This is a genomic window from Cupriavidus sp. GW822-FHT03E04, assembly GCF_058801495.1.
On record NZ_JBXANI010000016.1, the window covers coordinates 167,818 to 208,855 of the forward strand.

General features: G+C 67.0%; 29 protein-coding genes (1 of these 29 cut by a window edge). 15 read left to right on the forward strand and 14 right to left on the reverse strand.

Annotation, left to right across the window (positions count from 1 at the left end):
• A protein-coding gene (locus AC1RQC_RS23940) for a monovalent cation:proton antiporter family protein (RefSeq protein WP_492375325.1) crosses the window boundary here: on the forward strand, nt 1–1,672 show its 3' portion. The gene continues 308 nt to the left of window position 1, outside the view; 1,672 of the gene's 1,980 nt are visible here — the last part of the coding sequence; its start codon lies off the left edge, out of view; the stop codon is at nt 1,670–1,672.
• A 36-nt stretch (nt 1,673–1,708) separates the two neighbouring features.
• On the opposite strand, the gene AC1RQC_RS23945 is transcribed toward AC1RQC_RS23940, so the two are convergent.
• Both AC1RQC_RS23945 and AC1RQC_RS23950 read right to left on the reverse strand, forming a co-directional pair.
• Complete coding sequence (locus AC1RQC_RS23945; protein ID WP_492375326.1) at nt 1,709–2,092, reverse strand: ribbon-helix-helix domain-containing protein; 384 nt, start codon at nt 2,090–2,092, stop codon at nt 1,709–1,711.
• A gap of 68 nt (nt 2,093–2,160) precedes the next feature.
• On the reverse strand, nt 2,161–2,739 hold the full coding sequence (locus AC1RQC_RS23950; protein WP_006159426.1) for a DJ-1/PfpI family protein: 579 nt from the start codon (nt 2,737–2,739) through the stop codon (nt 2,161–2,163).
• Between the two features lie 161 nt (nt 2,740–2,900).
• Here AC1RQC_RS23950 and AC1RQC_RS23955 point away from each other — a divergent pair, with 161 nt between their 5' ends.
• Both AC1RQC_RS23955 and AC1RQC_RS23960 read left to right on the forward strand, forming a co-directional pair.
• Entirely contained in the window at nt 2,901–3,473 is a 573-nt protein-coding gene (locus AC1RQC_RS23955; RefSeq protein ID WP_267605425.1) for an adenine phosphoribosyltransferase, read from the forward strand.
• Between the two features lie 188 nt (nt 3,474–3,661).
• Entirely contained in the window at nt 3,662–5,347 is a 1,686-nt protein-coding gene (locus tag AC1RQC_RS23960; protein WP_492810503.1) for a Na/Pi cotransporter family protein, read from the forward strand.
• Nucleotides 5,348–5,365: 18 nt separating this feature from the next.
• Here the strand turns inward: AC1RQC_RS23960 and AC1RQC_RS23965 are convergent, their stop codons facing one another.
• From AC1RQC_RS23965 to uvrA (AC1RQC_RS23975), 3 genes are all read right to left on the reverse strand, one after another.
• The gene (locus AC1RQC_RS23965; protein WP_492375328.1) at nt 5,366–5,851 is read right to left on the reverse strand and encodes an adenosine-specific kinase; all 486 of its coding nucleotides are present in this window, start codon (nt 5,849–5,851) and stop codon (nt 5,366–5,368) included.
• A gap of 111 nt (nt 5,852–5,962) precedes the next feature.
• Nucleotides 5,963–6,310: a hypothetical protein gene (locus AC1RQC_RS23970; protein WP_492375329.1), complete on the reverse strand. Its 348-nt coding sequence runs from the start codon at nt 6,308–6,310 to the stop codon at nt 5,963–5,965.
• Between the two features lie 5 nt (nt 6,311–6,315).
• Nucleotides 6,316–9,180, reverse strand: a complete 2,865-nt coding sequence (uvrA, locus tag AC1RQC_RS23975) for an excinuclease ABC subunit UvrA (protein ID WP_150991795.1) — start codon at nt 9,178–9,180, stop codon at nt 6,316–6,318.
• Nucleotides 9,181–9,563: 383 nt separating this feature from the next.
• Here uvrA (AC1RQC_RS23975) and AC1RQC_RS23980 point away from each other — a divergent pair, with 383 nt between their 5' ends.
• Both AC1RQC_RS23980 and ssb read left to right on the forward strand, forming a co-directional pair.
• Entirely contained in the window at nt 9,564–10,820 is a 1,257-nt protein-coding gene (locus AC1RQC_RS23980; protein WP_492884809.1) for an MFS transporter, read from the forward strand.
• Between the two features lie 197 nt (nt 10,821–11,017).
• Nucleotides 11,018–11,578: a single-stranded DNA-binding protein gene (gene ssb, locus AC1RQC_RS23985; RefSeq protein ID WP_492884811.1), complete on the forward strand. Its 561-nt coding sequence runs from the start codon at nt 11,018–11,020 to the stop codon at nt 11,576–11,578.
• Between the two features lie 131 nt (nt 11,579–11,709).
• On the opposite strand, the gene acpA is transcribed toward ssb, so the two are convergent.
• On the reverse strand, nt 11,710–13,854 hold the full coding sequence (gene acpA / locus AC1RQC_RS23990) for an acid phosphatase (protein ID WP_492884813.1): 2,145 nt from the start codon (nt 13,852–13,854) through the stop codon (nt 11,710–11,712).
• A 228-nt stretch (nt 13,855–14,082) separates the two neighbouring features.
• On the opposite strand from acpA, the gene AC1RQC_RS23995 reads away from it, so the two are divergent.
• The 4 genes from AC1RQC_RS23995 (at nt 14,083) to AC1RQC_RS24010 (ending at nt 23,490) form a co-directional block, all read left to right on the forward strand.
• Nucleotides 14,083–15,429, forward strand: coding sequence for a cytochrome-c peroxidase (locus tag AC1RQC_RS23995; RefSeq protein WP_492884814.1), 1,347 nt, complete (start codon nt 14,083–14,085; stop codon nt 15,427–15,429).
• 354 nt (nt 15,430–15,783) lie between these two features.
• Entirely contained in the window at nt 15,784–21,675 is a 5,892-nt protein-coding gene (uvrA, locus tag AC1RQC_RS24000; RefSeq protein WP_492884816.1) for an excinuclease ABC subunit UvrA, read from the forward strand.
• 174 nt (nt 21,676–21,849) lie between these two features.
• Nucleotides 21,850–22,185 (forward strand): hypothetical protein, encoded by a 336-nt coding sequence (locus AC1RQC_RS24005; RefSeq protein ID WP_492884818.1) that lies wholly within the window; start codon nt 21,850–21,852, stop codon nt 22,183–22,185.
• 111 nt (nt 22,186–22,296) lie between these two features.
• Complete coding sequence (locus AC1RQC_RS24010; RefSeq protein WP_492810517.1) at nt 22,297–23,490, forward strand: pyridoxal phosphate-dependent aminotransferase; 1,194 nt, start codon at nt 22,297–22,299, stop codon at nt 23,488–23,490.
• A gap of 88 nt (nt 23,491–23,578) precedes the next feature.
• Here AC1RQC_RS24010 and AC1RQC_RS24015 read toward each other — a convergent pair whose 3' ends face one another.
• From AC1RQC_RS24015 to AC1RQC_RS24035, 5 genes are read right to left on the reverse strand one after another with little or no spacing between them, the layout of a single operon-like run.
• Nucleotides 23,579–25,072 carry an efflux transporter outer membrane subunit gene (locus AC1RQC_RS24015; protein WP_492884820.1) on the reverse strand — a complete coding sequence of 498 codons (1,494 nt, stop codon included), beginning with the start codon at nt 25,070–25,072 and terminating at the stop codon, nt 23,579–23,581.
• 10 nt (nt 25,073–25,082) lie between these two features.
• On the reverse strand, nt 25,083–26,261 hold the full coding sequence (locus AC1RQC_RS24020) for an ABC transporter permease (RefSeq protein WP_416047549.1): 1,179 nt from the start codon (nt 26,259–26,261) through the stop codon (nt 25,083–25,085).
• A complete protein-coding gene (locus AC1RQC_RS24025; protein WP_492375782.1) occupies nt 26,258–27,271 on the reverse strand; it encodes an ABC transporter ATP-binding protein in 1,014 nt (337 codons plus the stop codon). The genes AC1RQC_RS24020 and AC1RQC_RS24025 overlap by 4 nt, the downstream gene beginning before the upstream one ends.
• Nucleotides 27,268–28,266, reverse strand: coding sequence for an HlyD family secretion protein (locus AC1RQC_RS24030; RefSeq protein WP_492810525.1), 999 nt, complete (start codon nt 28,264–28,266; stop codon nt 27,268–27,270). Before AC1RQC_RS24030 ends, AC1RQC_RS24025 begins: the two co-directional genes overlap by 4 nt.
• Nucleotides 28,267–28,293: 27 nt before the next feature.
• The gene (locus AC1RQC_RS24035) at nt 28,294–29,007 is read right to left on the reverse strand and encodes a TetR/AcrR family transcriptional regulator (RefSeq protein ID WP_492884823.1); all 714 of its coding nucleotides are present in this window, start codon (nt 29,005–29,007) and stop codon (nt 28,294–28,296) included.
• Between the two features lie 208 nt (nt 29,008–29,215).
• Here AC1RQC_RS24035 and AC1RQC_RS24040 point away from each other — a divergent pair, with 208 nt between their 5' ends.
• Entirely contained in the window at nt 29,216–30,625 is a 1,410-nt protein-coding gene (locus AC1RQC_RS24040) for a carbohydrate porin (RefSeq protein ID WP_492884825.1), read from the forward strand.
• 28 nt (nt 30,626–30,653) lie between these two features.
• On the opposite strand, the gene AC1RQC_RS24045 is transcribed toward AC1RQC_RS24040, so the two are convergent.
• On the reverse strand, nt 30,654–31,067 hold the full coding sequence (locus AC1RQC_RS24045; RefSeq protein ID WP_309407351.1) for a MarR family winged helix-turn-helix transcriptional regulator: 414 nt from the start codon (nt 31,065–31,067) through the stop codon (nt 30,654–30,656).
• A gap of 159 nt (nt 31,068–31,226) precedes the next feature.
• On the opposite strand from AC1RQC_RS24045, the gene AC1RQC_RS24050 reads away from it, so the two are divergent.
• Both AC1RQC_RS24050 and AC1RQC_RS24055 read left to right on the forward strand, forming a co-directional pair.
• The gene (locus AC1RQC_RS24050) at nt 31,227–32,357 is read left to right on the forward strand and encodes a substrate-binding domain-containing protein (protein WP_492884827.1); all 1,131 of its coding nucleotides are present in this window, start codon (nt 31,227–31,229) and stop codon (nt 32,355–32,357) included.
• Nucleotides 32,358–32,499: 142 nt separating this feature from the next.
• Nucleotides 32,500–34,014: an amidase gene (locus AC1RQC_RS24055; protein ID WP_492884829.1), complete on the forward strand. Its 1,515-nt coding sequence runs from the start codon at nt 32,500–32,502 to the stop codon at nt 34,012–34,014.
• 67 nt (nt 34,015–34,081) lie between these two features.
• Here the strand turns inward: AC1RQC_RS24055 and queF are convergent, their stop codons facing one another.
• The gene (gene queF / locus AC1RQC_RS24060) at nt 34,082–34,915 is read right to left on the reverse strand and encodes an NADPH-dependent 7-cyano-7-deazaguanine reductase QueF (RefSeq protein ID WP_043343529.1); all 834 of its coding nucleotides are present in this window, start codon (nt 34,913–34,915) and stop codon (nt 34,082–34,084) included.
• Between the two features lie 15 nt (nt 34,916–34,930).
• A complete protein-coding gene (gene ilvA, locus AC1RQC_RS24065; RefSeq protein WP_174425600.1) occupies nt 34,931–36,457 on the reverse strand; it encodes a threonine ammonia-lyase, biosynthetic in 1,527 nt (508 codons plus the stop codon).
• Between the two features lie 243 nt (nt 36,458–36,700).
• Here ilvA and otsB point away from each other — a divergent pair, with 243 nt between their 5' ends.
• Genes otsB through AC1RQC_RS24080 form a run of 3 tightly spaced genes read left to right on the forward strand, consistent with a single transcriptional unit; the run spans nt 36,701 to nt 40,766 of the window.
• Nucleotides 36,701–37,489 (forward strand): trehalose-phosphatase, encoded by a 789-nt coding sequence (otsB, locus tag AC1RQC_RS24070; RefSeq protein ID WP_492375788.1) that lies wholly within the window; start codon nt 36,701–36,703, stop codon nt 37,487–37,489.
• 12 nt (nt 37,490–37,501) lie between these two features.
• A complete protein-coding gene (locus AC1RQC_RS24075) occupies nt 37,502–39,340 on the forward strand; it encodes a glycoside hydrolase family 15 protein (protein ID WP_492375789.1) in 1,839 nt (612 codons plus the stop codon).
• Between the two features lie 34 nt (nt 39,341–39,374).
• Nucleotides 39,375–40,766 (forward strand): alpha,alpha-trehalose-phosphate synthase (UDP-forming), encoded by a 1,392-nt coding sequence (locus AC1RQC_RS24080; RefSeq protein WP_174425597.1) that lies wholly within the window; start codon nt 39,375–39,377, stop codon nt 40,764–40,766.
• Nucleotides 40,767–41,038 lie beyond the last annotated feature (272 nt).

Genomic DNA, 41,038 nt, shown 5'->3' on the forward strand with positions numbered 1-41,038 from the left:
GAGCTGGGCGTTCAACTGGCTGTTTCCGCTGTCCTGGCAGGCCTCGGTGGCGCTGGGCGGCGCGCTGGCCATGTCATCCACCGCCATCGTGTCCAAGATGCTGTCGGAGCGGCTGGAGCTGGAGAGCGAGCACGGGCGCAACATCATCAGCATCCTGCTGTTCCAGGACCTGGCCGTGGTGCCGCTGCTGATCGTGATCCCGGCGCTCTCGCGCGATCCGGGCGACCTGATGATGGCGCTGGGCCTGGCCACGGTGAAGATCGTGGTGGCCCTGAGCCTGATCTTCTTCGTCGGCCAGCGCTTCATGAGCCGCTGGTTCCACATCGTGGCGGCGCGCCGCTCGCAAGAGCTGTTCATGCTCAACCTGCTGCTGGTCACGCTGGGCATGGCCGCGCTGACCGAGCGGCTAGGCCTTTCGATGGCGCTGGGCGCCTTCATGGCCGGCATGCTGATCTCCGAGACGCCGTATCGCCATCAGGTGGAGGAGGACATCAAGCCCTTCCGCGATGTGCTGCTGGGGCTGTTCTTCGTCACCATCGGCATGCTGCTCAATATCCATGTGGTGCTCGATCACTTGTGGCTGGTGCTGGCGCTGCTGGTGGTGCCCATTGTCTTCAAACTGGTGCTGATCTCCGGCCTGGCCCGCTTGTTCGGTTCGCGCCAGGGGGTGGCGATCCGTACCGGCCTGGGCCTAGCGCAGGCCGGCGAGTTCGGCTTTGTGCTGCTTAACCAGATCGACGGCCTGAACCTGGTCGACCCGGTGCTGATCCAGGTCATCCTGGCCTCGATGCTGTTGTCGATGCTGGCGGCACCGTTCCTGATCCAGTACAGCGACGCCATCGTGCTGCGCTTTACCGCCAACGAATGGCTGATGCAGTCGCTCAACATGACGCGCATCGCGGTGCAGAGCCTGCAGACCGAGAAGCACGCCATCATCTGCGGGTTTGGCCGCAGCGGCCAGAACCTGGCGCACATGCTGGAGCGCGAGGGCATTACCTACGTGGCGCTGGACCTCGACCCGGACCGGGTGCGCGAAGCCGCCGGCGCGGGCGATACCGTGGTGTACGGCGATGCGGGCCGGCGCGAGGCGCTGATCGCGGCGGGCCTGCATCGCGCGGCCGCCTTGATCATCACTTACAACAACACGCCCTCGGCCCTCAAGGTGCTGCACCATGTGCAGGAACTGGAGCCGGCGCTGCCCGTGATCGTGCGCACCATGGACGACTCGGAGCTCGATATCCTGCAAAAGGCGGGCGCCACCGAGGTGGTGCCGGAAAGCATCGAGGGCAGCCTGATGCTGGCCTCGCACGCGCTGGTGCTGCTGGGCGTGCCGATGCGGCGCGTGGTGCGCGGGGTGCAGGAGGCGCGCGATGCGCGCTATAGCCTGCTGCGCGGCTACTTCCACGGCCGTGACGACGAGGAAGACATGGTGGAGCGAGAGTCCGTGCGGCTGCACTCCATTTCGCTTGGCCCGGAGGCCACGTCGGTGGGGCGGCGCCTGGGCGCGCTCGGGCTGGACCGTATCGGGGTGGAAGTGACGGCGGTGCGCCGGCGTGGCATCCGCGCGTTCGATCCGGAGCCCGATACCGTACTGGAGCCGGGCGATATCGTGGTCTTGCGCGGCCAGCCAGAGGCGCTGGAAGCGGCCGAGGCGCGCATGCTGGCCGGCTGAGCCTGCGCTATGCGCTCAGTGGCCGCAAGTTCGGGTTCATGCCGCCACGCGGCTGCCGGTGTGCGCCTCTTCCGCCCACGATGCCGGCAGGCCCTCTAGCACGGAGCGCGCGTCGAGCGAGCCGATCGGGACGCGCGGGTCGGCGGGAATGCGGCCTTCGCCTTGCAGCATCAGGTAGCGCAGGCAGCATACGCGCAGGAAGGACGTGAAGTTTGCCGCCTCGCCCCGGTAGGCCACCAGTTCGTCGTGCAGCCGGGTGATGAGCTGGCCCACGCTCATGCCATCGCGGCGTGCCAGCGTTTCGAGCACTTCCCAGAACAGGCTTTCCAGCCGGATGCTGGTGGCCACGCCATGCAGCCGGAGCGAGCGTGACTGGCCCTGGTACGACTGCGGGGTAGCCCGGATGAAGATTTCACACATAGAAGAACTCCCGTGCTTAACGGCCCGCGATAGCCCTAGGTGGGCTCGCGGGCCGCGTTCGGTAGCCTCTAATGTACGATCCTGGTGCCCAGGACGGCAAGGAACTGCGCCAGCCACGCCGGGTGCGCGGGCCAGGCCGGTGCGCTTACCAGGTTGCCATCCGTGTAGGCCTGGTCGACTGGAATGTCGGCATATTTTCCGCCCGCCAGGCGCACTTCGGGCGCGCAGGCCGGATAGGCCGAGCAGGTCCGGCCTTCCAGCACGCCGGCCGCGGCTAGCAGCTGGGCGCCGTGGCACACCGCGGCGATTGGTTTGTTGGTGCTGGCAAAGTGCCGCACGATTTCCAGCACCCGCTCGTTCAGGCGCAGGTATTCCGGGGCGCGCCCGCCCGGGATGACCAGCCCGTCGTAGGCCGCCGGATCCACATCGGCAAAACTCGCGTTCAGCGCGAAGTTGTGGCCGCGCTTTTCGCTATAGGTCTGATCGCCCTCGAAATCATGGATGGCGGTGGGGCAGCTGGCGCCGGCCGCCTTGTCCGGACACACCGCATGGACCGTGTGGCCCACCATCTGGAGTGCCTGGAAAGGCACCATGGTTTCATAGTCTTCGGCGTAGTCGCCGACCAGCATCAAGATCTTTTTCGCCATCGCTGTCTCCTGTATGGTTACGGTTGTCCTGGGGGAGCCACGCCGCAAAGCGTGCCATCCGCCCAGGCGTTGCCCATTGTGTTGCCGTTTGCGGCAGCCCGGGTGGTAACCCATTACCGCATCCAGCCTGCCGATTTGGCGGGCTGCCCGAACGAGTCCCCATGCCCAACACCACTATCCAGTCGTCCGCCCTTGGCGACGTTACCCACTACCTGCGCGAACGCATCCGTACCGTGCCGGACTGGCCCCAGCCCGGCGTGATGTTCCGCGACATCACGCCGTTGCTGCAGGATCCCAAGTCCCTGCGCGTGCTGATCGATGTCTTTGTGCACCGCTACATGGACGCCAAGCTCGACGTGGTGGCCGGCATCGACGCACGCGGCTTTATCCTGGGCGCCATCGTGGCGTACGAGCTGAACCTGGGCTTCGTGCCGATCCGCAAGAAGGGCAAGCTGCCGTTCGAGACCGTGGCCGAGGAGTATGAGCTGGAGTACGGCAGCGCCACGGTGGAGATCCACGCCGATGCCTGCAAGCCGGGTGACCGCGTGCTGCTGGTGGACGACCTGATCGCCACCGGCGGCACCATGATGGCTGGCCGCAAGCTGCTTGAGCGGCTGGGCGCCACCGTGGTGGAAGGCGCCGCCATCGTCGACCTGCCCGAGCTCGGCGGCTCGCGCCACCTGCTGGATAGCGGCCTGCCGCTGTTCACGGTTTGCCGCTTTGACGGGCATTGACCCGCATTGACGGCCGCTCTCCGAGCGGCTTGCGCATTGGGCTTGCGGCCATTTCCACCGCGTGGACATGGCGTTGCCCACACATGCCGGCAGGCGCATAATGCCCCATTGACAACGATACGATGGCCGGGCGAAATCTTGCGATCCGCAATGGAGGCACCGGTCACATAAGGGCATAAGGGCGCAGCATGGGCGTACTACTACATTTGCTTTCCGGCGTGGCGCTGCTGGTGTGGGGCACCAACATCGTCAAGGTCGGCATCCTGCGCGTGTATGGCGCCAACCTGCGCCACGTGCTCTCGTCCAGCATTTCCAACCGGTTCACGGCCTTTGCCGCCGGCCTCGGCGTGACCGGCCTGGTCCAGAGCAGCAACGCGACCGCCGTCATCGTCAGTTCCTTCGTCGGCCAGGGCCTGATTGCCGTGGCGCCGGCGCTGGCCATCATGCTGGGCGCCAACGTCGGCACCGCCATCATGGTGCAAGTGTTCTCGCTGGACCTGTCCTGGCTGTCGCCGCTGCTGATCTTCGTTGGCGTGATCCTGCATCTGTCCTGGAAGGGCAACAAGCCTGGCCACGTGGGCCGCGTGCTGATCGGCCTGGGGCTGATCACGCTGGCGCTGGAGCTGATCTCCATTGCCACCCGCCCCGTGGTGGAAGCGGCTGGCGTCAAGGTGTTGTTCGGCACGCTCACCGGAGACCCCACGCTGGACATGCTGATTGGCGCCTTACTGACCATCCTTTGCTATTCCAGCCTGGCGGTGGTGCTGTTCTGCGGGGCGCTGGCCTCGGCCGGGGTGGTGTCCCTGCATGTGGCGATGGCGCTGGTGCTAGGCGCCAACCTGGGCTCGGGCATTTCCGCGTTGCTGACCACCTCCGGCAACAACCAGCCCGGCAAGCGCGTCACGCTGGGCAACCTGCTGTCGCGCCTGCTCGGCTGCGTGATCGCGCTGCCTTTGCTGGGGCAGGCCGAACACCTGCTGGCGCTGGTCGACGCCGATCCGCAGCGGCTGGTCGTGAATTTCCACCTGCTCTTCAATGTGGCGCTGGCAGTGCTGCTGCTGGGCGCCACCGGTCCGCTGGCGCGCCTGTGCGAGGCGGTGCTGCCCGGGCGCAACACCGGCGACAGCCAGGTCACCCCGCGCCACCTCGATCCCGCCGCGCTGCCCACGCCGGCGCTGGCGCTGTCCAATGCCGCGCGCGAGGTGCTGCGCATCGGCGACCGCATCGAGCAGATGCTGGACAACATGCTGCGCGTGCTGCGCACCAACGATGCCAAGCTCGCCACCGCCACCTGCCGCATCGACGACGAGGTGGACGATCTCTACACCGCGATCAAGCTCTACCTGACCCGGATCAGCCTGGAGGCGCTGGATGAGCGCGACGGCCGGCGCTGGACGGAAATCATCTCGCTCACCATCAACCTCGAGCATGCCGGCGACATCATCGAGCGCATCCTGCAAGACGCGCGCGAAAAGAAGATCGCTCATAACCTGGCCTTCTCGGAAGCGGGCATGCAGGAGATCTCGCAGATGCACGCGCGCGTGGTGGCCAACCTGCGGCTCGGGCTGTCGGTTTTCCTCTCCGGCGACCTGAAAAGCGCGCAGCTACTAATGGCGGAGAAGGCGACTTTCCGCGAGCTGGAGCGCCAGTACGCGCGCACCCACCTGCAACGCATCGCCGTGCAGACCGCCGAGAGCATCGAGACCAGCTCGCTGCACCTCGACGTGATCAGCGATCTCAAGCGCCTGAACTCGTTGTTCTGCGCCACCGCCTACCCGGTGCTGGAAGAAGCTGGCGTGCTTAACCGCAGCCGCATGAAGGAAGATGATGGCGAACCCCCGGCCAGGGCTGTGCCGTCCGCGCAGGCGCACTAAGGAGCCACTAAGGAGTGGCTACAGCTTGTAGCCGATCTCCCGCAGCAGGTTCCGCCGCGAGGCAATGTCAGCCTCGGTTTCCAGCCCGAGCGGCGAAGCGCCATCTACCACGCCAAGCACCGCGCGCCCCTGCGCGGTCTGCGCTACCACCACCTCGGTCGGGTTTGCCGTGGCGCAATAGATCCGGCATACCTCCGGCACCGCGCGCACGGTCGCGAGCACATTGACCGGATAGAAGCCGTCGCCAAGGAACACCAGGAAGCAGTGGCCGGCACCGATTGCCAGCGCGTTCTGGCACGCCAGGTCGATCATCGCCTCGTCGGTGCCGGACCAGCGCACAAGGCGCTTGCCCGAGGCCTCGCAGAACGCTAGTCCAAAGCGGATGCCCGGCACCGCGCCGGCCAGCGCCTCGTGGATGTCGTCCACGGTCTTGATGAAGTGGGATTGCCCGAAAATGAAGTTGGTCGCCTCGGGCTTGGCGATCGGCACTACGGTGAGTTCCATGGCCGTGCTCCTGCATTGGCCTGTGCCAGCCCCGGAAAGGGCTTCAGGAGGCGCGGCCTTGCGCAGTCTATGGTAGGCCGGGCAAGGTCGAATGCAAGGCGCAGCGCGGGCCTACTTCGAGGAGGGCGGGCGGCGTCTGCGGCGCGCGCGCTGCAGCATCGCGGCGATGGCCACAAGCACGGCCGCGCCGCCCAGCGTCAGCGCCAGATTGCCGGATACAGCGCCGCTCGCCTTGGCAGGTACCTGGGCAGCGCTGGCGGCACTGGCCTCCCGGGCGCCTTGCGCGGGCGGAGCGGATGCCGCCGGCGCGGCGGGTTCATCGAGTGCTCGCGCCGCCGGCGCGGCCAGGTCGATCGGCGTGACGGTGGCTTGCGCCACAGCCGGGCCGGCAACGGCGGCGCTGCCGAGCAGCAGCGCGCATTGCCAGGCGCAAAGGATGAGGCGGAAACGCGTGCGCACCGTGGTCAGCGGCGCTCGAGCAGCGGCGCCAGGTACTTGCCGGTGAAGCTCGCGCGGCTAGCCGCCACCGTTTCCGGCGTGCCCTTGGCGATCACCTGGCCACCGCCCGCACCGCCCTCCGGGCCCATGTCGAGCAGCCAGTCCGCGGTCTTGATCACGTCCAGGTTGTGCTCGATGATGACCACCGTGTTGCCCTGGTCGCGCAGCTTGTGGATGACCTTGAGCAGCAGCTCGATATCGTGGAAGTGCAGGCCCGTGGTGGGCTCGTCCAGGATGTAGAGCGTGCGGCCGGTGTCGCGCTTGGACAGCTCCAGCGACAGCTTGACGCGCTGCGCCTCGCCGCCCGAGAGCGTGGTGGCGGACTGGCCCAGCCGGATGTAGCCAAGGCCCACGTCCAGCAGCGTCTTGAGCTTGCGCCGCACGACAGGCACCGCCAGGAAGAACTCGTGCGCGTGCTCTACCGTCATGTCGAGCACTTCGTGGATGTTCTTGCCCTTGTAGAGCACCTCCAGCGTTTCGCGGTTGTAGCGCTTGCCGTGGCAGACGTCGCAAGGCACGTACACGTCCGGCAGGAAATGCATCTCGACCTTGATCACGCCATCGCCCTGGCAGGCCTCGCAGCGCCCGCCCTTGACGTTGAACGAGAAGCGGCCCGGATCGTAGCCACGCTCCTTGGCCGAGGGCACGCCCGCGAACAGCTCGCGGATCGGCGTGAACAGGCCGGTGTACGTAGCGGGGTTGGAGCGCGGGGTGCGGCCGATCGGGCTCTGGTCGACGTTGATGACCTTGTCGAAATGCTCCAGCCCGTCGATGCGGTCGTGCGCGGCCGGCTCCGCCGTGGAGCCATACAGGTGGCGCGCCACCGCGTGGTAGAGCGTGTCGTTGATCAGCGTCGACTTGCCCGAGCCGGACACGCCGGTCACGCAGGTGAGCAGGCCCACCGGGATCTCGGCGCTGACGTTGCGCAGGTTGTTGCCGGTTGCGTTGATGATGCGCAGCAGCTTTTCCTCGTCGGGCGCGGCACGCTCTTTCGGCACCTCGATGCGGCGCGCGCCGGACATGTACTGCCCGGTGAGCGAATTGGCCGACTGCTCGATCTGCTGCGGCGTGCCTTCGGCCACGATCATGCCGCCGTGCACGCCGGCGCCCGGGCCGATGTCGACCACGTAGTCGCAGGCGCGGATCATGTCTTCGTCGTGCTCCACCACCAGCACGGAGTTGCCGATGTCGCGCAGGTGCTTGAGCGTGCCGATCAGGCGGTCGTTGTCGCGCTGGTGCAGGCCGATGGAAGGTTCGTCCAGCACGTACATCACGCCGGTCAGGCCGGAGCCGATCTGCGACGCCAGCCGGATGCGTTGCGCCTCGCCGCCCGACAGCGTGTCGGCGCTGCGCTCGAGCGACAGGTAATCCAGCCCCACGTTGTTGAGGAAGTTCAGGCGCGCGCTGATTTCCTTGACGATCTTGTCGGCGATCTCGCGCTTGGCGCCGTGCATGTCCAGCGTGAGGAAATAGGTGAGCGCGTCGCGCAGCGGCCAGCCGTTGATCTCGTAGATGGCGCGCGCCTGGTCGTTCTCGCCCAGCTTGACGTGGCGCGCCTCGGTGCGCAGGCGGGTACCGTGGCAGGCGGGGCAGGCCTGGTTGTTCTGGTACTTGGCGAGCTCCTCGCGCACCGCGATGGAGTCGGTCTCGCGGTAGCGGCGCTCCAGGTTGGGAATGATGCCCTCGAAGGCATGCTCGCGCACCGTGGTGCGGCCACGTTCGTTCATGTAGGTGAACGGGATCTCCACGTCGCCCGAGCCGTGCAGCACGACTTCCTGCACCTCGGCCGGCAGGTCCTCGAAGGCCGTATCGAGCTCGAAGTCGTAGTAGGCCGCCAGGCTTTGCAGCATCTGGAAGTAAAACTGGTTGCGGCGGTCCCAGCCCTTGATGGCGCCCGAGGCCAGCGACAGGTTAGGGAAGGCCACCACCCGCTTGGGATCGAAGAAGGTGATCTGGCCCAGGCCGTCGCAGCTCGGGCAGGCGCCCATCGGGTTGTTGAACGAGAACAGCCGCGGCTCCAGCTCCTGCAGCGAGTACGAGCAGATCGGGCAGGCAAACTTGGAGCTGAACCCGTGCTCCTGGTTGGTGTCGATCTCCAGCGCGATGGCGCGGCCATCGGCCAGGCGCAGCGCGGTCTCAAACGATTCCGCCAGTCGTTGCTTGATGTCCGGGCGTACCTTGACGCGATCCACCACCACGTCGATGGAATGCTTCTCGGTCTTTTTCAGCTTGGGCAGCGCGTCCACCTCGTAGACCACCGCCGGTGCCTCATGCGTGGTGCCGCCGCCGGAGCGGATGCGAAAGCGCACGAAACCCTGGGCCTGCATGGTGTCGAACAGGTCGGAATGTTCGCCCTTGCGGTTGGCCACCACCGGTGCCAGGATCATCAGCTTGGTGTCTTCCGGCAGCGCCAGCGCGGCGTCGACCATCTGCGAGACGCTTTGCGCCTGCAACGCCAGGTTGTGGTCGGGGCAGTAAGGCGTGCCGGCGCGTGCGAACAGCAGCCGCAGGTAGTCGTGGATCTCGGTGACCGTGCCCACGGTTGAGCGCGGGTTGTGGCTGGTTGCCTTCTGTTCGATGGCGATCGCGGGCGATAGCCCCTCGATCAGGTCGACGTCCGGCTTTTCCATCAGCTGCAGGAACTGGCGCGCGTAGGCCGACAGCGACTCCACGTAGCGGCGCTGGCCCTCCGCGTACAGGGTATCGAAGGCGAGCGAGGACTTGCCCGATCCGGACAGCCCGGTAATCACGATCAGCTTGTTGCGCGGCAGATCGAGATTGATGTTCTTCAGGTTGTGGGTACGGGCACCACGGATTCTAATTTCTTCCATATACCGATTGTCTTCGCCAGGCGGGGCCGCCGGTCGGGTCGACAGGCCGGGTCTCACGGAATTTCAAGAAAAAAGCATGCCAGCAGGGCTGCGACCGGCTTCAGGCCAGCCTCAGGCCGGGCTTTGCCGGCCCGCGCCGGGGCTCGCGGTGTCCGATTCGGAGCCGAAAGCGCAGCGGAGCAAACCTGTTAATATACCGAACTTCGGTTTCCGGGGGTTGCTTGGGCCAATTGACTGCGCCCTGCAGCAACGGTGGCAGAAGCGCCGCAACTTCCGCTCCGGCCATGGATCGAAGTTGTCGCCGCCCCGTCAGCATTGGGGTGATGCGGTGCGTGCGCGGTGCACGACCCGGCAATCCGTCATAGAAATTCCCCACGATCGCAATGTCGTCGATCCATAGCTCCTCCCAAGATGCGGCCAAGGCCGACGATTCCAAGGTTCAGCCCGCTGCCGGGCGCGACCGCATGACCGGCATGGAAGTGCGGGCCAGCATTTCGCTCGCCAGTATTTTTGCGCTGCGCATGCTGGGCCTGTTCCTTATCCTGCCCGTGTTCGCCGAATATGCGCATGGCCTGCCCGATGGCCACGACGCCCAGCGCGTGGGCCTGGCCATGGGCATCTACGGCCTGATGCAAGCCTTCCTGCACATTCCTCTCGGCTGGCTGTCCGACCGCGTTGGCCGCAAGCCGGTGATGGTGGCGGGCCTGCTGCTGTTTGTCGCCGGCGGGCTGGTGGCGGCCAACTCCGACACGCTGTCCGGCATCATCATCGGCCGCTCGCTGCAAGGCATGGGCGCGATCTCGGCAGCCATCACCGCCTGCATCGCCGACCTGACCCGCGAGCAGCATCGCACCAAGGCCATGGCCATGGTGGGCGGCAGCATCGGCCTGACCTTCGCGCTGTCGCTGGTGATTGCCTCGCCGCTGCTGCACAGCATCGGCATGCCCGGGATCTTCACGCTGATGTCGGTGCTGGGCGTGGTCGCCATCCTGGTGACCCTGTTCCTGGTGCCCACGCCGCCGCCGCCGCATCCCGTGCGGCTGCCGTTTCGCAGCGTGCTGCTCAACCCCGACCTGGTCCGCCTGAACGTGGGCGTGCTGGCACTGCACGCGTCGCAGGTGGCCATGTTCATGGTGGTGCCGGCCATGCTCAGCGATGCCGGCATGCCGCTGGACCAGCACTGGAAGGTCTACCTGCCGGTGGTGCTGGTGTCCTTCGTGCTGATGCTCGGGCCGATGATGGCCGCCGAGCGCTATGGCAAGGTACGCCCCGTGCTGCTCGGCGCGGTCGGCCTGATGACCGCGGTGCAACTGCTGTTTGCCGCCGTGCACGGCCTGTGGGGCATCGTGGGCGTGTTGCTGCTGTTCTTCGTGGCCTTCAACGTGCTGGAAGCCATGCAGCCCTCGCTGGTGTCGCGCTACGCCGCCGCCGCGCGCGGGGCGGCGCTTGGCGTCTACAACACGACGCAGGCGATGGGACTGTTCCTGGGCGGCGCCGTGGGTGGCTGGCTGCTCAAGCACGAAGGCCGTAGCGCGGTCTTCATCGGCTGCGCCGCGGTGCTCCTCCTCTGGCTTATAATCGCCTGGAACATGAAGTCGCCGCCGGCCCGGAAAAGCAGTGCCCAGGCCGTCGCTGCCTGAAGTTGGCGGCCTGCGGTCATTGGTCCGCAAGGGCTGCCCGCATCACTTCGTATAGCTTTTTGCCGTAATTAGGCACTAGCATGACCGCGCGCCCGACTTCTTGGCCGGGGGCGCGTTATTCGTTTACGCATCAGTCAACAGTCAAGGCATCGCCACGCCGCTTGCAGCAGAGGGCGTGGCCCTGGGAGAACATTCACATGGCATCGATCAACAAAGTCATCCTCGTCGGCAACCTGGGCGCGGATCCGGAAACCCGCTACCTGCCCAGCGGCGACGCCGTGAGCAACATCCGCCTGGCGACCACCGATCGTTACAAGGACAAGACCAGCGGCGAGATGAAGGAAGCCACCGAGTGGCACCGCATCGCCTTCTTCGGCAAGCTGGCCGAGATCGCCGGCCAGTACCTGCGCAAGGGCTCGCAGGTCTATATCGAAGGGCGCATCCGCACCCGCAAGTGGACCGACCAGTCCGGCGTGGAAAAGTACAGCACCGAAATCGTGGCTGAGCAAATGCAGATGCTGGGCTCGCGCCAGGGCATGGGCGGTGGTGGCGGCGGTGGTGGCGACGACATGGGTGGTGGCGGCGGTGGCTATGGTGGTGGCCGCGAATCGTCGGGCGGTGGCGGTGGTTACGGCGGCGGTGCGCGCAGCGGTGGCGGCCAGGCTGCCGGCGGCCAGCAAGGTGCTGGCGGCGCGCGTCGCCAGCAGCAGGCTCCGTCGAACGGCTTTGAAGACATGGACGACGATATTCCGTTCTAAATCGTTCTGAGCATCCCCGCCATCCCAGGCCGACACAGTCGGTACGGCCTGCACCGGCAAACAAAAAACCCCAGGAGTCGTTGACTCCCGGGGTTTTTTGTTTCTTGGCTCCTCGAAGGCGCCGTGCGTGCTCAGTGCGGCATGGCGGTGAAGTCCAGCGCGTTGGTCAGGTCGCCCATGGCCTTGCCCTTGTTCGCGAGCAGGGCGGTATCGCGTTGCTGCAGGCCCGGCAGGGTCGGCAGGACAAAGCGGCGGGTGATGAAGCGCAGCGCCGAGGCCGTGTCGTATTGCGTGTGGTCGACAAAGCCTTTCTTCGCGTACGGCGACACGAGGATCGCAGGGATGCGCGTGCCCGGGCCCCAGCGGTCGCCGGCGGGCACTTGCGCGTGGTCGTAGAAGCCGCCGTTTTCGTCGTAGGTGACGAGAATCAGCATGTTCTTCCACTGCGGGCTCTGCTGGAGTTGCGCGATCACGCTGGCGATATGCTTGTCGCCGTCGGCCACGCTCGCGTAGCCGGGATGCTGGTTCAGGTTGCCCTGCGGCTTGTAGAAGGTGACCGCAGGGAGGTTGCCGGCAGCGGCGTCCTGCAGGAACTGGCTGTCGAAGTCCTTCAGGTGCGCGCTGCGGTTGGCAGCCTGGGTGACCGGGTCGAAGTTGGCGTAGTAGTTGAACGGCTGGTGGTGCGGCTGGAAGTTGGGCACCGTGTTGTTGTAGATGGCGGTCGGGTCCTGCGTGGCCTTGGCCCAGGCACCGGCGTACCAGGCCCAGCTCACGCCGCGCGCGTTCAGCAGGTCGCCGATGGTGGTCTGGGTCTGCGGCGGCAGCGTGGTCGCCTTGGTGGGGTCGGCGTAGAGGCCTGTGGCATCGGTGGTGGCGGGCTTGTTGCCGCTCGGCTGGTAGTCCGGCTGCATGGTGTTGACCGCGTAGAACATGCCGCTGGCGTCCTTGGGCGTCAGCGTGCTGTCGTTCTGGTACACCGCCTTGCCGGAGAGGACCGAGGTGGGGTTGCCGGTGCCGGGGGTCAGGCGCACGAAGTTGCCATTGGCGTCGAGATCGATCGCCGAGATCGAGTTCTTGGCCGGCGAGGTGGCCGCGTCGGCGTTCGGGTACTGCGGCGCGCAGGCGCAGATCAGGTACTGGTGGTTCAGGAACGAGCCACCAAATGCACCCATGTAGAAATTGTCGGCCAGCACATATTGCTTGGCGAGCTGCCACATCTGCATCTGGCTGCCGTCGTAATAGCCCATCGTCAGGCCGCCCGCGTCCGAGAACGCGGCGTACTTGTCGTTCTTGCCGCCGTTGATCTGCATCTGGTTGTTGTAGAAGCGGTGCACCAGGTCGCGCGTGGTGACGGATTGCGAGACAAATGTGCCGGTGCCGTTGACGCCGGCAGGATTGTCGATCTGGAACGGCTTGTTCGGCCAGTTGGCGGTGCTGGCCTGCTGCAGCTGCAGGCTTTGCCCTTGCGCGGTGAACCCGCCCCAGGTCGGCGGCAGCACCGGCAGCACGGAGCCGTCGAAGTCCTTCTGCGGTTCGACGGTGCCGGTCGAGGTGGGGTTCACGCCGGGGACGCCGTTGGCGCCCGGGAACAGCCCGTAGAGATTGTCGAAGCCGCGGTTCTCGGCATAGATCACCACCACGGTCTTGATGTTGTCGAGGGCGACCCGCTTGGCGACGCCGTCGCGCAGGGCCTGGGCGATGTCGCCGCCGCCGGCCACCGAGTCGGCGATCAGGTCGATGGTCTGATCGATCTCCGCCTGCAGGGTCGCCTTGATGGTCTTGTCGGTTTCCTTGTTGTGGTCGGCCAGCAGCTTGTCCGCCGTCACGCCGATGCGGGCGGCCAGACGTGCCTTGGCCGCGGTGAGGTCGCCACCGTTGGACTCCATGAGCGCGACCAGTTCGGTCGTAATCGCGCTGAGCACGCCGTTGGCGCCGGCCGGTGCGCGGAACACCAGCGGACGGGTCACGGCTGCGTGGCCGCCGGTGTCATCGTTGCGGAAGGCGTCGCTGCCGATCTCGGCGGCGATCGCGCCCTGGCCGGTGAGCGTAAAGGCGCCGTTCTTGTCGGTGTAGGTGCTGGTCTCCGTGCTTTCGCACTTGCCATTGTTGTTGGCATCGATGCAGACCTTGGCGTGCTCGAAATAGCTGCCGGTCACCACGCCCGAGGTGGTGACAGCTGCGGGCGTGCTTCCGCTCCCGGAGTCGCTGCCGCCGCAGGCGGCCATGGCAGCGGCGGCCACCGCTGCAAGGGGATAAAGTCTTAAGGCTCGGCGCATGGAATATCCTTTTTTCGTTATGTGTAAGGCGGTTTTTTTGGGACAGCCGCGCGATTCTCGCGCCGCTCCATGTCAGATTGATGATGGCGCCGGGACGAGAAAAAGACATCCGCCACGCATGACATGCCGCTGTCATGCACGCGTGCTAGCGTGGCGGCCCGTTCCTGAATCTCCTGTGCCTGGGCTGCCGCACCCATCCCGCCCTGGCCATTCCACTTCGCCGCACAGATGCCACCGCGCTTTGTTCTGCCGCCAGTTCCTTCCCCGATCCGCCGCCTTGCCACGGGGGCCTTGCTGCTGTCTTTCGCCCTGACCCTGGCGGGCTGTGGCAAGTCCGCACAGGAGGGCGTGGCCGCGGCCCCGGCATCCGCGCCGGCTGCCAGCCAGGTCGCCGCGCCTTCGCGGCCAGCCTATGCCGACGCGTTCTACACCATGATGGCAACGCGCCGGCCGCAGGTGCCGGCCATGGCCGCGCTTGGCAAGGCGCTGTTCTTTGATCCCGCGTTGTCGGCGTCCGGCCGGCTCGCGTGCGCAAGCTGCCACAGCCCGGAACACGCCTATGGGCCGGCCAACGACCTGTCGGTGCAACTGGGCGGCCCCGACATGCTGCGCGCCGGCGCGCGCGCGGCGCCGTCGCTGCGCTATGTGCAGAACGTGCCGCCGTTCTCCGAGCATTTCCACGAGAACGACGGCAACGACAGCGAAGACCAGGGCCCCACCGGCGGCCACAACTGGGACGGGCGGGCGTCTTCCACGCACGAGCAGGCCCGCATTCCCTTGCTGTCACCGCATGAGATGGCGAACGCGGACGCGGCGGCGGTGGCCGCCAGGCTGCGCGCCGGCAAGCATGCACAGACCTTGCGCGAGGTGTTCGGCGCCGACATCCTGGAGCGCGACGAGGTAGCCTTCCAGGCAGCGCTGATGGCGCTCGAGGTGTTCCAGGAAACCCCGTCCGAGTTCTATCCCTACAGCAGCAAGTACGATGCGTTCCTGCGGCGCAAGGTCAAGCTGAGCGAGCAGGAAGCGCGCGGCCTGCGTCTGTTCAACGATCCCGCCAAGGGCAACTGCGCGGCCTGCCACCCCAGCGCGATCAGCGCCGATGGCGTCTTTCCCGCCTTCAGCGATTTTGGCTTCATCGCGCTGGGCGTGCCGCGCAACCGCAAGCTGGCGGTCAATGCCGATCCGGCCTTCTTCGACATGGGCCTGTGCGGGCCGGATCGCACCGACCTGAAGGCGCGCGCAGAGTACTGTGGCCTGTTCCGCACGCCTGGCCTGCGCAACGTGGCGCAACGCAAGACCTTCTTCCACAACGGCGCCTTTCATTCGCTGGAAGAGGTGTTGCGTTTCTACGTGCAACGGGACAGCAATCCCGGCAAGTGGTACCCGCGCAAGGCCGACGGCAGCATCGACAAGTTCGACGACCTGCCGGTGCGGTATCGTGACAACGTCAATATGGAACCCCCGTTTGGCGGCGCGCCAGGCAGCAAGGCCGCGCTGTCGGAGGCGGAGATCCGCGACGTCATCGTGTTCCTGAAGACCCTCAACGACGGCTACCGCTTGCCTGCAACCCATTGAGGGACCTGGCGGCAGTGGCTGTTTGCCGGTGCTTTCGGGTTAGCACGCCTTGGTGGGTGGGCAGGCGCCCGGCAACGTGCCGGGCGCCTCGCAGGCCTTTCCTTTTTCCAATCCGTCCCCATTTCCTCCTGACACCGTGCTGTCAGGAGATGTCAGCGCCACACTTCAGCGCGCGGCACGCTGCCGTCCTTCGGGATAGGATAGCGGCCTGACCGTACCAACACCGCGACTCGCGAAGGCTTTCGCCGCGCTCCCGGGGCCCGTGTGCCCTGCCAGGCCTGTCTTCGCAATTCGCACGCCGCACGCAAGCTATCAGCTAGCCACTCGCAAGCCACGCTTTAAAGGACGCATCCCATGTCATCCGGTGTCATCCGTATCCGCGGAGCCCGTCAGCACAATCTCAAGAATCTCGACCTCGACCTGCACACCGGCGAAATGACCGTGGTGACGGGGCCGTCGGGCTCGGGCAAATCGAGCCTGGTGTTCGATACGCTCTACGCCGAAGGGCAGCGGCGCTATGTCGAAACCTTCAGCGCCTATGCGCGCCAGTTCCTGGACCGCATGGACCGGCCGCAGGTGGACCGGGTGGACGGCGTGCCGCCGGCCATCGCCATCGACCAGACCAACCCGGTGCGCAGCTCGCGCTCCACGGTCGGCACGATGACGGAGCTCAACGATCACCTGAAGCTGCTGTACGCGCGCGCCGCCGAGCTGTTCGACCGCCAGACCGCGCAGCCCGTGCGGCATGACTCGCCGGAGACCATCTACGCGGAGCTGCAAGCACGTGCAGCCCAGGGCGATCCACGCCTGGTCGTCACCTTCCCGGTGGAACTGCCGGAAACCACCACCGATGCCGAGATCGAGCAGTGGCTCTCCGTCAGCGGCTACACGCGCGTGCAGGCGCAGCGCGTGGTGGCCTCGCCCACCGGCCCGCGCAAGGTGCTGGACGTGGTGGCCGACCGCTTCCGTCTCGGCAATACCGAGAAGGTGCGGGCGCTGGAAGCCATCGAGGCATCGCTCAAGCGCGGCAGCGGCCGGGTCAACGTCTATGTGCCCGACACTGCCAATGAGGGCGCGGAGCCACAGGTTTGGCGCTTCTCCACCGGCCTGCACAGCCCGGAAAGCGATATCCGCTATGCCGATCCGCAGCCCGCGCTGTTCTCCTTTAACTCCGCCTACGGCGCCTGCGAGACCTGCCGCGGCTTCGGCCGCGTGATCGGCGTCGACCTCGGCCTGGTGATCCCGGACGAGCGCAAGACGCTGCGCGGCGGCGCCATCAAGCCGATGCAGACGCCGGCCTGGAAGGAGTGCCAGGACGACCTGATGCGCTACGCCGCCAAGGCGGGCATTCCGCGCGACGTGGCCTGGTCGAGCCTCACCCCGGCCGAGCGCGCCTGGGTCATCGACGGCTCGCCGGACTGGAACGGCAAGTGGAATACGCACTGGTATGGCGTCAAGCGCTTTTTCGACTACCTGGAGTCGAAGGCGTACAAGATGCACATCCGCGTGCTGCTATCGAAGTACCGCAGCTATACGCCGTGCGAGACCTGCGACGGCGCGCGGCTGAAGACCGAGGCGCTGTTGTGGCGCCTGGGCAGCAAGCCGGGTGCGGACGCCGTGTGCGCGCCGGAGAAGCGCTTCCTGCCGCGCGGCGTGGACTGGGACCGCACGCAGCTCGAAGCGCTGCCGGGCCTCACCGTGCACGACCTGATGCTGATGCCGATCGAGCGCATCCGCAAGTTCTTCGACGAGCTCACGCTGCCGAGCCTGATGCTCGATGACGCGCTCAAGCTATTGCTGGCCGAAGTGCGCACGCGCCTGAAATACCTGTGCGACGTGGGCCTGGGCTACCTGACGCTGGACCGCCAGAGCCGCACGCTGTCCGGCGGCGAGGTGCAACGGATCAACCTCACCACCGCGCTGGGCACTTCGCTGGTCAAGACGCTGTTCGTACTGGATGAGCCCAGCATCGGCCTGCACCCGCGCGACCTGAACCGCATCGTCGAGGCCATGCATCGCCTGCGTGACGCCGGCAATACGCTGGTGGTGGTGGAGCACGATCCTTCGGTGATGCTCGCGGCAGACCGGCTCATCGACATGGGCCCCGGCCCGGGCGAGCGTGGTGGCAACATCATCTTTGACGGCACGCCTGCCGATATCCGCGGTTCGGGCACGCTCACCGGCGAATATCTTGCCGGCCATCGCCAGGTAACCGATCTTTCCCGCTGGCAACCTCGCGCGGTGGATGCCGCCACGCCGCGCATCGTGCTCGAAGGCGCCTCCGAGCACAACCTGCGTGACGTCACCGTGGAGATCCCGCTGCAGCGCCTGGTGTGCGTGACCGGCGTTTCCGGCTCGGGCAAGTCCACCTTGCTGCAGGACGTGCTGTATCCCGCCATGGCGCGCCAGTTCGGCAAGTCCACGGATGCGCCCGGCGCATTTCGCAGCCTTACCGGCGCGGAACAGGTGGCCGATGTGGTGTTCGTCGACCAGTCGCCCATCGGCAAGACCGCGCGCTCCAATCCGGCCAGTTATGTGGGGGCCTTCGACGAGATCCGCAAGCTGTTCGCCAAGGCGCCGATGGCGCTGCAGCGCAGCTATACCGCGGGCATGTTCAGCTTCAACTCCGGCGATGGGCGCTGCCCTACCTGCGGCGGCTCGGGCTTCGAGCACGTCGAGATGCAGTTCCTCTCCGACGTCTACCTGCGCTGCCCGGATTGCGATGGACGGCGTTACCGCGCGGAGATCCTCGAAGTGAAGATCGAGCGCGCGCTGCCCGGCCAGCCGCCGCGCGCGCTCAGCGTGGCCGATGTGCTCGAGCTGACCGTGAGCGAGGCCGTGGCGTACTTCGCTGGCGACGCGGCGGTGCTGCGCGTGCTGCAGCCGATCGTCGACGTGGGCCTGGAATATGTGAAGCTGGGCCAGCCGGTGCCGACATTGTCGGGGGGCGAGGCCCAGCGGCTGAAGCTGGCCGGCTACCTGGCCGAGACCGCGCAGGCGAGCAATACGCGCGCCAAGCCGATGCCGTACGAGTGCAAGCTGTTCATGTTCGACGAGCCCACCACCGGGCTGCACTTCGACGACATCGCCAAGCTGATGCGCGCTTTTGGCAAGCTGCTCGATGGCGGCCACTCGCTGATCGTGATCGAGCACAACCTCGACGTGGTGCGCGCCGCCGACTGGATCATCGACCTCGGCCCCGAGGGCGGCGACGCCGGCGGTGAAGTGCTGTGCGTGGGCACGCCGGAAGACGTCAAGCGCTGCGCGCGCTCGCATACCGGCAAGGCGCTGCTGCAATACGACCGCGCCGTCGGCCATGCCTTCGTCGCGGAGGACGCGGGCGTGCCCTTGCAGGCCGCATTGCGCGCGGCGCGCGCGCGCCGCGCCATCGAGGGCGAGGACGTGGTGCGCATCGTCAACGCGCACGAGCACAACCTGAAGGCGCTCAACGTCGATATCCCGCACGGCAAATTCAATGTGATCACCGGTGTGTCGGGATCGGGCAAATCCACGCTTGCTTTCGACATCCTGTTCCATGAAGGGCAGCGTCGCTATCTCGAATCTCTCAATGCCTACGCGCGCTCCATCGTGCAGCCCGCCGGGCGCCCGGAGGTGGATGCGGTGTACGGTATCCCGCCCACCGTGGCCATCGAGCAGCGCCTGTCGCGCGGCGGCCGCAAGAGCACGGTGGCGACCACTTCCGAGGTCTGGCATTTCCTGCGGCTGATGTATGTGAAGCTGGGCATCCAGCATTGCATCCACGACGGCACGCCCGTGACTTCGCAAAGCCCCGAGTCCATCGCGGCGCAATTGCTGCGCGACTACAAGGGCCAGCATGTGGGCCTGCTGGCGCCGCTGGTGGTCAACCGCAAGGGTGTCTATACCGACTTGGCCAAATGGGCCAAGGCGCGCGGCAACACGCACCTGCGCGTGGACGGCGAATTCCTGCCGGTGGACCCGTGGCCGCGCCTGGACCGTTTCCGCGAGCACACCATCGAACTGCCGGTCGGTGACATCATCGTGTCCGCGGACAACGAAGCCGCGCTGCGCGCGATGCTGGGCCAGGCGCTGGAAGCCGGCAAGGGCGTGATGCACCTGCTGGCGCCGCTCGATGGCCTGCAGCATGCCATGGGCAACGGCGGCACCGCCCGCGTCGGCAGCACCACGGTGTTCTCGACCAAGCGCGCCTGCCCGGTGTGCAGCACCAGCTATCCGGAACTGGACCCGCGCCTGTTCTCCTACAACAGCAAGCACGGCTGGTGCACCAGCTGCGTGGGTACCGGCCTGACCCTCACGCGCGAGCAGCGTGCGGCCTACGACGATACCGTGATGGCCGACGACAACCGCGGGCGCGAGCAGACGCTGCCCTCGGAGCAGCAAGAGCCCGATGACGTCGCCGATACCCCGTGCGCGGATTGCGGCGGCACACGGCTGAACCCGGTGGCGCGCGCGGTCACCTTCGACGCGCACCCCATCGTGGAAGTGGCACAGTGGACGGTATCCGACACGCACCGCTGGGTGCAGGGCCTGCACCTGGCCGGACGCGAAGGCGAGATTGCGCGCGACGTGGTGAGCGAGATCCGCAGCCGCCTGCAGTTCCTGGAGGAGGTCGGCCTGGGCTACCTGAGCCTGGATCGCGCCGCGCCTAGCCTGTCCGGCGGCGAGGCGCAGCGCATCCGGCTGGCGGCGCAGCTTGGCAGCAACCTGCAGGGCGTGTGCTACGTGCTTGACGAGCCCACCATCGGCCTGCATCCGCGCGACAACCAGATCCTGCTCGACGCCCTGCGCAAGCTCGGCGAGAAGGGCAACACGCTGGTGGTGGTGGAGCACGACGAGGACACCATCCGCCGCGCCGACCATATCATCGACATCGGCCCCGGCGCCGGCAAGCGCGGCGGCACGCTGGTGGCGCAAGGCGGCGTGGCCGCGCTGTCGGCCAGTGCGGATTCGCTGACCGGGCAGTTCCTCGCCCATCCGATCCTGCATCCGTTGCAGCCACGCCGCGTGGTCAAGCCGGCGGGCAAGAACAGCGAGGCCGTACCCGAGCGCTGGCTGACCGTGCATAACGCCACGAAGCATAACCTGCGCAACGTGACCGCCAGCATTCCGCTGGCGCGGCTGGTTGCCATCACGGGTGTCAGCGGTTCCGGCAAGTCCACGCTGGCGCGCGATGTGCTGATGGCCAACCTGCTCGACGCGGTGGGCCGCTCGGTGATGTCGTCGCCGGCCACGCGGCGCGCGCGCAAGGCGGCGGGCAGCGAGGCGCCCGCGCGCTCGCAGGCCACGGCGCACACCGAGCCGCGCCGCAAGCTGGAGGTCACGCACAACTGGCAGGGCTGCGAGTCCATCACCGGGTATGAGAGCATCGACCGCGTGCTGGAGGTCGACCAGACCCCGATCGGCAAGACGCCGCGCTCCTGCCCGGCCACGTATATCGGCGTGTGGGACACCATGCGCAAGCTGTTCGCGCAGACGCTGGAGGCCAAGGCGCGCGGCTATTCCGCCTCGCGCTTTTCCTTCAACACCGGCGACGGGCGCTGCCCGGCCTGCGAGGGGCAGGGCGTGCGCACCATCGGCATGAGCTTCCTGCCGGATGTGAAGGTGCATTGCGATGTCTGCCACGGCCAGCGCTTCAACCCGGAGACGCTGGCGGTCACCTGGCGCGGCAAGAATATCGGCGACGTGCTGACGATGGAGATCGACGAGGCGGTGGAATTTTTCTCCGCCATGTCCAATATCGCGCACCCGCTGCAGCTGATGAAGGACGTGGGCCTGGGCTACCTGACGCTGGGCCAGCCGTCGCCCACGCTGTCCGGCGGCGAGGCGCAGCGCATCAAGCTGGTGACCGAGCTGTCCAAGGTGCGGGACGACATCACCCGCCGTGGGCAGCAGGCGCCGCATACGCTGTACGTGCTGGATGAGCCTACCGTGGGCCTGCACATGGCCGACGTGGCCAAGCTGATCCGCGTGCTGCACCGGCTGGCCGATGGCGGGCACAGCGTGGTGGTGATCGAGCATGATCTCGACGTGATCGCCGAGGCCGACTGGATCCTCGACCTGGGCCCGGAAGGCGGCGTGGCGGGCGGCGGCATTGTCGCCGCGACCGACCCCGAGGGGCTGGTGCGGGTGCGGGCCAGCCACACCGGCGCGGCGCTGGCGCCGGTGCTGGCCCGCGGCAAGTCGGCTGGCAAGGCAATGCCGGAGAGCGGCAACGACGCCGGGCACCGCCTTGCGGCGGCGCAGTAAAGCCAGCGCGGCGGCCTCGCCCCTCCCCGGAGGGCGAGGCTGCAGGCCGTTTTCACCCGGCGGCCCCGGTAGCTGACACAATGACGGATTCAGCAACTGGTGGCCGCCGCCAGTCCAGCCGTGCGCCACAGAGGTGGCGGCCGGGCGGGCCATGCGTAGCCGCCGCATGACAGCGTGATAGCAAAACCCCTTTCCCTTTTCTCCCTCCCCTCCCTACCCGCCATCGTGACGGCGCTATCGCTCGCCCTGGCCAGCACGTCCGCGCTGGCGGCACCCGCTGCCGCATCGGACGCTAGCGGCGCACGCGCGCCTGCCAAGGCGGGCAAGCGCGCGGCCTCGGCGCCGGCGCCAACCTCCCGGGCCGTTCAGCAAGCCACCACCGCACCGCAGGTCAACCACGACCAATACGCACTGCGCCCCGAGCGCGACGTGCAGCCGCGCAGCAGCTTTGGCCTGCGGATGAAACCCGGCTGGCCGCAGCAGGACGACTCCGGCGGGCCCGGGCGTTAGCCAGCCAGCTCGGCATGCTGCCGGGCATACCGGCGGCAGTGCCTTTGCGGTACGCTCTGTGGGTTCCGCAGTCCGACCCGCAGTCCGACCCTTACACCGCAAGGAGCTCAGATGTCCACCAGCCCGTCCGGCTTTGCGTGCGCCCCGGCCGCAGCCCGCGCCACCGTCCATCACCTGCGCGCCTCGCGCATCCGCGAGGTGGCCAATGCCGGCATCGGCCTGCCCGACGTACTGCCCTTCTGGTTCGGCGAATCCGACCAGGTCACGCCCGCCTTTATCCGCGACGCCGCCAGCCGGGCACTGGCCGGCGGGGCGACGTTCTACACGCACAACCTGGGCATTGCCCCGCTGCGCAGCGCGCTGGCCGACTACGTCAGCGCGCTGCATGGCGCCACCGCCCTGGACAATGTGGTGGTGACCAGCGCCGGCGTCAACGCGCTGATGCTGGCTGCCCAACTGGTGGCCGGGCCCGGTGACCGCGCGGTTGCCGTCACGCCGCTGTGGCCCAACCTGGTGGAAATCCCCAAGATCCTTGGCGCCGAGGTGGAAACCGTCTCGCTCGATTACGGCGCGCACGGCTGGACCCTGGATCTCGACAAGCTGCTGGCCGCGCTGACGCCTGATACGCGCTTGCTCATGATCAACTCGCCGAACAACCCGACCGGTTGGGTGATGTCGCGCGCGGACCAGCAAGCGGTGCTCGCGCACTGCCGGCGCCATGGCATCTGGATCATTGCCGATGAAGTGTACGAACGGTTGTATTACGGCGAAGGCGATGGCGCCATCGCGCCGTCGTTCCTGGATATCGCCAGCCGCGACGAGCGGGTGATCTGCGTCAACTCGTTCTCCAAGGCCTGGCTGATGACCGGCTGGCGGCTGGGCTGGATGGTGCTGCCCGCGGCGCTCACCGACGACCTGGGCAAGCTGGTTGAGTACAACACGTCGTGCGCGCCGTCCTTCGTGCAGGAAGCCGGCATTGTGGCGGTGCGGGAGGGCGAGGCCTTTACCCGTGAACTGGTCGGCAGGCTGCGCGCGGCGCGCGATCACCTGGTGGGTGCGTTGGCTGTGGTGCCGGGCGTGGATGTGCATGCGCCCGAGGGGGCCATGTATGTGTTCTTCCGGCTGGCCGGCGCCAGCGACAGCCTGGCGTTGTGCAAGCAGCTGGTGCGCGAGGCACGGCTCGGGCTGGCGCCGGGAAGCGCGTTCGGGGACGAGGGGGAGGGCTTTGTGCGGTGGTGCTACGCGTGTGATCCGGCGAGGCTGGATGAAGGTGTGCGGCGGTTGCGCGGTTTCCTGGGGCGTTGAGCGCCGCGCCGTTCGCGGTGCGAGCGGGCTGGCGTGCGCCATCTTCATGTCGAGACGGCACCGCTAGCACTAGCATTAGCACTACGCTTCACTGCGCAGCGGCCGCTTCTGCCTGCCACCAGCCGCCCCCTAGCGCCTGCAGCAGCGCCGCGGAATCGGTAAAGCGGCTGGCGGTAGCCTGCGACAGCGAAAGCGCGGCCTGCCGGTACTGCCGCTCGGCATCGAACACCGCAAGCTGGCTGACGCCGCCGAGACGATACTGGCCGGTCACGATCGACAGCGTATCGGCGGCCTGTTTCGCACTGTCGGCGCGCGCCTGCAAGGTGTTGGCATCGGCCTCCAGCGCGCGCAGCGAATCCGCGACTTCGCGCAGGCCCTGCAGCACCGTTTGCTGGTAGGCCGCGAGCGATTGCGCGTAGGCCGCTTGCGCCGCGCGCTTGCGCGCCACCAGCTCGCCGCCCCGGAACACCGGCTGCACCAGCCCCGCGGCCAGCGACCACACGTTGAGGCTGCCAAACAGATCGCGCGCGGAGAGCGCCTGCGTGCCGGCGCTGCCGGACAGCGTGAGCTGCGGGTAGAGCTGCGCGGTGGCCACGCCGATATTGGCCGACGCCTGGTGCAGCAGCGCCTCGGCCGCGCGGATATCCGGGCGCTGCCTTGCCATGGCGGAGGGCAGGCTCACCGGAAGCGTGGCGGGCAAGGTGAGATCTTCCAGCCGGAACTCGGGCAGCTGGACGCTCGCGGGCGCCTGTCCCAGGTACACGGCAAGCTGATGCCGCGTGGCCGCAAGCTGCTGCACCAGGCCCGGCAGCAAGGCCTGGCTCTGCGCCAGTTCATTGCGCTGGCGCTGCGCGTCCACCTGCGCCACGCCGCCTGCGCGCAAGCGTTGCTCGGTGATGGCGAGCTGGCGCTGCTGCGCCGCCACGATGGCCTCGGTGTTGGCAATCTGCGCGCGCAAGCCGGCCTCGCGGATGGCGGCCGTGGCCACGTTGCCGGCCAGCGTCAGGCGCGCGGCTTCCAGCTCGAAGCGTTGATAGTCCACCGCCGCGCGCAGGCCTTCCAGTTCGCGGCGCTGGCCGCCGAACAGGTCGAGCGAGTAGGAGATTTCCACGCTGGCGCCGTACAGCGTGAACGGCCCGGGACTGGGAAAGGCGGTGATACCAAGCGAGTTGAAGTCGACCTGCTGGCGCGTGGTGTTGAGCTTGGCGTCCACGCGCGGCAGCAGGCGCGCGCCGGTGGTGGCCACCAGTTCCTGGCGCGCCTGTTCGATGCGGGCCTGTGCTTGCGCCAGCGTCGGGCTGGCGTCCAGCGCCGCGCGGATGGCGCGGTCCAGCGCGGGGCTGCGGAACAGCGTCCACCATTGCGCCGGCACGTCGGCGCCGCTCTCCAGCGTTTGCGCCTGGCCGTGCGGTGCGTCGGCGGCGCTGGTGCGCGCTGGCTGTGTGCCCTCGGTATAGGACGGCGCAGCGGGCGCGGCCGGCTCGGTGAAGTCCGGGCCCACCGCGCATGCCGAAAGCATGGCTGCCGCCAGCACGGCGAGGACCGTGCGGGATGTGGATTTACCGTGTGGCGAGGCTGGCATGGCAGGCTCCTCAATCCAGCGTGCGGCGATAGAAGCGCACTGCAATGGTCATGACGACGACCGTGAACAGGGCCATCGGCCACACGTTCGGCCAGAGCTCGGTCCAGCTGTTGCCCTTGAGCAGGATCCCGCGGATCAGGCGGTTGAAGTAGGTCATCGGCAGCACATTGCCAATGGCCTGCGCCCAGCGCGGCATCCCCTGGAAGGGAAACATGAAGCCGGACAGCAGCAGGTTCGGCAGGAAGTAGAAGAACGTCAGCTGCACCGCCTGCAGCTGGTTTTGCGCAAGCGACGACAGTGTGATGCCCACGGTCAGGTTGGCGGCGATAAACAGCAGCGCCGCCAGGTAGACCGCGACCACCGAGCCGACAAAGGGCACGCCGAAGACCCAGCGCGCGGCCAGCAGGATGATGGTGGACTGGATCAGGCCGATGAAGATGTAAGGGACGATCTTGCCGCTGATCACCTCCAGCGGCCTGACCGGCGTGGCAAGCAGGTTTTCCATGGTGCCGCGCTCGCGTTCGCGGGTCATTGCCAGGCCCGTCATCATGACCATGGTCATGGTCAGGATCACGCCCATCAATCCGGGAATGATGTTGTACTGCGTGAGTCCCTCCGGGTTATAAAGCCGCTGCACCTGCACGTCGAAGGGCGGCTTGCCGCCCGCCAGATGCGCCAGCGCGCCCTGCAGGTCCTTGTCCGCGACCGAGAACGGCAGCTGCGACAGCGCGGCGATGGCCGAGCCGGTGGCGGACGGGTCGGTGGCATCCGCCTCCACCAGCAGCGCCGGGCGTTCGCCGCGCAGCAGCCGGCTGGTGAAGTCGGGCGGGATGCTGAGCACGAACTGCACCTCGCCCTTCATCAGCGCCTCGCGCCCGGCGGCTTCGTCGGGCAGGGTGCCGACCACGTTGAAGTAGGTGGTTGCCTGCATGCCGGCCACGAAGGAGCGGGTGAACTCGCTCTGGTCCGCGGCGATGACCGCGGTGGTGAGGTGGCGTGGATCGGTGTTGATGGCGAAGCCGAACAGCATCAGCTGCACGATGGGCAGGCCGACGATCATGCCGAAGGTGACGCGGTCCCGGCGCAGCTGCAGGAACTCCTTGAGCACGATGCTCCACCAGCGCTGCAGGGAGAGCGGGAAGCGTGCGCCGTTGGTGGCCTTGGCCGGTTCGCCTGCGTCGCGCGTCATGCCCGGGCCCCCTTGCCGTCCTGCCTGGTTTTTTGCTTTTGCTTGCCCGCGCGCATATTGTCCTCAGCGCCGCTCATCATGTGGATGAAGACGTCTTCCAGGCTGGTCTCGATCGGCTCGATCCGGTGCTGCGGGCCGGCAACGCGGCGCAGCGTGGCTTCCAGCGCGGGCGCGTCGTGCCCGGTGACGTGCAGGGCGCTGCCGAACACCACGGTCTGTTCCACGCCCGGCGCGCCCTTGAGCTGATCCGACAGCGCGGAGAGCTGCTCGCCCTGCACGCTCCAGGTGACGAGCTTCTGGCTGGCTACCACTTCGCTTGCCGTGCCCTGCGCCAGCAGCTTGCCGTAGGCGATATAGGCGAGCTTGTGGCAACGCTCGGCTTCATCCATGTAGTGCGTGCTGACGAGCACCGAGATGCCGCGCGCCGCTAGCTGGTGCAGTTGCTCCCAGAAATCGCGGCGCGCCTTCGGGTCGACCCCGGCGGTGGGCTCGTCCAGCAGCAACAGTTCCGGTTCATGCAGCAGGCAGGCGGTCAGCGCCAGGCGCTGCTTCCAGCCGCCCGAGAGCGCGCCGGCCAGTTGCTGCGCGCGGCTGGCCAGGCCGAGGTGCTCGAGCGCCCGGTCCACCACCTCGCGCCGGCGCGGCATGCCGTACACGCGCGCCACGAAATCCAGGTTCTCGCGGATTGAGAGATCGTCCCAGTAGGAGAACTTCTGTGTCATGTATCCCACGCGCCGCTTGATCTCGGCGGTCTCGCGCAGGATGTCGTAGCCCAGGCAGGTGCCGGTGCCGGAGTCCGGCGTCAGCAGCCCGCACATCATGCGGATGGACGTGGTCTTGCCGCTGCCGTTCGGGCCGAGGAAGCCAAAGATCTCGCCGCGCGCGACTTGCATCGTCAGGTTGTTGACGACGTGCTTGTCACCGTAGTGCTTGTTGATGCCGTGCACGTCGATGGCTAGGGCGCTGGCTTTGCCGGGCCCGCCGTCCAGGGGAGCAACGGTCGCGTTCATGGCCTTGCCACCTCGACCGGCTGGCCCGGATGGAGCTTGGGCGCGTCGGCCGGTGCGGGCCGCGCTTCCACCAGGAACACCAGCTTGTTGCGCGTTTCATTGCTGTAGATCACCGGCGGCGTGTACTCGGCCTGGCTGGAGATGTAGGTGACCGTGGCCGCAATGGGCGCGGCGCAGCCATCGCAGCGCACGCGCACGGCCTGGCCGTTCTTGAACGCGCCGAGCACGGCCTGCGGCACGTAGAAACGCACCTTGACGTTGCCCGGCGGCAGCAGCCGCACCACCGGGCTGCCGGCCGGCACCCAGTCGCCAAGGCGGAAGGGCGTGTCGTAGACCAGGCCGGCCTGGGTCGCGCTCACGGTCTTGCGCGACAGCTTCCACTCGGCCTGCGCCAGCGCGGCGCGCGCGGCGGCCACCTGGGCTTGCTGGGCCGCCTGCTGCGCGGTGCGTCCCGGCAGCCGGGCCACGTCGATATCGCGCTGCAGCTCGCGCACGCGGGCGGCGTCGGAGGCGGCGGTGGCGCGGCTCTCTTCCAGCTGCGCCAGCGCGATTCCGCCGATGGCGTACTGGGCTTCGTCGCGCTTGCGTTGCGCGGCGCTGCGCACCGAGGCGGCTTGCGCCTGCGCCAGCTGGGCTCGGCTCACGTCGACTTCCGGCACGCGCTTGCCGGTCTGCAGGTCGGCGAGTTGGGACTCGGCCACGCGCACTTGTTCTGCCGCTTGCTGCCGGGCCGCGCGCTCGTCGTCGGCCTCCAGCGCGAACAGCGGCGCGCCACTTGCCACCTGCTGCCCGCGCTGGACGGAGATCTGGTCCAGCCGGCCGGCAAAAGGGGAGGCCACGCTGACGAATTCGCCCTCCACATAACCTTGCCAGGAGGGTGGCGCAGGCTCGCCACAGGCAGATAGCAGCGCCGCGCCGATCAGGGCGGCCGATGGCCAGCCCGCACGCAGGTTCGCGACGAGGCGGGAGGAATGAGGCTGAGCGTGGCGAGGCATGCGGGCTCCGTGGCGGGCAGGCTGGGTTCAGGCGGACGGCGGCGCGGCCGGCCCGGGATGCGGTATCGGCGCGATCGGCGGTACCCCCAGGCCGTGCGCCAGCAGCGCGCTCACGTGACGCACCAGCGCCTCGCTGTCGATGGCGCCGGCGCCGGGCAGGCGGCGCCAGATATGGGTGGTGGCCAGCGGCAGCAGCGTCAGGCCGATCAGCGACACCATCAGCAGCGCCGGCTCCAAGCTGGCGTTGATCTCGCCGCGCGCGCGCGCCGCCGCCAGCGGGCCGATCACCAGGCCAGCGCGCTGCAGCGCGATCTTCTGCAGCACGCGCTGATGCAGCTGGCCGTCCGCGCCGACGATCTCGCGGATCCACAGCCCGGGAAACCATGGCGTGGCGGCGGCGGTGCGGATCAGCCGCCCGGCAATGCCCACCAGCATGGCTGCCGCGTCCGCGCTGTCGGCGGCGGCCGGCGCGAACACCTGTTCCACCAGCGGCTGCAGGCGCTCGTCGACCACCGCGTCAAGCAACTGGTCGCGATCGCGGAAGTAGTAGTGCACGAGCGCCGGGGTGACGCCAGCATGGATGGCGATGGTCTTGATCGGCGTGGCGGCAACGCCGCGCTGGGCGAACAGCTCGGTGGCGGCGTCCAGCAATTGCTCGCGCTGGCCCGCGCTACCCCCATGCCCGGCGGCAGGCCGGCCCGGACGGCGGCTTGGGGGCGGGGTGGCAGTAGCAGGCGGCATGGCGGCTCCTGAATCTGCAGATAATATTAATTTGTGAATTAATTAATTCAAGGCCGATTACAACGTGATGTTTAAGCAACTTGTCTTCTCATTATGTTGCGCCGCAGCAATGCAAGGTAGACATGTCATAAACGCTTGGCTATGCTTCGTCCGCCCATCAGCCGGGCTTGCCCCTGAATTTGCCTGCGGCTGTTCCCCGGATTTTTTCATGCTGCTTTGTCGCTTCCACGCCGCCCCAGCGCGGCTACGCCTGTTTTTTGCCACTCGCCTGGCGGGTGTGGCCTTGTCGCTGGCCGGCCTTGCCGGCATGGCGGCCATGCCCGCCCTGGCGCAGGGAAAAGCCGGGACAAGCAGCGACGCGCCCGTGCAGGCCGATGCCCCCGAGGACTACGCCTTCCATGGCCAGACCACCTATATCTGGCAGCGCAAGCCGTCCTTCGGCGCGGCCTACTCCGGCGCCAACAGCCTGACGGCGGACCGCGCCAAGAGCTACTCGTTCAGCACCACGCTCGATCTTGGCTTGCGCCTGTGGCGCGGCGCGGAGTTCCACTTCAATCCGGAGGTGACGCAGGGCGTGCCGTTTTCCGAGCTGCACGGCCTGGGCGGGCTGAGCAACGGCGAGCTGGCCAAGGTATCGAGCACCAATCCGGTGTTCTACCGGGCGCGCGCGTTTGTCCGCCAGACCTGGGGGCTGGGCGGCGGCAGCGAACAGCTGGACGCCGATTTCAACCAGCTGGCCGGCAGCGTCGACAAGCGCCGCGTGGTGCTGACCGCCGGCAACTTCGGCGTGCTCGATGTGTTCGACCAGAACGAGTACGGCTCCGACCCGCGCACCCAGTTCATGAACTGGTCGTTCATGGCGCACGGCTCCTTCGATTACCCGGCCGATGCGCGCGGCTACAACTGGGGCGTGGCGCTTGAGTACATCGGCGACATGTGGTCGGTGCGGCTTGGCCGCTTCCTGCAGCCGCTGGAGTCCAACGGGCTGGAACTCGATACGCGGATGTTCCAGCACTATGGCGACATCCTCGAGTTCGAGAAGCGCTACAACCTGGCCGGCCAGCCCGGCGTGGCGCGCCTGCTGCTCTGGCGCAACAAGGCGCGCATGGGCGCGTTCAGCGATGCCGTGCAACTCGGCGCCGCCACTGGCGCCGCGCCGGACGTGGCCAATGTGCGCGAGGAGCACGCCAAGATCGGCGCGGGATTGTCGCTGATGCAGCGGGTCAACGAATCGCTCGGTGTGTTCGCGCGCGCCAATATGTCGGACGACAAGACCGAGACCTACGCCTTTACGGAAATCGGCCGCCAGGTCGCCGCCGGCGGCGTGCTCAACGGCAATGCGTGGGGCCGGCCGCGCGATGTGGTTGGGTTGGCGATGTCGGTGAATATGCTGGGGTCGCGGCACCAGGCTTACCTGGCTGCCGGCGGGCAGGGCGCCTTTCTTGGCGATGGCGCGTTGCGCTATGGTCCTGAGCAGGTCGTTGAGCTGTTCTATAGCTTCCAGCCGGTCAAGTACCTGAGCATCAGCCCGGACTTCCAGTACATCCGCAATCCTGGCTACAACCGCGACCGCGGCCCGGCGATGTTCTACGGCGTGCGCCTGCACGCGGAGTTCTGAGTCCCGGGGGCGGCGGCTTGCCGGTGGCTCAGTCGCCCAGCGCGCTCAACAATGCCCTGAGCTGTTTCGCCTTGGCGGGCCCAAGGCTGCGCACGATGCCGTCCTCATGCTGCTGCACCAGGCGATTGAGCCGCTTGGATAGCGCCAGTCCATCGTCGGTGGCGTAAAGCAGCACGCGGCGGTTGTCGTGCAGGTCGGGGCTGCGCATGGCCAGGCCATGGCCGATCATGCGGTCAACCAGCTTGGTCAGGGTGGGCGGATGCATCGCCAGCGCCTGGGCCACCTCGCCCATGGCGTGCCCTTGCTCGTCCGCCAGCACCCGCAGTACTTTCCAATGTTCGACCTGTACGCCTTCCGCCGCCAGCGCCTGTTCCAGCCGGGCGTGGACGGCGAGGTGGGCGCGTGACAGGAGTTGGGCTAGGTAGCTGTCGAAATCGCTCATGGGCAGGCCTGCGTGAAACACTGCGTTAGTATACGGGAAAAATACGGGAAAACTTTCCCAGGAAAGTTTTCTGGCCTTGTCCTCGCTTGCTATTCGTGCGGATCGAGGCGCGCTGACAAGACGCGGCGTTGCCGCCCCGCCCGGCAAGGAGACGAAGCCATGCAATGGAAGCCACTGCAGCCCAGTTGCGCCCCGGCGCCGGACGACCCGGCTTTGACCTGCCTGGTCGATGCGCCGCCGGCCGGCTACGGCGCGCGCCGCGCCGATTGCCTGAACGTCGGCCTGCTAGTCCCGGTGCGGGGCGCCGCAGGGATCTGGGGCCCGTCGGCACGCGCCTGCGCGCAGCTCGCGACGGAAGAACTGAACCGGCAGGGTGGCATACGCGGGCGGGAGCTCCGCCTCCACGTGTTCAACGCCGTCGACGAGTGCCGCGATATCCCCGACTTGCTCGGCGGCCTGGTGCGCGAGGGCGAACTCGACGCTGTGGTGGGCATGCATACCAGCGCGGTGCGCTCGCGCGTGCGCGCCGCCACGGGGGGACGGATTCCGTTTGTCTATACGCCGCTCTATGAAGGTGGCGAATGCGCGCCCGGTGTCTACGCGATCGGCGAAACACCGGATCAGCAACTCTTGCCCGCGCTGGCGGCGATGTATCGCCAGTACCGCGCGCGCCGCTGGGTGTTCGTCGGCAATGACTGCGTCTGGCCGCGTGCCTCGCACGGGCTGGCCAGCGGCGCACTAAGGGCGCTGGGCGGGGAAGTGCTGGCCGATCGCTATGTGGAACACGGTTGCGCGTCCTATCGCAAGGTCCTGCAGGAGATCGAGATGCTGCGGCCCGATGCGGTCCTGCTTTCGCTGATCGGGCAAGATGCCGTGCGTTTTAACCGCGAGTTCGGCGCATCGGGCCTGCAGCGGCGTGTGCGCCGGCTGTCGTGCGCCATCGAGGAAAACGGCTTGCTTGCCATCGGGGCCGCCAATACCGAGGGGCTGTTCGCGGCCGCCGGCTATTTCGCCGCCCTGCCCAACGAGGCCAACATGGCCTTCAAGGAACGCTATCACGGCCGCTTTGGTGAACGGGCACCGGTGCTGAATGCGCTGGGGCAGTCCGTCTACGATGGCGTGCACTTCCTGGCGGCGCTGGCCGCTGCGCCGCAGCGTGCGCGGCGCACAGCGCCGCTGGTTTTCCGCAGCGTGCGCGGACTGTCGTGGCGCGGCAATGCACGGGTGCAGCAACCGGTCTTCCTTGCCGAGGCCAACGGCCACTTTTTCAACGTCGTCAGGCAACTCTGAGTCCACGGCTGTGTCGCCATGGTTTTCCCTAGCCGCTAAATATTTTCCTTGGAAATTATTTCTTTGGAAAATAATATGACGGCTGCCCCAGGATAACGGGCCATTCTTCTCATGCCTTTCCCACCTTGCACAGGAGTACGCCATGACCGTGAAGCGCCCCACCCAGGCCCAGATGCACGAGCTGATCGCCAGCCTGCACATGACGATGAGCGAGGCCGAATGCGCCGAGTACCTCGCCTTGATGGAAGGCAGCATCCAGGCCTACGACCGCGTCGACGAACTGCCTGACTTCCTGCCCGAGCCGAAGTACCCGCGCAACGCGGGCCACCAGCCGCCGCCCCAGGAAAACCGCCTCAATGCCTGGTACGTCAAGACCGAAGTGAAGGGGGCCGCCGGCGGCGCGCTGGCAGGGCGCTCGGTCGTGCTCAAGGACAATATCTGCCTGGCCGGGGTGCCGATGATGAACGGCGCATCGACGCTGCAAGGCTACGTCCCCGATCTCGACGCCACGGTGGTGACGCGCATCCTCGACGCCGGCGGCACCATCGTCGGCAAGGCGCATTGCGAGTGCTTCTGTCTGTCCGGCGGCAGCCATACCAACGCCACCGGCCCCGTGCACAACCCCTATCGGATGGGCTATATCGCGGGTGGGTCGTCCTCCGGTTGCGGCGCACTGGTCGGGGCGGGCGAGGTGGACATGGCGATCGGCGGCGACCAGGGCGGCTCGATCCGCATTCCCGCCGCGTTTTCCGGCTGCTATGGCATGAAGCCCACGCATGGGCTGGTTCCCTATACCGGCATCATGCCGATCGAATCCACCATCGACCACACCGGCCCGATGACCCGCACCGTGGCTGACAACGCCTTGCTGCTGGAGGTGATCGCTGGGCCCGATGGCTTGGACCCACGCCAGTACGCGCCGAGGGTCGAGCGCTATACCGCGGCGCTCGGCAGGGGCGTGGCGGGCTTGCGCATCGGCGTGGTGCGCGAAGGATTCGGCCTGGCCAACAGCGAGGCCGATGTCGATGCCAAGGTACGCGAGGGCGCCCAGCGCCTGGCGCGGCTTGGCGCGGTGGTGGAGGAAGTCGGCATTCCCATGCATCTGGACGGCGCCGCCATCTGGACGCCCATCGCGCTGGAAGGCTTGCAGGCGCAGATGATGCATGGCAACGGCATGGGCTTCAACTGGAAGGGCCTTTACACCACGAGCCTGCTGGAGCGCCATGCGGGCTGGCGCGAGCAGGCGGACCAGCTTTCGCCCTCGCTCAAGTTGTCGATGTTTGTCGGCGAGTTCTTCATGCAGCAGTATGGCGGGCGTTTCTATGCCAAGGCGCAGAACCTCGCGCGTCAGCTGCGCCAGGCTTATGACGACACCTTGCAGCGCTATGACTTGCTGCTGATGCCGACCTTGCCTTTGAAGGCGCAGCCGATTCCCGCGCCCGGTGCGCCGCTGGCCGAAGTGATCCAGCGCGCCTTCGAGATGGTGGCCAATACGGCGCCGTTTGACGCCACCGGTCATCCGGCCATGAGCGTGCCCTGCGGGCTGGGCAACGGGCTGCCGATCGGCTTGATGCTGGTGGGCAAGCATTGGGATGAGGCGACCATCTACCGTGCCGCGCATGCCTTCGAGCAATCGGGAGACTGGCACAAGTTCTGATGCGTAAAAAAGCCCGGCGCACGCGCCGGGCCTTCTCTCTTCTCTGCTGGCTGCAAGGCCTACGGCATCACTGCCGTGCGTTGCGCCGGTTGTCCGGCCACGGCGTGTTGAAGTTGGTGCGGAACGGGTTGATATCCAGCCCGCCGCGCCGCGTATAGCGCGCATAAACCGCCAGCTTCACCGGCTTGCACTGCCGCATCACGTCGGTGAAGATCCGCTCCACGCATTGCTCGTGGAACTCGTTGTGGTTGCGAAACGAGATCAGGTACTTGAGCAGTCCTTCCTGGTTGATCGGCGCGCCCACGTAGCGGATCTGTACGCTGCCCCAGTCCGGCTGGCCGGTTACCAGGCAGTTCGACTTGAGCAGGTGCGAGACCAGTGTTTCTTCCACTGGCGATTCGTCCTGGGCGGCATGCAGCAAGTGCGGCGCCGGCTCGTAGATGTCGGTTTCGATGTCGAGCCGGTCCAACTGCACGCCGTCCAGCTCGGCCATCTTCTGCGTGCCGAGATCAGCCTCGGTCACCAGGCGCACCTGCACCGTGCCGCCGGTGGCCTCGGACAGGTCGTGGTGCAGCAACTGCTGCAACGCCTCGGGAGAGGCGATCTTGCTCTGGTTGAATGAATTCAGGTAGAGCTTGAACGACTTGGACTCGACGATGTTGGGCGTGTCGGCCGGAATGATGAAGCTGGCCAGCGCCACTTGCGGCTTGCCCTTCATGTTCAGCCACGACAGCTCGTACGCGTTCCAGATGTCCACGCCGAAGAACGGCAGCGCGCGGCCTTGCGCCAGCCCGATCTCCGTGCGCTTGGGCTGGCGCGGGATCGGGAACAGCAACGTCGGGTCGTACTCGGTCTTGTAGGCCGAGGGTTTGCCTAGCGGCGATTGTTCGGGAAGGCTCATGGTTGCCTCGGATGATCAGGACAGGAACAGCTTGTACACGGGATTCTCGGTCTCTTCCCAGTGTACATAGCCCAGCGTGGCGAGGAAGGCGCGGAAGGCGCGCTTCTCGTTCTTGGGCACCTGGATACCAACCAGGATGTTGGAGGTGTCGCCGCCCTGGTTGCGGTAGTGGAACAGGCTGATATTCCAGTTCGGGCTCATGCTCGACAGGAAGCGCATCAGCGCGCCCGGCCGCTCGGGAAACTCGAATCGGTACAGCAGCTCGTCATGCGCCAGCGGCGAGTGCCCGCCCACCATGTAGCGGATGTGCTGCTTGGCCAGCTCATCGTTGGACAGGTCCAGCGTATCGAAGCCGTGGCGGCGGAATCCGGCGGCGATCTTCTCGTTCTCCGCGCGGCTCGCAATCTGCACGCCGACGAAGATATGCGCCATGCTCTTGTCGGCGATGCGGTAGTTGAACTCGGTCACATTGCGCGTGCCGAGCTGCTCGCAGAAGCGCTTGAAGCTGCCGCGTTCCTCGGGGATGCTGACCGCGAAGACCGCCTCGCGCGCCTCGCCCACCTCGGCGCGCTCCGCCACGAAGCGCAGGCGGTCGAAGTTCATGTTCGCGCCGCAGGCAATGGCCACCAGGTGCTGGCCCTTGAGCTTCTCGCGCTCGGCGTAGAGCTTCAGGCCGGCCACGGCCATGGCACCGGCCGGCTCCAGGATGCTGCGGGTATCCTGGAACACATCCTTGAGCCCGGCGCAGATGGCGTCGGTGTCCACCAGGATGATCTCGTCGACCAGCTCGCGCGTGATGCGGAAGGTTTCCTTGCCGACCAGCTTCACGGCGGTGCCGTCCGAGAACAGGCCCACTTCCTTGAGCTCCACGCGCTTGCCCGCGTCCACCGAGCGCTTCATCGCGTCGGAGTCCACGGTCTGCACGCCGATCACCTTGATCTCCGGGCGCACGGCCTTGATGTACGACGCGATGCCGGAGATCAGCCCGCCACCGCCGATCGCCACGAACACCGCATGCAGCGGGCCCGGGTGCTGGCGCAGGATTTCCATGGCGATGGTGCCTTGGCCGGCGATGACTTCGGGATCGTCGAAGGGGTGGATGAAAGTCAGCTTGTGCTTTTTTTCCAGCACCGCGGCGTGGTTGTAGGCGTCGCTGTACGAGTCGCCGTGCAGCACGATTTCCACCCACTCGCCGCCGCGCTCGCGTACCGCGTCGATCTTCACCTGCGGGGTGGTGACCGGCATCGCGATCAGCGCCTTGCACTTCAGGCGCGCGGCCGACAGCGCCACGCCCTGCGCGTGATTGCCGGCCGAGGCGGCGATCACGCCGCGCTTGAGCTCTTCCGGCGACAGCGAGGCCATCTTGTTGTACGCGCCGCGCAGCTTGAACGAGAACACCGGCTGGGTGTCCTCGCGCTTGAACCACACCTTGTTGCCGGTGCGCGCGGAGAGCAGGTTTGCATAGGTGAGATCGGTCTCCTGGGCCACGTCGTACACCTTGGCGGTCAGGATCTTTCTCAGGTAATCGGGTTTGCGGGTCATCGTGGACAGCCGGGGCGGGGATTGGCGGAAACCGGTAATGATAAAGGATGGCGGGGGGCGGCGATGGCTGCACCCCTGTGCAGGCGGCCGCGAAGGGCAGGCAAGCTCACCTTCGTGCGCCGAGGCGCGTTGTGCACCGCAGCGGTGCAGGCACCGCCGTGGCGCGCCCAAGGGGCGCTTGCGCACCTTGTAGGACGAAGCCCGGTGGACGCTGCCGGAACACTCGTGATACGGTGTAACGCAATGCCTTCCCTACCTCTAATCGAACCGAACACCGCACTGTTCCTGGATTTCGACGGTACGCTGGCCGACCTTGCGCCGCGTCCTGACCTCGTGCAGGTCGAACCGGAACTGGTGGGGACGCTGCGCGCCCTGCATCTGCATCTGGGTGGCGCGCTAGCCCTGGTTTCCGGCCGGCCGATCGCCGAGCTGGATCATTTCCTGCATCCGCTGCAACTGCCGTGCGCCGGCGTGCATGGCGCGGAGCTGCGCGACGCGGGCGGCCACCGCCTGCGCCAGCCCGACCCCGGCGTGCCGCTGCTGCTCCCGCCGCTGGAAGTCCTGGTCGGTACGCATCCCGGCTTGCAGCTCGAGCGCAAGTCGGTCGCGGTGGCGGTGCACTACCGCGCCGTTCCCCACCTCGAAGGCATGGTGCGCAACTTCGCGGCCGAACTCGCCAGCGGCGTGCCCGGCATCGAAGTCCTGCACGGCAAGATGGTGGTGGAGCTCAAGCCGGCAGGCATCGACAAGGGTGGCGCCATCGACGCCTTTATGCGCAGCCCGCCATTTGCGCGGCGCACGCCGCTGTTTGCCGGCGACGATATTACCGACGAGGCTGGTTTTGCCGTGGTGCGCCGCCTCGGCGGCGTCGGCCTGCTGGTTGGCGCGCGGCCCAGCGCCGCCACCGTCAGCGTGACCGGCCCGGCCGCGCTGCGCTGCTGGCTGCATCGCTCCGCCAAGGCACTCGAAGTCATGGCCGCCGCGCAGGGCAAGCAGCAGGTTTCCGGAGCTACATCCACAACGACGTCTTGAGGGGGATTCGCTGTGAGCAACCCATCCACCGAGGATAATCCGGCGCGCGCCGGAGGTGCCGGCCGCTACGCCGACCCTTCGCTATCGCTGGGCATGATCGGCAACTGCGCGATCTCCGCGCTGGTCGACGGGCGCGGGCGCATTGTGTGGTGCTGCCTGCCGCGCTTTGACGGCGACCCGGTCTTCAATGCCTTGCTCGATCCGGGCGAGAACGCTGGCCACTTTGCCATCGAAATCGAGGACTTCCAGGAAGCGCACCAGTGGTACGAGCCCAATACGGCCGTGCTGAGGACCCGGCTGACCGACCGGCATGGCAACAGCCTTGAAATCACCGATTTCGCGCCGCGTTTTTTTCGCATCGGACGTTACTTCCGCCCCACCTCGCTGATCCGCCGCATCCGGCCGGTTCAGGGCGCGCCGCGTGTGCGCGTGACGGTGGCGCCGCGTTTTGACTGGGGGCGCGTCAAGCCCGAGATCACGCGCGGCAGCAGCCACGTGCGCTATATCGGCGACGGCACCACGCTGCGCATGACCACCGACGCGCCGCTGACCTATGTGCTGTCGCACACGCCTTTCCTGCTCACGCGCGACCTCAACTTCATCCTCGGGCCGGACGAAACCCTGCAGGGCGGCGTGGAGGAAATCGCACGCGACTTCGAGCAGGAAACCACGGCTTACTGGAGGATGTGGAGCCGCCGTCTTGCGGTGCCGCGCGAGTGGCAGGACGCGGTGATCCGCGCCGCCATTACGCTCAAGCTGTCGCTGTATGAAGAGACGGGCGCCATCGTCGCGGCCATGACCACCAGCATTCCCGAGGCGCCCGGCAGCGGGCGCAACTGGGATTACCGCTTCTGCTGGCTGCGCGATGCTTTCTTCGTGATCCGTGCGCTCAACAGCTTGTCCGAGGTCGGCACCATGGAGGACTACCTGCGCTGGTTGTCGAACGTGGTGATGCAATCCAAGAATGGCCATATCCAGCCGCTGTACGGCATCGGGCTGGAACTCGAATTACCGGAGAGCATGCTCGATCATTTGTCCGGCTACCGTGGCATGGGTCCGGTGCGCGTGGGCAACCAGGCACAGGAGCACTTCCAGCATGATGTCTACGGCAACGTGGTGCTGGGCGCGGCGCAGGCTTTCCACGACCATCGCCTGCTGCACCGCGGCGGGGCGGCTGAGTACCATGTGCTGGAAACCGTGGGCGAGCAGGCGGTACGCGTGTTCGGCACGCCCGATGCGGGCATGTGGGAGCTGCGCACGCGCGCGCGGGTGCATACCTCGTCCGCGCTGATGAGCTGGGCCGCCTGCGACCGCCTCGCCAAGATCGGCGATGCGCTGCAATTGCCCGATCGCGCGGCTTACTGGCGCCAGCATGCCGACGGCATGAAGGTGCGCATCGTGCGCGAGTCCTGGAGCGAGGAACGCCAGGCGTTCGCCGAGAGCTTCGGCGGGCGCGAGCTCGATGCCAGCGTGCTGCTGATGGCCGAGGTCGGCTTTATCGAGCCCAGGGATGAACGTTTCATGTCCACGCTCAAGGCCATGGAAGCGTCGCTGTGCGACGGGCCTTATATGCGTCGCTACGAGGCGCCGGACGACTTCGGCAAGCCCGAGACCGCCTTCAACATCTGCACCTTCTGGCGTATCGATGCGCTCGCGCGCGTGGGGCGCCGGGAGGAAGCGCGCGAGATCTTCGAGGCCATGCTGGCGGCGCGCAATCCGCTTGGCCTGCTGTCCGAGGATACGCACCCCGTGACCGGCGAGATGTGGGGCAATTTTCCGCAGACCTACTCGATGGTGGGCCTGATCAACGGCGCCATGCGCCTGTCCGCGCCATGGGATTCCGTGATCTGAAGGCGCGCGCGGCAAGGCCAGCGCAAAGGAATGTATGGGCAGACTAGTAGCGGTATCCAACCGCGTGGCCGATCCGCGCAACCTTGCCGCGGGCGGCCTCGCCGTGGCACTGGGCGAAGCGCTCAAGGCTACCGGCGGCATGTGGTTCGGCTGGAGCGGCAAGATTGTGGAGGCCGCGCAGGGCGGCACGCCGGGCGAGGGCGAGCTGCATATCCAGCAAGCCGGCAATGTCACGCTGGCTACGGTCGACCTGTGCCGCGAGGACCACGACGCGTACTACCAGGGCTACAGCAATGGCGTGCTGTGGCCGGTGTTCCACTATCGCATCGACCTGGCGGATTTCGACTCCGGTTATCTCAACATCTACCGCCGCGTCAACCAGCTCTTTGCACGCAAGCTTGCCCCGCTGCTGCGCCCGGACGATGTGATCTGGATCCACGACTACCACCTGATCCCGCTTGCGTCGGAGCTGCGCGCCATGGGCTGCGGCCAGCGCATGGGTTTTTTCCTGCATATCCCGCTGCCCCCGCCGCTGATCCTTGCCGCCATCCCGCAGCACGAATGGCTGATGCGAGCCCTGTTCGCCTATGACCTGGTTGGCTTCCAGAGCCAGCTCGATCTCGAGCATTTCTCGCGCTACGTGCAAAGCGAAGCGCAGGCCGAGCCCATGGGCGAGTATCGCTTCCGGGCTTTCCACCGCACCGTGCGCGCGCAGGCGTTTCCGATCGGCATCGACGTCGACGAGTTCGCCGCGCTGGGCCAGTGCGAGGAATCGCGCGAGACGTACGAGATGATGCGCGGCCAGTATTCGAGCCGCCGTCTTCTGCTTGGGATCGACCGGCTCGATTACTCCAAGGGGCTGCCGCAGCGGCTCAAGGCGGTCAGGACGCTGATGGCGCAGTATCCGGAGAACCGCCGCAGCGCCACGCTGATCCAGATTGCCGCGCCGTCGCGCGAAACGGTGGACGCCTACGCGGATCTGCGGCGCGAGCTGGAAGGGCTGTCCGGGGCGATCAATGGCGAGTATGGCGAGCTGGACTGGATGCCGGTGCGCTATATCCACCGCACCACGGCACGGCGCCGTTTGCCGGGCCTTTGCCGCGCTTGCCGCGTGGCGCTGGTGACGCCGTTGCGCGATGGGATGAACCTGGTCGCGAAGGAGTTTGTTGCCGCGCAGGATCCGGACGATCCCGGGGTCCTGGTGCTATCGCGGTTTGCTGGTGCTGCCGAGCAATTGCGCGAGGCGTTGCTGGTGAATCCTTACGATATCAATGCTACCGCGCAGGCGATTCAGCAGGCCTTGCATATGCCGCTGGCTGAGCGGCAGTCCCGGCATCAGAAGCTGCTGGAGCGGATTCGGGCGCAGGATGTGCATTGGTGGAGGAGGGAGTATTTGAGGACTTTGGCGGAGACGGATGGGGGGTAAAGGGGGGGAGGGGGTAAGGGGGTAGGGGGGTATTGGGGTGTTTGCTGGCGGTGTTGGTTTTTGGACCCAAGGGCCGGACGACATCGCCCTTGCTTGCTTGGTTGCTGTTTCTTTGAGCGGCGTTGGTTATTGCACCCAAAAGCCATACGACATCCCCCTACGGGGGCTGCCGGTCACTTTTCTTTGACCGGCAAAGAGGGTGAGGACAAATTCAGGCATTGGACAATCGGCGTACGAGCAAACGTGCCTGAGATAGCCAGACCCAGGCGGTT

Bases quoted from the DNA above. Each gene is read 5' to 3' on its own strand.
- AC1RQC_RS23995 (WP_492884814.1), top strand. From the start codon at position 14,083: ATGCCACCGCGCTTTGTTCTGCCGCCAGTTCCTTCCCCGATCCGCCGC.
- AC1RQC_RS24010 (WP_492810517.1), top strand. From the start codon at position 22,297: ATGTCCACCAGCCCGTCCGGCTTTGCGTGCGCCCCGGCCGCAGCCCGC.
- uvrA (WP_150991795.1), bottom strand. From the start codon at position 9,180: ATGGAAGAAATTAGAATCCGTGGTGCCCGTACCCACAACCTGAAGAAC.
- AC1RQC_RS24025 (WP_492375782.1), bottom strand. From the start codon at position 27,271: ATGAACGCGACCGTTGCTCCCCTGGACGGCGGGCCCGGCAAAGCCAGC.
- AC1RQC_RS24040 (WP_492884825.1), top strand. From the start codon at position 29,216: ATGCTGCTTTGTCGCTTCCACGCCGCCCCAGCGCGGCTACGCCTGTTT.
- queF (WP_043343529.1), bottom strand. From the start codon at position 34,915: ATGAGCCTTCCCGAACAATCGCCGCTAGGCAAACCCTCGGCCTACAAG.
- otsB (WP_492375788.1), top strand. From the start codon at position 36,701: ATGCCTTCCCTACCTCTAATCGAACCGAACACCGCACTGTTCCTGGAT.
- AC1RQC_RS23960 (WP_492810503.1), top strand. From the start codon at position 3,662: ATGGGCGTACTACTACATTTGCTTTCCGGCGTGGCGCTGCTGGTGTGG.
- AC1RQC_RS24045 (WP_309407351.1), bottom strand. From the start codon at position 31,067: ATGAGCGATTTCGACAGCTACCTAGCCCAACTCCTGTCACGCGCCCAC.
- AC1RQC_RS24020 (WP_416047549.1), bottom strand. From the start codon at position 26,261: ATGACGCGCGACGCAGGCGAACCGGCCAAGGCCACCAACGGCGCACGC.
- AC1RQC_RS24015 (WP_492884820.1), bottom strand. From the start codon at position 25,072: ATGCCAGCCTCGCCACACGGTAAATCCACATCCCGCACGGTCCTCGCC.
- AC1RQC_RS23965 (WP_492375328.1), bottom strand. From the start codon at position 5,851: ATGGAACTCACCGTAGTGCCGATCGCCAAGCCCGAGGCGACCAACTTC.
- uvrA (WP_492884816.1), top strand. From the start codon at position 15,784: ATGTCATCCGGTGTCATCCGTATCCGCGGAGCCCGTCAGCACAATCTC.
- AC1RQC_RS24030 (WP_492810525.1), bottom strand. From the start codon at position 28,266: ATGCCTCGCCACGCTCAGCCTCATTCCTCCCGCCTCGTCGCGAACCTG.
- AC1RQC_RS24080 (WP_174425597.1), top strand. From the start codon at position 39,375: ATGGGCAGACTAGTAGCGGTATCCAACCGCGTGGCCGATCCGCGCAAC.
- AC1RQC_RS24050 (WP_492884827.1), top strand. From the start codon at position 31,227: ATGCAATGGAAGCCACTGCAGCCCAGTTGCGCCCCGGCGCCGGACGAC.
- AC1RQC_RS24055 (WP_492884829.1), top strand. From the start codon at position 32,500: ATGACCGTGAAGCGCCCCACCCAGGCCCAGATGCACGAGCTGATCGCC.
- AC1RQC_RS23980 (WP_492884809.1), top strand. From the start codon at position 9,564: ATGTCGTCGATCCATAGCTCCTCCCAAGATGCGGCCAAGGCCGACGAT.
- AC1RQC_RS24035 (WP_492884823.1), bottom strand. From the start codon at position 29,007: ATGCCGCCTGCTACTGCCACCCCGCCCCCAAGCCGCCGTCCGGGCCGG.
- AC1RQC_RS23950 (WP_006159426.1), bottom strand. From the start codon at position 2,739: ATGGCGAAAAAGATCTTGATGCTGGTCGGCGACTACGCCGAAGACTAT.
- AC1RQC_RS23955 (WP_267605425.1), top strand. From the start codon at position 2,901: ATGCCCAACACCACTATCCAGTCGTCCGCCCTTGGCGACGTTACCCAC.
- ilvA (WP_174425600.1), bottom strand. From the start codon at position 36,457: ATGACCCGCAAACCCGATTACCTGAGAAAGATCCTGACCGCCAAGGTG.
- acpA (WP_492884813.1), bottom strand. From the start codon at position 13,854: ATGCGCCGAGCCTTAAGACTTTATCCCCTTGCAGCGGTGGCCGCCGCT.
- ssb (WP_492884811.1), top strand. From the start codon at position 11,018: ATGGCATCGATCAACAAAGTCATCCTCGTCGGCAACCTGGGCGCGGAT.
- AC1RQC_RS23945 (WP_492375326.1), bottom strand. From the start codon at position 2,092: ATGTGTGAAATCTTCATCCGGGCTACCCCGCAGTCGTACCAGGGCCAG.